This window comes from Polaromonas sp. A23, assembly GCF_002001015.1.
Lineage (GTDB): Bacteria > Pseudomonadota > Gammaproteobacteria > Burkholderiales > Burkholderiaceae_C > Polaromonas.
The window spans coordinates 1-54,543 of the sequence record NZ_MUNO01000039.1; the positions used below are offsets into that span (position 1 = coordinate 1).

The following is a 54,543-nucleotide window of genomic DNA, read 5'->3' on the forward strand; positions in this document are numbered from 1 at the left end:
GGGTGGGAGTGGGGAGTTACGCCTACTGCCCTACGCAAACCGGGAACGGAGCGTGACGCGGGGGTAACTTGGAATTGAGGACCCCGCCAGCACCAGCTGGCAGATAATCCCCCCTCATGTCCGCCGTTTTCGACAAACCCTCTATTTTTCAGCGCGCCGCCCCGATGTTTCAGGGCTTTGATGGTCCGTTGGCGTTTGCTGTTTTTTTGCTGGCCAGCGCGGGCTTGTTGATCATGTATTCGTCGGGTTTCGACCACGGAACCCGTTTCGTGGACCATGGCCGCAACATGCTGATTGCGGGCGCCATCATGTTTGTTGTGGCGCAGATCCCGCCGCAGCGCCTGATGGCTTTTGCGGTACCCATGTATGTGGTGGGTGTGGCCTTGCTGGTGGCGGTGGCTATTTTTGGCATCACCAAAAAAGGCGCCAGGCGCTGGATCAACCTGGGCATCGTGATCCAGCCCAGCGAGATCCTGAAAATCGCCATGCCGCTGATGCTGGCCTGGTGGTTCCAGAAGCGCGAGGGCCAGTTGCGGCCGCTGGATTTTGTGGTGGCTTGCCTGTTGCTGGTGATGCCGGTGGGGCTGATCATGAAGCAGCCCGACCTGGGGACGTCGCTGCTCGTTCTGGCCGCCGGACTGGCCGTGATTTTTTTCGCCGGGCTGAGCTGGAAGCTGATTGCGCCCCCGGCCCTGCTGGGGCTGGCCGGTATCTTTCTGGTGGTCTGGTTCGAGCCGCAGCTGTGTGCCGACGGCGTGCGCTGGCCCGTGCTGCACGACTACCAGCAGCAGCGCATCTGCACGCTGCTGGACCCGACCCGGGACCCGCTGGGCAAGGGTTTTCACATCATCCAGGGCATGATCGCCATCGGCTCGGGTGGGATTCTGGGCAAGGGCTTCATGCAGGGCACACAGACCCACCTCGAGTTCATTCCCGAGCGCACCACCGACTTCATTTTTGCCGCCTATTCCGAAGAGTTCGGACTGGTCGGAAACCTTGCTCTCATCGCCGGTTTCATCTTCCTGATTTTCCGGGGCCTGGTCATCGCGGTGGAAGCACCCACGCTGTTTGCGCGGCTGCTGGCGGGGGCGGTCACCATGATTTTCTTCACCTACGCCTTTGTCAACATGGGCATGGTCAGCGGCATCCTGCCGGTGGTGGGCGTGCCTTTGCCGTTCATCAGCTACGGCGGCACCGCCATGGTGACCCTGGGCTTTGCCGTCGGGATCCTGATGTCGATCTCCAAGGCCAAGCGTCTGGTGCAGTCATGAGCCTCCTGGCGAGGCAGCGCCGGAACGTCGCGCCCCGGAACGGGCGCAGTGGAGGCGCTGCAGTGCTTCGGCTTCGCTGTGCAGCTGCGCTGGCACGGGCGCTGCGCCGAAGCCCCGCAAGGCGGGGATCGACAAGGCGAAGGACTGCGAAGACGCCGAAACTTCCAGGCATGCTCGCTGGTAGCGCCGCTGAGGCGTCAACTTGAGGCCCACAGTCACCATCATTGGCGTTGGCAACATGGGCGGTGCCATGGCTGCCAACCTGCTGGCGCGCGGGTGGCCGGTGAGTGTTTGTGACATTGATCCGGTCAAGGTCGCAGATTTACAAGAAAAAGGCGCTGTAGCCCTTACCGCTCCTGCGCAGGCTGCTCCTGATTCAATAGTATTTATTGTTTGCGTGGTGGATGCGGCCCAGACCGAAGAGGTGCTGTTCGGCCAACAAGGGCTGGCTGGAATGCTTCAGCCCGGCCATACCGTGGTGTTGTGCCCGACGATCTCGCCGCAGGATGTCGAGGGTTTTGCGAGCCGCCTTGCCGCTTTGGGTGTGTACACGGTGGATGCGCCCATGTCGGGTGGTCCGGCGCGTGCGCGGGATGGCTCCATGAGCCTGATGGTGGCTTGTGCTGAACCGGTGTACCAGGCTCAGGCCGCTTTGCTGCAAGCCTTGTCCAGCAAGCTGTTTCGTATCAGCGAAAGGCCGGGCGATGGTGCGCGTACCAAGCTGGTTAACAACCTGCTGGCAGGTATCAATCTCGTGGGTGCGGCCGAGGTGCTGGCTCTGGCTGGGCGCCTGGGGCTGGACCTGGGCCGTACGCTGGACGTGATCGAGCAATCCAGCGGGCAAAGCTGGATAGGTTCTGATCGCATGCGGCGCGCGCTGGCGGCCGATTACGAGCCGCGTGCCCATGTGACCCTGCTTGAAAAAGACACCCGCCTGGCCGTTGCAGCCGCCGGCGCCGCCGGCTTCGAGGGCCCGCTGGGTGCGCGGGCCAGCCAGATTTTTGCCGATGCCCGCCAGGCGGGATTGGGCGGACTGGACGACGCTGCCATCTTCAAATACCTGGCGGAACGCTAGCTTCTTGCTGCACTGCGTCACGGGCCATCCGCCTGGATGGCCGGGCCGGTTTCCCGGGCAAATAGCGGCTGCGACGTGCAGAAGCTTTGCGGGGACGCAGTTGGGGGCAGACTGCCTACAATGAGACCATGACCTTACTCAAATCCTCGCCGGCCTCGACCCGCAAGACTGCGCCTGCTTCTGTATCCAACGCCCGACCCAACTCCGATGCGACATCCGAGCGGTTGGGCATTGCACAAAAGTTGTTGCTCGCTCCTTTCGGGTTGACGGAGGCGCATCTGAGCCGGGCGTTGGGAGAGATCACTTCTTATGGCGTCGACGATGCCGACCTGTATTTTCAATACACCCGCAGCGAAGGCTGGAGCCTGGAAGAGGGCATCGTCAAGACGGGCTCCTTCAGCATCGATCAGGGCGTCGGTGTGCGCGCCGTCAGCGGTGAAAAAACCGCGTTTGCCTATTCGGACGACATCTCGGAGGCCTCGCTGCTCGACGCGGCGCGTACCGTGCGCACCATTTCTGCTGCCACGCGCGCGGGGCGGGTCAAGGTAGCGTCCCGCAAGGTAGCGCCCAGCCGGTCGCTGTACAAGGACATGGACCCGATTGCCACGCTGGACAGCACGGCCAAGGTCAAGCTGCTTGAAAAAGTTGAAGAACTGGCCAAGGCCAAAGACCCGCGCATTGTTCAGGTCATGGCCGGTTTGGCCAGCGAATACGACGTGGTGATGGTGGCGCGCGCCGACGGCACGCTGGCCGCTGATGTGCGTCCGCTGGTGCGTCTTTCCGTGACGGTGATTGCCGAGAAAAAAGTCGCTGGCGTGAGCCGCCGTGAAATGGGCTCTGGCGGCGGCGGCGGCCGTTTTGGCCTGGCTTATTTCGACGAAGCGCAAATCAATGAATACGTCAATGACGCCGTCAAGGCTGCCCTGTCGAACCTCGAGGCGCGGCCGGCCCCGGCCGGCGAGATGACCGTGGTGCTTGGTCCCGGCTGGCCCGGCATCCTGCTGCACGAAGCCATTGGCCACGGGCTGGAAGGTGACTTCAATCGCAAGGGCTCCAGCGCGTTTTCCGGGCGTATCGGCGAGCGCGTGGCGGCCAAGGGCGTCACTGTACTAGACGACGGCACGATTGCCGACCGCCGCGGCTCGCTCAACGTCGATGACGAAGGCCATGCCAGCCAGCGCAATGTATTGATCGAGGACGGCATCCTCAAAGGTTATATCCAGGACTCTCTCAACGCGCGCCTGTCCGGCGTCAAGCCCACGGGCAACGGCCGCCGCGAAAGTTATGCCCATGTGCCCATGCCGCGCATGACCAATACCTACATGCTGGGCGGCGACAAGGCACCGGAAGAAATTGTCGCCAGCATCAAAAAGGGCCTGTACGCCACCAACTTCGGCGGCGGTCAGGTCGACATCACCTCGGGCAAGTTCGTGTTTTCGGCGAGCGAAGCTTTCTGGGTGGAAAACGGCAAGATTTTGTACCCGGTCAAGGGTGCGACGATTGTCGGCAATGGCCCCGATGCGTTGACCCGCGTGACGATGATTGCCAACGACATGCAACTCGACAGTGGCGTCGGCACCTGCGGCAAGGAAGGCCAGAGCGTCCCGGTGGGTGTGGGGCAACCGACCTTGCGCATTGATGGGTTGACCGTGGGCGGCACGGCCTGACGGGGGAAAATATGGGAGAAGCAACTGGCCCACGTCTGGCGATTGACCCGACCACCCAGCTTCCCAGCATTCACAGTTTTGGCGAGCTGAGCCATTTTCTGCGTTCGGCCATGGCCGACGAGGAGTTGCTGCAACTGGCCGACGGCTTGGGTGGGCTGGCTGCCCGTATTGAGGCTGTGCTGAACGGCCTCAAGAGTGAAGCCGATCCAGCAGCGCAGGCGCCGGCGCTGATGGACCTGATGACCATTCTGCGCGAGCACCGCGCGCTGGTCATTGCACTGTCACCGGCCTGGCGTGGTCTGTACGAGTATGCGTCCTACCTGGCCGCCCTGAACAATTTTCGGGTCTTGATTGGTCAGTGGCTGCTCGCAGCTGCCCCCCAAGGCCGGTCAAGCCCGACGCCGCAAGCCATCAGTTTTGAAGACTTTGAACTGGTGGGATGGCGGACTTTGGGCGAAGGCATGCTGCTGATCGACATGTATGAGCAGCTCGCCGGTGGAGACGCAAGCGACTCGACCGCCGGCGTGCTGGAGGATGCGCGCGTCAGGCGGGCCAAAAGCTGGTGGGAGCGCCTGCGGGGCTGAGTGTGGCCCCCACGGTCGCTCACTGCGTGTAGCTCCCTGCCCCCCCCCGAGGGGGCCGCTGCGCCTGCGGCCCGGCTAAGCCGGTTCCGCGGCCCTGGCTTGCAAGAGAGGATGCTCTTCCCGCGATTGGCTCACCGAGGCTTGGGCCGTCAAAAAATCCATGACCCGGCTGCTGTGCTACATTTCAGCCATGTCAGCCGCAAAGTTTTATTTTGCTTACTTTTGGTTCTCAAGCGCCTCCGGCGGTAGAGAGATCCTCGCGTAGCTGATAAATACGCAACAGATTCTTGAAAACCGCCGGATGCCCGGCGGTTTTTTTTTGCCCTGCCGGATACCGAAATACCGATGTGATTGTTGAAGTTCAGAAAAGGAAGCCAGCCATGAATGCAAAAGCCACCTCAACCAGCGATGCCTGGTATGCGAGCCCCGTCGATAAAACCAGCCAGACCGACGACGAACGCATCAAGGACATCACAGTGTTGCCCCCGCCAGAGCATTTAATCCGTTTCTTCCCGATCAGCGGAACGGCCGTTGAGTCGCTGATCACCCGGACGCGCGGCAATATTCACCGCATCATGGCGGGCAAGGACGACCGCCTGTTGGTGGTCATCGGCCCGTGCTCCATTCATGATCCTGCGGCTGCCCTGGAGTACGCGCGCCGGCTGGTGGTGCAGCGTGAAAAATACGCCGACACGCTGGAGATCGTGATGCGTGTTTACTTCGAGAAACCACGCACCACCGTGGGCTGGAAAGGGCTGATCAATGATCCCTATCTCGACGAAACCTACCGCATCGACGAAGGACTGCGCATTGCCCGTCAATTGCTGATCGACATCAATCGCCTGGGCCTGCCGGCCGGCAGCGAGTTTCTTGACGTGATTTCGCCACAGTACATCGGCGACCTGATCGCCTGGGGCGCCATCGGCGCGCGCACCACCGAAAGCCAGGTGCACCGCGAACTGGCATCAGGACTCTCGGCGCCGATTGGTTTTAAAAATGGCACCGATGGCAACATCCGGATTGCCACCGATGCGATCCAGGCGGCAGCCCGCGGCCACCATTTCCTGTCGGTGCATAAAAACGGCCAGGTGGCCATCGTGCAGACGAACGGCAACCGGGACTGCCATGTGATCCTGCGCGGCGGCAAGACGCCCAACTACGATGCAGCCAGTGTGGGCGCGGCCTGCAAAGAGCTGGAGGCGGCCAAGCTGCCAGCCACCCTGATGGTCGATTGCAGCCATGCCAACAGCTCCAAACAGCATGAAAAACAACTGGATGTGGCGCGTGACATCGCCGCCCAGGTGGCCGGAGGATCCCGCCAGGTGTTTGGCCTGATGGTTGAAAGCCATCTGCAGCCCGGCGCACAAAAATTCACACCGGGCAAGGACAAGGCCAGTCAGCTCGAATACGGAAAAAGCATCACGGATGCCTGCCTGAGCTGGGATGATTCGCTCAACTTGTTGGACGTGTTGTCGGAGTCGGTCAAAGCCAGACGTGCGCAATAAAGGGTTCTCCCCTATATTGGGGATGGCGTGCCAACCATTTAATGCTAGATTGTTAATAGCCGTTACGGACATGCTCCATGGGACGTTTTTGTTCCTGGCACACAAAAATACGCGTTCCCTGAAAGCATCATGTCTTCTGAGCAACCCATTCTCTGGCTGGGGCTGGCCGGTTTTACCCCGGAGCAGCGAGAGCCTCTCAATTTGCTGCTGGGGCAGCTTCCGAAAGGCGGGCCGCTGTGGCGCGTCAGCCCTTTCGCGGAAGCCGATGCCTGGCTGGTCAGCGGCGAAAAATGCCGCCTGGTGGGCGCCAATACCCTGAAAATCCTGGCCGGATTGCCGACCGAGCGCACGGTGCAACTGGATCTGGAAGAGGTGGATCGCCCGATTGCTTTCTCGTTGCCGCTGGCTTCCAGTGAATTTGATCCCAAACACACGTTCGACCTGAACTCGGGCGCGAGCCTTCACAAAGTGCTGCAGCAGTTTGAGAACTGGCTGCGGCCTCTGCGTTCGCAATTTGTGCTGGGCGGACAACTGATTGCGCGCGAGCGTGAGCTGCTTCCCGGCATTTACCACGTCAGTAACAAGAGCACATTGCTGGCCGTGATGGACTTTCACGAGTGGCGCATCGGCATAGCGCGCAAGGCTGAACCGGTCGACTTTGAGCTGGCCCAGTGGGACAGGCGGCCGTTGGAGGCGCACGACATCCCCGGCCATTTTGTGCGCAGCAGCCTGACCCAACTGCGCTGGATTTACGCCCAGCGGACCGAGCGCGACGTGTTGCCCCCGCGTTATCGCAGCAAAGCGGTTTATTTTCGCCACTCGCCGGCAGTGCCTGCACGTTGGCTCAAGGACTCGCAATTGCTGCTTTTGCGCGAGTTGTCTGTGGCGGGAGGGGATTTTGACGCCCTTCAGCGGCGCACCGGTCTGGCCCCCAGCCAGCTGGGACGGGACCTGGCCAGCCTGTATTTCGCCGGTTCGGTGACCACGACGCAGGACAAGGCCGGTACGGCCGCTTTTTCTGGAAGCGACGAAGACAGCCTGCCCGGCAGGAAACAGAACAGGTTGACCCCGCCGTTGCAGGTTTCTCCGCCTGTGGGCGCGATGCCCATACGGGATCTGACCGCTCCGGCTCAGCTGGGCCGCAAATAGAAAGAAAATGGGCAAAACCCGTAGCGCGTGAGCACGGGTTTTAGAGGATTGCCGGATGCTCCGGTGGCCTGCATGCTGGTGCATTCACCTTGACACCGGAGCCGCCATGCGCAGCGAAGTTACCGTCGCCTTTCAAAACAGCCCACCCGTGCGCGTGGACCTCAACGAGGTTCAACCCATGCCCCACGACGCTGCGAGGGCGTGGCTCGATGGACAATTTACACAGATGGGTTGCGAGCCACTTCGGCCGACCGGCAAGCTGTTGATGGCCGACAAGGTGCTGGTCGTGGCGCAGGCGGCGGGTCCGCAGCAGTTTGCCGATGCCGCGTGGGCCCAGGCTTTTGCGCGTGCCGCCAGCGCCTCATTGGCCAAGCCGGTGATTCACATCGACATAGGGGCGATGAGTCTCAGTTACTAACTCTTATGGATGATTTTGGCCTTTTGTCCAATGAATTCGAGCGCCATTAGCTATAAAAATAATAGCATTAACCAACCCGCAGCGTATCCAGCAACCGGGCGTGAATGCCGCCAAAGCCTCCGTTGCTCATGCACAGCAAATGATCGCCAGGTCTGGCAGCCGCCTTGACCTGGAGCACCAGCTGGTCGAGGTTGTCCGCCACCTGCGCACGTTCACCCATGGGTGCCAGCGCAGCCCGGGCATCCCAGTCGAGTCCGCCTGCGTGGCAAAACGAAAGGTCCGCCTGCTCCAGGCTCCACGGTAATTGCGCCGTCATCGTTCCCAGCTTCATGGTGTTGCTACGCGGCTCGAAGATGGCCAGGATGCGCTGGCCACCGCTTTGGCTGTTCAGCTGACGCCGCAGGCCGTCGATGGTGGTGTGGATGGCCGTCGGATGGTGTGCAAAGTCGTCGTACACGGTGATCTTGCCCCCGTCGCGCGCCACCACGCCGCGTACTTCCATACGGCGCCTGACATTTTCAAAGCTGCCCAGGGCCTCAGCAGCCGCCTGCGGCGCGACCCCGACATGTTCTGCGGCAGCGATGGCGGCCAGCGCATTCAGCTGATTGTGCACGCCGCTGATGGCCCACTCGACGCGGGCGACTTTTCGGCCGTCCTTGAGCACGTCGAAAGCTGCGGGTTCGCCCTGGGCTGAAAAACCTTCAGCCAAGGAGCCTCCGAAGAGTACACGCTCACTCCAGCAGCCTTGGGCCAGCACCCGGGCCAGGCTTTCTTCGCGGGCATTGACCACCAGCCGGCCAGAGCTGGGTACTGTGCGCACCAGGTGGTGAAACTGGCGCTCAATGGCAGCCAGGTCGTCAAAGATATCGGCGTGGTCGAACTCAAGGTTGTTCAGGATGGCCGTGCGGGGCCGGTAGTGGACAAACTTGCTGCGCTTGTCGAAAAACGCGGTGTCGTATTCGTCTGCCTCGATCACAAAGGTGTTGCCGGCACCCAGGTGGGCAGACACACCGAAATTGAGCGGTACACCGCCCACCAGAAAGCCCGGCTGCAGGCCGGCGCATTCCAGAATCCAGGTCAGCATGGCCGTCGTGGTGGTTTTGCCGTGGGTGCCTGCCACGGCGAGCACATGGCGTGGGCCGGTGGCATGGTGGGTAGGGTGATGCAGCACATGGCCGGACAACCACTGGGGGCCGCTGGTGTAGGGTAAGCCGGCATCGAGAATGGCTTCCATCAACGGGTACCGGGGTTTGCCACTGGCGTCATGCGCGCGCGACACCACGTTACCCACCACAAAGACATCCGGCGAAAAAGCCAGCTGGTCGGCGGCATAACCTTCAGTCAGCTCGATGCCCAGCGCGCGCAGCTGATCACTCATGGGGGGATAGACCCCGGTGTCGCAACCGGTCACCTTGTGTCCGGCCTCACGTGCCAGAGCCGCCAGGCCGCCCATGAAGGTGCCGCAAATTCCCAGAATATGTATGTGCATGGGGATATTCTAGGAGGGTGGCTGCCCATTCCCGCTTCGGCCCGTTGCGGGTCTTTTTACACATTTTTTGAACGAAATCAGTCTCCAGCCCTTGAGTACCGGTCAAAACATGCTATTTATTTTGTAGCAACCATGGGGTGAATCGTTTTGATCCGCCGTCACCGGGGCTGCTGTCTGCAACTTTCGGGTGGGCGCCAAGTCAATCCGTGCAAAATCGACAGCTTGCCTGCATTGGGCAGCTTTTTCCGAGAACTCCCTTGAACCCGACCACCCTGAAACTGGAAATTGCCGCCACCGCTGCCGCGCTGGTGGTGGAAGAGGGGCTGGAGTACGGCCCGGCCAAACATCGTGCCGTCAAGCAGATGAACCTGCCCCAGCGCAGCGAGCTTCCGGGAAACGACGAGGTGGAGGACGCCGTCCGCGAATACATTGCGCTCTTCTGCGCCGACACTCAGCCGGCCGAACTGGCCGCCCTGCGCGAACTGGCGCTGACCTGGATGACACGCATGGCGCAGTTTCGTCCCTACCTGGGCGGCGCCGTCTGGCACGGCACGGCCACTCGCCTGTCCGACATCTATATCCAGCTTTTTTGCGATGACCCCAAATCCGCCGAAATTGCGCTGATTGAGCACAACGTGGACTACGAACCGCGCACGGTCACCGGCTTCACCGGCAGCAATGTCGAGGCATTGAGCTTGCGCAGCCTGTGCAAACCCCTTCAGGAGACCGTGGTCGTGCACCTGATGGTGTACGACCACGACCAGCTGCGCGGCGCCTTGCGACCCGATGCCAAAGGCCGCAAACCGCGTGGGGACCTGGCCGACGTGCAAAAATTGCTGATGTCCAGTCGGGAGTCCTCTTCATGAATCGCAGGCAGGTGATGCTTGGCGGCGTGGCTACAGCCGCTGCCCTGGCGGGTGCCGGGGTGGCGTGGCAGCAGTTTCAACCCCACGGTCAAGCGGACGGCGAGGCGGGCTCAACACCTTTGCCGGATTCTTTCTGGGGGCAGTCTTTCGAGACACCTGACGGTGCCAGCGTGGCAATGAACTCCTTCCACGGACGCCCGCTGCTCGTCAATTTCTGGGCAACATGGTGTCCGCCCTGCGTGGAGGAATTGCCTCTTCTTGACAGCTTCTACCGTGAAAACAAACTTAAAAGCTGGCAAGTGGTGGGATTGGCTGTGGACCAGCCCGGTGCTGTCCGCGGCTGGCTGCAGCGCAAACCGCTGGCTTTTCCGGTGCTGATGGCGGGCTTTGGGGGTACCGAGCTCAGCAAATCGCTGGGTAATTTGTCAGGATCACTGCCGTTCACGGTGGTTTTTGGTGCTTCCGGCCGGTTGTTGCATCGAAGAAGTGGAAAAGTCTCGCCAGAAGACCTGGCGCAATGGGCTGGACTGGCCTGACTGGCGTTGTTTGTCAAGGCCTTGCAGGGGTCTGGTTCTGGGTTAAAGTTCGTCCTTGCCCGGGCACCGACCGGAAGGAGAGAGCGTCAAATGAGCATACTTGTATTGCACGGCCCCAACCTGAACCTGCTTGGGACGCGCGAACCGCAAATTTACGGTTCTACAACGTTGGATCAAATTAATGAAAATTTGGTTAAATTAGGAGCAGATCGCGGATTTCTCCTTCAAACCTTTCAAAGTAATCATGAGGGCTTGATCGTTGACCGCATCCAGCAGGCGCGGACCGACGGTACCCAGTTCATTGTGATCAACCCGGCGGCCTTTACCCATACCAGCGTGGCAATTCGTGATGCGCTGGCCGGAGTGGCCATTCCATTCGTCGAAGTGCATCTTTCCAATGTGCACAGGCGCGAAGCCTTTCGGCATCACTCGTATTTTTCCGATCTTGCCGAGGCTGTGATGGCTGGTTTCGGTTCTGCGGGTTATGGCTATGCGGTAGACTTCGCCATTTCGCGTCTGGCTAAAACTGCCTGAATTAACAAAATTAACTGACTTTTAAGCGCTGAAGGGTGTACAAAGCGGAGCTTGGATACAAATCAAGGTAAACCGTTTATAGACTTTTCGACTGAAAAATCTCAGAGAGATGCCACCCAAAGGCGTCCACTGTCGTTGGAGAAACCATGGATTTAAGAAAACTCAAGACCCTGATTGACCTTGTCTCGGAGTCGAATGTGTCGGAACTGGAGATCACCGAGGCCGAGGGCAAGGTGCGTATTGTCAAGTCCGGTGGGGTGCCCATGGTGATGCAAGCCCCAGTGGCCATGGCGCCTGCGCCCGTTGCGGCAGCTCCTGTTGCCGGTGTGCCGGCTACGTCCGCAGAGGCGGCACCGGCCGGTCATGCCGTCAAGTCGCCTATGGTCGGCACCTTTTACCGTTCTTCCAGCCCGGGGGCGAAGGCATATGTCGAGGTGGGCAGCCAGGTCAAGGAAGGCGAGACCATCTGCATCATTGAGGCGATGAAAATTCTCAACGAAATTGAAGCCGACAAGTCCGGCACCGTCACCCGCATCCTTTGCGAAAACGGTCAGGCGGTGGAATATGGACAACCGCTCTTCATGATCGAGTGATCGCTGCATGTTCAAAAAGATACTGATCGCCAACCGCGGCGAAATCGCACTTCGCATCCAGCGCGCCTGCCGGGAGCTCGGCGTCAAGGCGGTTATGGTTTATTCGGAGGCTGACCGCGAGGCCAAGTACATCAAGCTGGCCGACGAATCGGTCTGCATCGGTCCCGCACCTTCGGCACAGAGTTACCTCAACATGCCGGCCATCATTTCGGCCGCCGAAGTAACGGACGCAGAAGCCATCCACCCTGGCTACGGTTTTCTGAGTGAAAACGCCGACTTTGCCGAACGTGTTGAGAAAAGCGGCTTCAAGTTCATAGGTCCAACGCCGGAATCGATCCGCATCATGGGTGACAAAGTCTCGGCCAAGCAGACCATGATCAAGGCTGGTGTTCCTTGCGTGCCTGGCTCCGAAGGCGCCTTGCCCGATGACGCTGCGGTGATCAAGCGCACCGCCAAGCAGGTCGGCTACCCCGTCATCATCAAGGCGGCGGGCGGCGGCGGTGGACGCGGCATGCGGGTGGTGCACACCGAGGCGGCACTGCTGCATGCAGTACAGACCACCAAGGCCGAAGCGGGCGCTGCCTTTGGCAACCCCGAGGTCTACATGGAAAAATTCCTGCAGAACCCGCGCCATATTGAAATCCAGATCCTGGCCGACCAGCACAAGAATGCCGTCTGGCTGGGCGAGCGTGACTGCTCCATGCAACGCCGCCATCAGAAAGTCATCGAAGAGGCGCCTGCCCCCGGCGTTCCGCGCAAGCTGATCGAGCGTATTGGCGAACGCTGCGTCGCCGCCGTCAAGAAGATCGGCTACCGCGGCGCCGGGACTTTCGAGTTCCTCTATGAAAACGGCGAGTTCTACTTTATTGAGATGAACACGCGGGTTCAGGTGGAGCACCCGGTGACCGAATGGGTGACTGGCGTCGACATCGTCAGAACGCAGATTCAGGTCGCCGCGGGCGAAAAACTGCCCTTCACCCAGCGTCAGATTGAAATCAAGGGGCACGCGATTGAATGCCGCATCAACGCGGAAGACCCGTACAAGTTTGTTCCATCGCCGGGGCGCATTACCACCTGGCATATGCCGGGCGGGCCGGGTGTGCGCGTGGACTCGCATATTTACGCCAACTACTTTGTGCCGCCGAACTATGACTCCATGGTGGGCAAGATCATTGTTCACGGTGATACGCGCGAGCAGGCACTCGCCCGCATGCGCACGGCGCTGGCCGAAACCGTGGTCGAGGGAATCAACACCAACATTCCGCTGCATCGCGAGCTGATGGTCGACGCCAAATTCATGGATGGCGGCACCAACATCCACTACCTCGAAGAGTGGCTGTCAAAACGTGATCGTTAGCCCCCACGCTTCTCGCTTCGCGTAGTGCGCTGCCCCGAGGGGGCCGCTGCGCCTGCGGCCCGGCGAAGCCGGTTCCGCGGCCCCGGCTTGAATAAGAGTATTTGGCAACCGCGCTTTCTCATCGAGGCGATACATCATGTTTGAACTGATCCTGTTGGCGCCGGTGGCGCAGGTCGAGGAGCTCAGCGACGCGCTCGATGCGCTGGACGCGCTCAGCGTGTCGGTGGAAGACGCTGATGCCCAGACGCCTGCCGAACAGGCCTTGTTCGGCGAGCCCGGCATGCCGCCGCCGAAAGCGGGCTGGGAGCGCTCCCGTGTGGTGTCGTTATTTTCGGACGAGGCTGCTGCGCGAGATGCCGCAACGGTGCTGGCCGCGCAGGACTTTTTTGCCGGCTGCCGGCTGGTAGCCATTCAGCCGGTCCCTGAGCAGGACTGGGTGCGCCTCACGCAGTCACAGTTCGCGCCGGTAGAAATCACGCCAGAGTTCTGGATCGTTCCGACCTGGCATGAGCCTCCCGCAGAGGCCAGGCAGGTGATTCGGCTGGATCCGGGTCTTGCTTTTGGCACAGGAACACATCCGACGACGCGCATGTGTTTGCGCTGGATAGCTGGTGCCCCCACGCTCGGCACTGGCGTGTCCTCGCTGCCCCCCGAGGGGGCTAATTTTCCTAGGGGCGGCCCGTCGGAAAATTCCGTCCCACCGGATGGGGCTCCCCGGCGTATGCCTCTGGGTCGTGTTCTCGACTATGGCTGTGGGTCCGGCATCCTGGCCATTGGTGCTGCCAAGTTCGGCGCCTCCGACATCGATGCAGTGGATATCGACGAGGCCGCAGTGCAGTCCACGCAGGCCAATGCCGAAGCCAATCATGTCAGCTTGAATGCCGGCCTGCCCGACAAGGCCAAAGGCGCCTATCGCACGGTGCTGGCAAATATCCTGGCCACGCCGCTCAAGGTGTTGGCGCCGCTGTTGTGCGCGCATGTTGCCCCTGGCGGCGCGTTGGTGCTGGCCGGTATCCTGGAGCGCCAGGCGGATGAGCTCAAAACAGCTTATGCACCTTACTGTCTGCTGGAAGTAGCTGACCGGGAAGATGGCTGGATTTTGATGACCGCGCGTCTGTGACCGGTGGCATGGCGGGTGGCCTCGATCCGAAACCCTGGATAGCCGCCGATTTACAATCAGGCCCTAAATGAGCCTGATTACCCGCTGTTCCGCTTGCGGCACGATGTTCAAAGTCGTGGCTGACCAACTCAGAATTTCCCAAGGGTGGGTGCGGTGCGGGAATTGCTCTGAGGTTTTCGATGCTGCCGCCAATTTGCAGCCTTACGTTTCCCAGACTGCCCCCGCCCCCCTTCCAGCTGCTGCTGATGCACTGAAAGAAGAGACCAGCGGCACTGAATCTGTCGCCCCTATGCTGGTGGCGCCTTCCGCTGAGCCGGAGCCTGAGGCGGAAAACGCTTCCCTCGCGGTACCTGCTTCCCTGCCTGAAGTTCAGGTGTCTCCCTCGCCTGACCTCGCCGCTGATGTGTTTGCATTTTCCGTAAGCCCGGAGCCGTCAGATTTTTCCGGCGTGGTAGCGCCGGCCGAGCGAACGAGGCGTGGGGAAAGCGCCTTTGATGAGGCAGAAGTACCTGAACTTCACGATGTTCAGGAGGTCTCGTTTGTGCGCGAGGCCAGACGTGATGCCTTCTGGCGGCGGCCTGCATTGCGCTGGGCTCTCGGTCTGGCAGCGTTCGTATTGTTGTCAGTCCTGTTGCTCCAGATCGCCGTGTTTCAGCGGAACACCTTCGCCATGTCGCAGCCATGGCTCAGCCCGGCACTGCACGCTTTGTGTGCCACTCTGCGTTGCGAGATCAGGCCGCCGCAACAGATCGAGTCGGTTGTGATTGAAAGCTCATCCTTCAACAAGCTGGCCACGGATGTTTATCGACTCCATGTGGTCATCAAGAACACGGGCACGATCACACTGGCGCTTCCTTCGCTCGAATTGACCCTGACCGACACGCAGGACCAAGCCAAATTGCGTCGCGTGCTGACACCGATTGAACTCGGTGCCAAGGCTCCCACACTGGCCGCCGGCGCTGAATTTTCCGGCGTTGCCACCATCCGGCTTTTGAATGTTCCGCCCGAGGTTCCTGTACCCACTGCGGCATCCGCAGCAAAACCCGCCGGCCCGCTGCGCATTGCTGGCTACCGTGTCCTTGCTTTTTATCCCTGACTGAATTGAGATCTCCATGCCTGCTGTAATTTGTGGTTCCCTGGCCTTTGACACCATCATGACCTTCGAAGGGCGCTTTGCCGAGCAGATCCTGCCCGATCAATTGCACATCCTCAATGTGTCCTTCTTGGTACCTGCGTTGCGGCGGGAATTTGGCGGCTGTGCCGGCAACATCGCCTACGGCCTGCGGCAGCTCGGTGGCACACCCTTGCCCATGGCAACCGTCGGCAGCGACGGTGCCGAGTATGTGGCGCGCCTGAATACACTGGGCATCAGCACCGAATTTGTCCGCGAAGTGAGTGACTCCTACACTGCCCAGGCCATGATCATGACCGACCGCGACAATAACCAGATCACCGCTTTTCATCCGGGTGCGATGGGCCAGGCGCACATGACAAAAATTGCGGCGCGCGCCGACATCAACATCGGCATCATCTCTCCGGACGGGCGCGACGCGATGCTGCAGCACGCTGAACAGTTCAAGGCGGCCGGCATTCCTTTTGTGTTTGATCCCGGCCAGGGCCTGCCAATGTTTGACGGCAAGGAGCTCGCTCATTTTGTGAAGCTGGCGAGCTGGGTGACTGTCAACGATTACGAGGCCAAGCTGCTTTGTGACCGGACTGGTCAGTCCTGTGCCGAGATTTCCCGGCAGGTGCAGGGCCTTGTGGTGACACTGGGGGCACAGGGCTGCGAAGTCTGGGTTGACGGGGAGAAAACGCTGGTGGAGCCAGTGGCGGCCAAAGAGGTGGTGGACCCTACCGGATGCGGGGATGCTTTTCGGGGAGCCTTGCTGTTCGGCCTGGAGCAGGGGTGGTCTCTGGCACGCTGCGCTGAGCTTGGCAATCGCGTCGGAGCCCATAAGATTGCTTTCCGCGGTGGCCAGAACTACACGCTGAATTCAGACCAAATCGGCGTCTAGCCCACGAACAACGGACGCGAACAGCTATTAATTTGATAGCTGATTGAGTGCGTCGTCTCAAAACACTTCGCCCAAAGAAAAAGCCCGGCATCTTGCGATGTCGGGCTTCAAGCACAAGTGCCTTACTGATTACGGCTTGCTGGCAGTCGGAAACGGCCAAGCGGCTTGCGGGTTCAGAGTAGTCTGAGCCGCAGGGGCAGCCGGAGCAGCAGGAGCTTTGGCAGCGGGTTTTTTCGCGGCTTTCTTCGCAGCGGGCTTTTTCGCTGCTTTCTTGGCTGCAGGCTTTTTGGCAGCGGCTTTTTTCTTTGCCGGTGCTTTTTTCGCTACTTTTTTCGCAGCCTTCTTGGCAGCAGGCTTCTTCGCAGCAGCTTTTTTTGCAGCTGGCTTTTTGGCCGCTACTTTTTTAGCCGGGGCTTTTTTCGCTGGCGCTTTTTTCGCAGGAGCTTTTTTAGCTGCTACTTTTTTCGCTGGCGCTTTTTTGGCCGGGGCTTTTTTAGCTGCTGCTTTTTTCGCAGGAGCCTTCTTAGCCGCTACTTTTTTCGCAGGGGCTTTCTTTGGAGCAGCTTTTTTAGCCGCAGGTTTTTTCGCAGTTGCCATAGTTTTCTCCTTGATCACATTGCAAAGAGCACTTCACGTTTGGAGTACGCGAAGCGATTCACGGCGTTGGGCTGTCGGCGAACCGGGCCCAGCGCCGCGAACACGGGAGCAAAGCCCAACGCGCACTCTTCGGTGGCGTCGCTGGTCAATGCAAGTCTGGAAATCATTGTTGTATCTTGTTGTGCCTGTCAATCCCACGAAAGAGCACCGCCGGACTGGTACTCGATCACGCGGGTTTCAAAAAAATTGCGTTCCTTTTTCAGGTCAATCATCTCGCTCATCCAGGGGAATGGATTTTCCTCGTTCGGAAACAGCGTTTCCAGGCCAATTTGCGTAGCGCGGCGATTGGCAATGTAACGGAGATAACCCTTGAACATGGAGGCGTTGAGGCCCAGCACGCCGCGCGGCATGGTGTCCTCCGCGTAACGGTATTCCAGTTCGACGGCCTTCATGAACAGGGCCTTGATCTCGGCCTTGAACTCGGCAGTCCAGAGCATCGGATTTTCCAGTTTGAGCTGATTGATCAGGTCGATGCCGAAGTTGCAGTGCATGGACTCGTCGCGCAGGATGTACTGGTATTGCTCGGCTGCGCCGGTCATCTTGTTCTGCCGGCCCAGCGCCAGGATCTGGGTGAAACCGACGTAGAAGAACAGGCCTTCCATCAGACAGGCAAACACTATCAGGGACTTCAGCAGTGTCTGGTCGGCTTCCTGAGTTCCGGTCTTGAAATTGGGATCGGAGATTGCATCAATGAACGGAATCAGGAACTGGTCCTTGTCCTTGATCGATTGCACTTCGTTGTAGGCGTTGAAAATTTCGCTTTCGTCCAGGCCCAGTGACTCGGTGATGTACTGGTAGGCGTGGGTATGAATGGCTTCTTCAAAGGCCTGGCGCAGAAGGAATTGACGGCATTCTGGCGCCGTGATGTGACGGTAGGTACCCAGCACAATATTGTTGGCTGCCAGCGAGTCGGCAGTGACGAAGAAACCAAGATTGCGCTTGACCAGGCGGCGCTCATCTTCCGTCAGGCCGTTCGGGTCTTTCCAGAGCGCGATGTCGCGCGTCATGTTCACTTCCTGCGGCATCCAGTGATTGGCGCAGCTGGCCAGATACTTTTCCCAAGCCCACTTGTACTTGAAGGGCACCAGCTGGTTCACATCGGTCTGGCCGTTGATGATCCGCTTGTCGGCAGCCTTGACGCGATGGGCAGTGGGTGTTGCTGCTGCGCGGGGAGTGGGAGAGGTCAGCGCGCTGTCGTCCAGCATGCGCGGTGCAGCATGGGGCTGCAAAGAAAGAGGCGGAAGCTCCATCGAGCGGCCTTCAGAAAGGCCGCTGGTCAAAGATTTTTGCAACGATGGTTTAGCTTCTTCGTCCCAGGTCAACATAGATGTTTCCAATAGGTTGGATTATGAAAGCAGCGATACAAAATGAAAAGTGTTCATTCACATCGCTATAAATTAGTGTTGCTCAATTACATCGAATCGGGTAATGGATTCCCCATACCCTGACTCGATTTTTATTGGCATGCCTCACAACCAGGGTCGTCGATGGCGCAAAACTTGATGTCCGTCGCAGGTGATGAATTCATCTGCGCCTGAGCCGTTGCTGCTGCCGCGTCGAGTGCATTCATGCTGCCAGTGTCGTCGGTATTTCCCGAAGCGACGGCATTCATCTTGCCGGCCTTGACTGTCGATTTTTCTGCATGGGTGGCACTCATGGTGCGCAGGTAGTACGTGGTCTTCAGGCCGCGCAGCCATGCAAGCTTGTAGGTGTCGTCGAGCTTTTTGCCTGAGGCGCCCGACATGTAAATGTTGAGCGACTGTGCCTGGTCAATCCATTTCTGGCGCCGTGAGGCAGCTTCGACCAGCCATGTGGCATCGACCTCGAACGCCGTGGCGTACAGGGCCTTGATGTCCTGTGGCACACGGTCAATGGGACGCAGCGATCCGTCGAAGTGCTTCAGGTCTACCACCATGACGTCATCCCACAGACCCAGGCGCTTGAGGTCACGCACCAGGTAGTGGTTGATCACGGTGAATTCGCCGGACAGGTTGGACTTGACCGAGAGGTTGCCGAAGCAGGGCTCGATACAGGCGTCCACACCGATGATGTTGGAGATGGTGGCTGTTGGAGCGATGGCAACACAGTTGGAGTTGCGCATGCCGTCTTTTGCAATCTTCTTGCGGAGTGCAACCCAATCCATCGTAGACGAACGGTCGACTTCCACGTAGCCGCCACGCTCTTTGGCCAGCATGTCGAGGGTGTCCAGCGGCAAAATTCCCTGATCCCAGAGCGATCCCTTGTAGCTGGTGTACTTGCCGCGTTCTTTGGCCAACTCGGTCGAGGCCCAGTAGGCGTGGTAGCAGACCGCTTCCATCGACTTGTCCGCAAACTCGACGGCGGCATCCGATGCGTAGGGAACGCGCAGTTCATACAGGCAGTCCTGGAAACCCATGATGCCCAGACCGACCGGACGGTGGCGCATGTTGGAGTCACGCGCTTTCTTGACGGCGTAGTAATTGATGTCGATCACGTTGTCCAGCATGCGCATGGCCGTGGTGATGGTCTTCTTCAGTTTTTCGTGGTCCACGGCGCCATCTTTCAGATGCTGGGCCAAATTCACGGAACCAAGATTGCACACGGCAGTTTCGGTGTCGCTGGTGTTGAGCGTGATTTCCGTGCACAGGTTCGAAGAGTGCACCACGCCCGCATGCTGCTGGGGCGAGCGTACATTGCATGCGTCCTTGAAGGTGATCCAGGGATGGCCGGTTTCAAACAGCATCGAGAGCATCTTGCGCCACATGTCGATGGCCTGCAGCTTGCGGGCCGGCTTGATTTCACCGCGCTCGGCTTTGGCTTCGTAAGCGGTGTAGGCCTTCTCAAATTCGACACCGAATTTGTCGTGCAGGTCCGGTGTGTCGGATGGCGAGAACAGCGTCCAGCTGCCTTTTTCCATCACGCGGCGCATGAACAGGTCGGGAATCCAATTGGCGGTGTTCATGTCGTGCGTGCGGCGGCGGTCGTCGCCGGTGTTTTTGCGCAACTCCAGGAACTCTTCAATGTCCAGGTGCCAGGTTTCCAGGTAAGCGCAAACAGCGCCCTTGCGTTTGCCGCCCTGGTTGACCGCGACGGCCGTATCGTTGACCACTTTGAGGAATGGCACGACGCCTTGCGACTCGCCATTGGTGCCTTTGATATGGGCACCGAGGGCGCGTACCGGGGTCCAGTCGTTGCCGAGGCCGCCGGCGAACTTGGACAGCAGCGCGTTTTCCTTGATGGCATCGTAAATGCCGCCCAGGTCATCGGCCACCGTGGTCAAGTAGCAGGAAGACAGCTGCGAGCGCAGGGTGCCTGCATTGAACAGGGTGGGGGTGCTGGACATGAAGTCAAACGACGACATGATTTCATAGAACTCGATGGCACGGGCTTCGCGGTCAATTTCGTCGAGCGCCAGGCCCATGGCCACACGCATGAAAAAAGCCTGGGGCAATTCGATCCGCTGCTTGCGTACGTGCAGGAAGTAACGATCAAACAGGGTCTGCAGGCCGAGGTAATCAAACTTCAGGTCGCGCTCAGGTTTAAGCGCTGCGCCCAGACGGGCGAGGTCAAACTGCTGCAGCTTTTCATCCAGGAGTTCATTGGCCACGCCTTTGGCGATGAATTCCGGAAAATATTCCGCGTAACGCGTGGCCATGTTTTCCTGGGTGACTTCCTCGCCCAGCACTTCGCGACGAATGGTGTGCAGCAGCAGGCGTGCCGTGGCGTAGGTGTAGTCAGGATCCTTCTCAATCAATGTGCGTGCTGCCAGGATGGACGCCTTGTAGACCTCGTCGATCGGCACACCGTCGTACAGATTGCGCATGGTTTCCTGAACGATGGGGTCCGGCTTGATCTCGGCGCCCAGGCCGGCGCAGGAGGCTTCGATCAGCGCCTGCAGCTTGCCTATATCCAGCGTGACTTTTTTCCCACCGTCCAGCACATGCAGCTGCGGCGCTTCTGCAACAGGCGCCTGCGGTTGGCGCGCACGTTCCTGTGTGCGCTTTTCGCGGTAGAGCACATAGGCACGCGCGATCTCGTGGTGACCGCCGCGCATCAAGCCCAGTTCAACCTGGTCCTGCACGTCTTCTATATGAAAGGTGCCGCCGCCTGGACGCGAACGCATCAGGGCGCGCATAACGGCCTGGGTCAGGCCATCCACCGTTTCACGCACGCTGGCCGAAGCTGCTCCCTGCGTGCCGTGCACCGCCAGAAAAGCTTTCATCATCGCCACGGCGATCTTGTTTGGCTCAAAGGGGACCACTGAACCGTTGCGGCGGATGATCTGGTAGTGGGCCAGGGAACTGGCGTGGGCGCTGGTGGCGGGAGTCTGTGGTGCGATGGGCATGCCGGCGGGGGCGGGTGCTGCATGTTGGGCTGTTTGCATGTTTTCCTCGTTGTGTCTTGTTGTTGGTGAGTTCAATGTGATTCAGGGCAAGGAAAGGGCTGACGGTGGCCGGTGACTGGCTTGGTGGCGGGCTTTCCTCGGGCTGTTTGGCACCTGAATCCATCCATGGGAATATAGGACTAAGACACTATACCTAGGGTCTGGAGTGATTTCAAGCACTACAGGTAGTGTATCGGTCCTGAATGGCTGCGTCACGCGCAGGTTACTTTTTGTGGCTTTTTTTTGCGGGTAAAAATGCACAATCCCGGGTCGTAATGCGTGGTGCGGGGAGGTGCAGTTGTCCATCTCATGCACGCTAATCGAGCATTGGTGCGCTCTCCGGGGCGTTCAGGCAATTAGGCGGCGGGATCGTCAGGGTGCGCGCGTTTCGGTGTTTGCGGGAAAACACTTAGACGGCAAACCAAGCGAAGCCTGCAACCGCGACCATTCGAATCCCTTGCCTGGATCCTGCTTGCGACCGATGGCGATGTGTTCGTGGCCGGCCAGGTGAGCCACAGGGTATTGCTGCAGCAGGGCTGCGCAGACGCTTGCCAGGGTTTCGTACTGCGAGGCTTCGAACGGCCCACCCTCCAGGCCTTCGAGTTCTATACCGATGGAGTCGTCGTTGCAGTTGCTTCTTCCGCGGTAATTGGATTCGCCGGCGTGCCAGGCGCGGTCATCGCAACTCACAAACTGCCACAGTTCGCCTGAACGGCTGATAAAAAAGTGGGAAGACACTTGCAGTCCCCGGTGGCTTTGAAAGTAGGGATGGGCCTCCCAGTCCAGCGTATTGGTAAACAGGCGCTGGACCTGGCCATTGCCAAACTCGCCAGGCGGCAGGCTGATGGAATGGATAACGATCAGGTCAAGGCAGGCCGATGAAGGACGCGGACCAAAGTTGGGCGAGGCCAGCACCTTCGCATAGCGGTACCAGCCTTCCTGCCAAAGTACTGGCGCGGCCTCACGCCTGTTCATCGGCAGCTTCATCGCCATTGGGCGTGATGATGTTCAGACGGGCAATGCGATAACGGATCTGCCGCAGGCTGATGCCCAGCTTGGCTGCCGCCGCTGTACGGTTGAACCCGGTTTCCTGTAGAACCTTTGTGAGGATGCTGCGTTCCTGGCCGTCAAGAAAATCCTGAAGGTTCTCGGGTACTGCAACATACTCGGCCGGAGGTGATTCGAGATGCAGGTCGTCGCTGTCGCCAAGTGCGATTGCACGGTGCAGGATGTTTTCTAGTTCCCTGACATTTCCGTTAAAGGGGTGGCGCTGCAAGGTGGACAAGACCTTGGCTGAGAGATCAGGCACGCGAAAACCTGACTCCCGACAAATTCGTTCCAGCAGTTCCCGGCACAAGGCGGGCAGATCTTCGCGACGTTCGCGCAGCGGAGGCACACTGATTTCAATCACGTTGAGCCGGTAATACAGGTCCTGGCGAAATGTTGCGGCCGCCACTGCGGTCGCCAGATCTTTGTGGGTGGCGCTGACAATGCGCACATCTACCGTGTCCTCTTGCGCCGACCCCAATGGCCTGACGACACGCTCCTGGATCGCGCGCAGCAGCTTGGACTGCATGGCCAGCGGAAGGTCACCGATCTCGTCAAGAAAAAGAGTACCGCCCTTGGCTGCCTGAAAATAGCCGAGCCTGTCTTGTGCCGATCCGGTGTAGGCACCCTTGCGCGCTCCGAAAAACTCGGCCTCCAGCAGATTTTCCGGAATAGCTCCGCAGTTGACGGCAACAAACGGTCCGGCCGAACGATGACTGCAGTCGTGAACCGCCCGGGCGACCAGTTCTTTGCCGGTACCCGACTCGCCCTGGATCAACACGGGAGCCATGCTGCCCGCAACCTTGACGATGCGGGCTTTGACTGCCTGCATCACAGCCGACTCGCCGACCAGGCGTTGCAAGGTCGGCGAGGTTTCCGTGATGCGGACAACTGCTTTGGCGGTCGTCGTGCCCGCGTCGCCGTCAGGCTTGTTCCTTTCGTGAATGCCTGTATGGTCTGCCGGCCCCTGAATGGCGGATGCCACCACACTGCGAAACTGTTTGAGGTCGACTGGTTTTGTCAGATAGTCAAAGGCGCCGGCTTTCAGCGCGTCCACGGCATTCTCGGCCGAGCCATGGGCTGTGATGACCACACATCGTTCGGGCCGGTGCTGGATCACCATTTCGCGCAGTAATTCCAGTCCCAGTCCGTCGGGCAAGCGCATGTCCGTAATCACGGCGTCGAAACGTTTTTGTTGCAGCTGCGCACGCGCTTGCGCAAGGTCGGCGGCGGCCTCAACCTGGTAGCCCTCACGAAGCAGCGTCAGTTCGTAGAGGGTGCGCAGGTCGGGCTCATCGTCAATCACCAGTATGTGGGCCTGATTCGGATGGGTCATGGTGTTTCCGTGATTGCAGGCCACATTGTGTCAAAACTGGTGCGATGTGCCGTCACTGTTAACCCGTTGTTCGGAGGAGCACAAAAAACTCGTTGCCTTGCACGCTGTTGCGGGCGGCGCGCTGGTAGCCGATCAAGGCCCCATGGCGCTCGCAGAGCTCCCTGCATATATAGAGGCCCAGACCGCTGGAGCGGCTTTCGGACGAGAAAAAAGGTTCGAACAGATGCGATTGCACCGTTTTCTCCAGCGGTTGTCCGTCGCTCCATACCGCGAGTCGCGGTTGCCCGCTGGCCGCCATTTCGGTGGTGACCTGAATGGCATCGGCTGCTGAACTTGCATAACGCAAGGCGTTGTCCAGCAGGTTGACCATCAGGCGGCGCAGGTGCTCTGCCTCGAAAAGCACCGTGGCCCGCCCGGCGCCCAAACGCAGATGCAGGCGCTGGCTGGACCCTGTTTGTTGTGTCCAGTCGGCGCAAATACGCTGTACGGCTTCATCCAGAAAAAGGGTGGCGTTTTCCACTTGAGGCCCTTGTTCCTGGACACGCGAAATATTGAGGATTTCCTCGACGATTCTGGCAAGCCGCTGCGCATTTTGCCTGACCATGCCTGTTAATTGGCGGTGCTCGGGGCCCGTTAGATCCTCTTCCAGGAGGGCATTGGCCTGCGTGATGGCGGCCAGCGGGTTCCGGATTTCATGCGCCACAGCAGCAGACATGCGTCCCATCGCCGCCATTTTTTCCGTACGCACCCGGGCCTCCATTTCCCTGAGGTCCTCCAGAAACATCACGCACAGGCTTTCTTGCGAGCCGTCGCGCGAGGCGGCCAGTCGCGTTCGCACCTGCAGACGCCGTGCGCGACGTGAACTATGTTCCAGGCTGACATCGGCTTGCTGGGGTGTCCGTTGTTCAAACGTCAATTGAGCCAAATCCGCCAGCGGTTGCCAAGCCACTTCAGCGGCGATGACAAAAGGCGCTGACCGGGCGGTGCCCTCGGTAGCTAGCAACCGCCGCGAGGCTGGATTTGCGGCACGCACGATGCCGTGCGTGTCGATGACCAGCACGCCATCGACCAAGGTGTCAATGACCAGCTCGTTGACCTGGGTCTGCATGCGTGCGGCCGACTGGCTTCGTTCGGCCCGGATCTGTTCCCGCGTCAGTCGCAGGGCCAGCTGGTTGGCCAGCAGGGCGACGATGAAGAAACCGGAACCGCTCAAGCCGGCTTGCAGGAATCGGGCAGTTGCGTCCCCGGGCAGTTGCAGGGATGCCCACCACGCGTCGATCAGCAGCAGCAGTGTGACGCTGGCTGCGGTTCCGAGGGCCAACAAAATGGGACCCAACACCGATGCCAGCAATACCGGCAGGGCAAACAGCGCGGTGTAGTTGATGGCACCTGACTGCAGGAAATTGAGTGCGGAAAATGCGAGGACATCGACCCCGACCGTGGACACCCACTGGGCATCGAAGGAGGTTCCCGGCGGTTTCGGGTGTGCCCATATCCTGACGGCGATCGCAGCCACAAAATACGCCAGACACAACACTATCATGCCCTTGCTGACGGGCTGGCCCAAGGCGTAGATGAAGGCCTGCAGGGTGAGGAGCACACTGGCAAGCGTGACGCGAGCCGCCATGAAGGCGCGCCATAACCGCCCAAAGGACTCTCCGCCGGGTTCTGATTCCCAGGCGCTGGTTCTCATGTCCACCGCCCCGAACCAGGAATTGGGCGAGTCCGCGGCCGCCTTGTTTGCCATCAGGGTTCGGCTTGCCGGCGATGCGTGTCGCTACAGTAAAAGCCTTGCCCGCCGGGCAAGGCTTCCGAACGGGGCAGATGCACGGCACAGACAGCGCAGGCCACCATCTCGGTGGCGGGCTTGCCGGCAGCCGCGTCGCGCCGGGGAGGTGTTTCCTGTTGATCGGCGCGCCGGTTGCTCCGCCAGAGCCAGAGGACTACCAGTGCCAGGATGATCACAAGCAGATATTTCATGCACGCTTCAAGATGACTTCGAGGACAAAGCGTGAGCCTGCATAGCCCAGCAGCAGCAGGCCTGAGCCGAGGTAAAGCAGGCGGACCGCCTGGCGGCCGCGCCAACCCAGGCGTGCTCGTCCGGCCAGCAGGCTGGCGAACGTCAGCCAGGCCAACACGGAGAAAATGGTTTTGTGGTTCCATTGCCAGGCCCGACCTGGACCGTAAAGGGTCTCGGCAAACAGCCAGCCCACCAGCAGTGTGGCCGTCAGCAATACAAAGCCGGCCTGAACAAAGCGAAAGGTCAGCCGCTCAAGTGTCAGCAATGGCACACCCGTGTCGGGCTGCGCGGCAGAACGGATGGAACGCTCGGACCGGTTCATCAACCAGCCATGCACCACGGCGGCTGCAAACAGGCCGTAGGAGGCAATGCCCAGCGCCCAGTGCAAGGGCAGCCAGGGAGACGCAATCACTTGGTAAGGGGTGCCGGGAAATACCAACGAGAGTGTGACGGCGACGCTACCCAGACCGGCCAGCGCCCAGCGCGCCTTGAGCTGCGGAAACAGCCGACTTTCCACGGCATAGACGCTCAGCACCAGCCAGACGGTCATGGAAAGGGCTGGCGCAAACCCGAAGCGGGGTGGGCTGCCGATCAAACCCTCACCCAGGGCCAACGCGTGGAGCAGCCAGGCCATGAACAGCACGCCACGCGTGGCTCCGTTGCCCAAACGCGGGGTGGCCAACGCCAGAATGGCATAGGCCAGCGCGGCGCCTATGGCCATGGACAGTCCCCACCAGGCGCTCAAAGTTAAAATCATGGCTACAGTTTAGCTTCTGGGCCAGACGCCTGGTCCTTCTTTCACCTCCTTTTCGCTCCAGTTGTGGAGCTAATTCATGGCCTCTGCCCTTACCGACAAACTTTCCCGCCTCGTCCAGGAAATGCGAGGCCAGGCCCGCATCACCGAGTCCAACGTCCAGGACATGCTGCGCGAGGTGCGCATGGCGCTCCTGGAGGCCGACGTGGCTTTGCCGGTGGTGCGCGACTTCATCGCTCGCGTCAAGGAGAAGGCGCTGGGGCAGGACGTCATGGCTTCGCTGTCGCCTGGCCAGGTGCTGGTCAGCATCGTTAACCGCGAGCTGGCGGCCACCATGGGCGAGGGCGTCAGCGACATCAACCTGGCGGCCCAGCCGCCGGCCGTGATCCTGATGGCGGGCCTGCAAGGTGCCGGTAAAACCACCACCACGGCCAAGCTGGCCAAACACCTGATCGAAAAGCGCAAAAAGAAAGTGCTGACGGTGTCGGGCGACGTGTATCGTCCTGCGGCCATCGAACAGCTCAAAACGGTAACAAAGCAGGCCGGTGCCGAGTGGTTCCCAAGCTCGGCCGACCAGAAACCGGTGGACATCGCCCTGGCGGCCCTGGACTATGCCCGCAAGCATTTCTTCGACGTGCTGCTGGTCGATACCGCGGGCCGGCTGGCCATCGACGAAGCCCTGATGGCCGAAATCAAGGGCCTGCACGCCGCGTTGAACCCGGTCGAGACCCTGTTTGTCGTCGATGCGATGCAAGGCCAGGACGCCATCAACACGGCCAAGGCCTTCAAGGAAGCGCTGCCGCTGACCGGCATCATCCTGACCAAGACCGATGGCGACTCGCGCGGTGGCGCGGCGCTCAGCGTGCGGCAGATCACCGGCGCGCCGATCAAGTTCTCGGGTACCAGCGAAAAAATTGACGGCCTTGAAGTGTTCGATGCGCAGCGCCACGCCGGGCGCATCCTGGGCATGGGCGACATCGTGGCCTTGGTCGAGCAGGTCACGGCCGGGGTGGACATGGCGGCGGCGCAAAAACTCGCCGCCAAGATGAAGTCCGGCAACGGTTTTGACCTCAACGATTTTTTAAGCCAGCTTCAGCAGATGAAAAGCATGGGTGGCCTGTCCAGCCTGCTCGATAAACTGCCGGCGCAGATGGCGGCCAAGGCCGGGCAGGTTGACATGGACAAGGCCGAAAGAGATATACGCCGCAAGGAAGGCATCATCCAGAGCATGACGCCGCTGGAGCGCCGCAAGCCCGAACTGATCAAGGCCACCCGCAAGCGCCGTATTGCTGCCGGCTCGGGCGTGCAGGTTCAGGACGTGAACCGCCTGCTCAACGAGTTCGAGCAGATGCAGGGCATGATGAAAAAGATGAAGGGCGGCGGCATGATGAAGATGATGAAACGCATGGGCGGTATGAAAGGCATGCCGAAGTTCTGATTTCTCTCGTTCTTACAAGAGAAAAAAGACCTCAGCCCTTATTGTCCGGGTGCAAGCAGCTATCAAATATATAGCGCTTGTTCCGAGCCGCCCGCAGGGTCAGATGGCCCTGATCCTGCGCCGCGGTTGCTGGCTGGCATGCAGCCAGGCGCGGCGCAGAACCGCCGGCGACTTCGACTCTTCCGGAATCAGCAGATAGTTGTTGGTGCGCATGGCAATGCCCATGCCCACCTGGCTGGTCAGCACCGTCATGGGAATGGCCAGCAGCAGGGGCAGGCCCACAGGCAACAGCCAAACCAGCGCGCTCGGATCAATCAGCGTGATGCCGGCCGCCAGCAGAATAATCACCAGGCTCATGGGCGAGAGTTGCTGCAGCGCGGTGCGCCATGGAACCGCTGTCGCCTCGCGTGGAGGCGATTTCCATTCCAGTTTGAGCCCGGTCAGCGCGACCAGCACAAACATCGAGTGCGCCAGCATGCGGATGGGGGCCTGCAGCAGGGCGATCAGTGTTTCCAGCAACGCGCTGCGCAGCAGGCTGGCCGTGCCGCCGTAAGCCTGTTGCTGGCGGTTGATCAGCACTGCTGCAAGGCCCAGCACGCGCGGCAGGAACAACATGCACAGGGTCCAGGCCCACAAGGTCACCAGTTCGCTGGGCAACAGCGCCCAGTTGCTGACCATGGGCGAGCCCGACAGCCAAAGCGCCGTTCCCATGGTGAGGAAACACAGCCACAAAGGGGCCGACAGGTAAGCCATGGCACCCGTGCCGAACATGGAACGGTGTACCGGATGAATGCCGGGCTCGGCAATCAGGCGCGAGTTCTGCAGGTTGCCCTGGCACCAGCGGCGGTCGCGCTGCAGCTCAGCCAGCAAGTCGGGCGGCTGCTGCTCGTAGCTGCCCACCAGGTCCGCGACCAGCCAGACGTGGTACCCGGCGCGGCGCATCAGCGCGGCTTCGACAAAGTCATGCGACATGATGCTGCCCGACATGCCGCCCTTGCCGGGAATGTGCGCCAGCGCGCAATGCTGCATGAAGGGCTCAATGCGGATGATGGCGTTGTGGCCCCAGTAGTGCGACTCGCCCATTTGCCAGAACTGCATGCCCAGCGTGAAGAGGCGACCGGTCACGCGCGAGGCGAATTGCTGTGCACGTGCGTGCAGCGTCATGTGGCCGATGGCTTGGGTGGCGGTCTGGATGATGCCGGCCGTCGGGTTGGCTTCCATGAGCTTGACCATGGACACCAGGCAGTCGCCGCTCATCACGCTGTCGGCATCGAGCACCACCATGTAGCGGTAGTCTTTGCCCCAGCGGCGGCAGAAGTCGGCCACGTTGCCGGCCTTGCGGTCGGTGCGGCGCTTGCGCAGGCGGTAGTACACCTCGATTTGCGGCTGGTCCGGGTGGGTGGCCAGCTGGGTTCGCAGGTCTTCCCAGGCGGCGCGTTCAGCTTTCTGGGTGGCCGGATCGCTGGTGTCGGACAGCACAAACACATCGAAGGCCCGGACGTGGCCGGTGGCTGCCACCGACTCGCAGGTGGCGCGCAAGCCGGCAAACACGGTGCGCACGTCTTCATTGCAGATTGGCATGATGATCGCCGTGCGGGTGTCTGCCGCCAGCGTGTGGTGCTGGACTTTTTTGGCAGACAGGGCATGTTTGTCCCCTCGTATCGTCACGTAAAAACCCATCATGGCCGTCATGAAGCCGGTCACCACCCAGGCGGACAGCAGTGCAAACAGCGTGATCTGGCCGTATTGCAGCCATGCGTTGTCATAGTCGGGCTGCATGTGGGCAAACAGGCGGGTGGCCACTGCCGTGCTGAGCACGGTCAGCAGCACAAATACTGCGCGCCGGCGCCGGGCTGCCAGTTGCCAGGGCTGCTGTTCTGCACTGGCTGGCGCGGACGGTGCCGTTGCTTTGCCTTTTCCCAGCAGCGGGAGCAACACAGCGGTGCCCAAGCTGTTCCAGAAACCGCGCCATGGCCGTGGCACCATGCTGCCGCGGTGTAGCGGCGGCGCGGTCACGGAATTCGGATGACGCTCTTCGCGCAGCAGGCTGCGCCGGCCCGGATTCGGGGCATTCAGGGTGTGATCAGGTTGGTCCATGTTTCGGTCAGTGTGTTGGTGTTGTGTTGGAGAAAAGCGCGCAGCTCGATCGGCTGCGCGGGCTGGTTGGGGGCCGCATCGAGCCGCTGCACACGCAGGCTCATGCGCCAGGTGCCGGTGGCCGGATTCCGGTGGGCGATGCTTTCCAGCACGCGGGCGTTGTTGCTGGTCGTGGTGATGGCCTTGACCTCGGCATCTGCGGGCAAGGCGTCCAGGGCGGGGCCGGCAAAGTCGATGACAAACTGTGTTTGCCGTCCCAATTCCTCGGCGCTGAGCTTGCTGAAGCCAATGCCGCGGCGTGACTGGGCGACCCAGCCGTTGGGCGGCCGCTGCTGGTTTTTCCCCTGCCAGGCAATCTGGTACGCGAGGTCCAGTGACTGGCCGGGCGCCGGCATGTTTTCGGGGACCCAGTAGGCGGTGACGTTGTCATGGGTTTCGTCGGGTATCCCGAACTGCAGCAGTTCGACGCGGCCTGCACCCCACTCGCCCAGCGGGGTCACCCAGGCGCTGGGCCTGAGCTCATAACTGGCTTCGGTGTCTTCGTAGCTGCTGAAGGCACGGTCACGCTGCATCAGGCCAAAGCCCTTGAGGCTTTTCATGCCGAAAGAGGTCACCAGCGGAGAGGCCGGATTTTGCAAGGGACGCCACAGCCATTCACCGTCACCGGTGGCGACCATCAAGCCGTCCGAGTCGTGTACCTCGGGCCGGAAGTCGCCGGCACGGGGCTGGTTTTCACCAAAATAAAACATGCTGGTCAGCGGTGCCAGGCCCAGGGTGGCGACCTGGGGGCCTGCACCGGCACGCATGAAGATGCGGGCATGCACGTCGGTCACGGTCTGTTCGCCGGGACGGATGTCAAAGCGGTAGGCGCCAGTCATGCGCGCCGAATCCAGCAGGGCGTAAACCGTGATCTGCTTCGCATCGGCGGCTGGTTTTTCCAGCCAGAAATCGGTAAAGCGCGGAAACTCTTCCTGCTTGGCGCCCGTCGTGTCGACGGCCAGGCCGCGGGCTGACAGGCCGTAACGCTGGCCGGCGCCCAGGGCGCGAAAATAACTGGCACCCAGAAAAGCGATCAGTTCGTCTTTGTAGGCCGGCGAGTTCAGCGGGGTGTGGATGCGAACGCCGGCATAACCGATATCGCCCCAGCGAGCCGGGTCCAGCTTGTTTTTCCCATAGGTGAAGTTGTCGGCGCTGTAACGCAGGGTCTTGTTGCCCACGGCAGACAACTCGTGGATACGCACGGGTTCAGCTTGTCGGCCGACGTGAAAAAACTTGGCTTCGTAGGGCAACTGATCGGCGCGCCACAGAGCCTTGTCATCTTTGAAACGGATATCGCGCAGAGCGTCGTATTCCATGCCGACCAGCTCTGCCGGCAATGCGGGACGCCCCTGTTGGCGGGGCGTTTGGGCCCGTTCACGGGCCAGCTTGGCGACGTCGTCCAATGACCAGGCATGGGCGCTGGCCAGGCCTGCACACAGTCCAAGCAGGGCGAAAAAGCGGGCCGACAACACCCAGAAGGGCGGCACGGCAGGGCAGGGTAAAACAGCTTGCATGGGTTGACTGGGGCAAACCCTGTGCCAACCTGGAAAAGCTCTTTTAAATCAACGGCTTAAATCAATTTCGCCGGTTTTTGGTCCATGGGGAAGGCTGAAACAGCGGGTTTACCCGTGTTTTTGTCGCCTGTCGGCGACAGCCAGACCCTGGCCGACGAAATTAGTATTTGGAATCAGGGACTTGGCCGTGTCGCTCTCCGGCGACAGACTCTGGCGGCAGCGACGCATCAGCCTTGAAGTGGCCGGGCGTGAGGCTGTGTTTTTGCATCAGGCGGTAAAACTCGGTACGGTTGCGATCCGCCAGCCGGGCTGCATCGGCGACGTTGCCATCGGTCAGCTTGAGCAGGCCGACCAGGTATTCGCGTTCGAAGCGCTGGCGTGCTTCCGCCAAAGTGAGTACCTGCACGCTCGGGGAGCGCAGAGCGCGCTGGATCAAGGTCAGCGGGATCAGCGGTGTGCTTGCCAGCGCGCAGACCTGCTCGACCACGTTGTAGAGCTGCCGCACATTGCCCGGCCAGGCCGCGGTGCTCAGGGCCTTGAGCGCCTCCGGTGCAAAACCGCTCAGGCGTTTGCCGTATTTGTCTGCCAGCTTGACCAGGAAGTGGTTGGCCAGCAGCGCAATGTCTTCGCGCCGATCAGACAGGGGGGGCAAGGTCAGCGTGACGACGTTGAGCCGGTAATACAGGTCGTTGCGGAACTGGCCTTCGGCCATCGCCGCGTCCAGGTCGCGGTGCGTGGCCGACAGAATGCGGACGTTGACCGGAATGGACTGGCTGGAGCCCAGCGGACGGACGACCCGCTCCTGCAGCACGCGCAGCAATTTGACTTGCAGGGCCAGCGGCATGTCACCAATTTCATCAAGCAGCAGGGTGCCGCCTTCGGCAGCCTGGAACAGCCCCTTGTGGTTGGCTGACGCATCGGTGAATGCGCCTTTGACGTGGCCGAAAAGTTCCGACTCAAGCAGGGCTTCGGGAATGGCACCGCAGTTCACGGCAATAAACGGGTAGGCCGCGCGCGGACTGGCCTGGTGAATGGCCTGGGCGAGCAATTCCTTGCCGGTGCCGCTTTCGCCGCGCAGCATCACGCTGGCGTCCGACTGGGCCACCATGCGTGCCTCGGCCAGGGTCTCGGCCATCCGGCTGGAGCGGCTGATGAAGCCGCTTTGCCAGGCCGGGGCCTGCCCCGCGGGTACCAATGGCGCGGGTGCGCTCAAGGCCAGCGCCTGTGCAATCTTGTCGAGCAGCCCTTTGCCATCAAAGGGTTTGGTCAGGTAGGTGAACACCCCGCGCTCGGTGGCCTCCACCGCGTCAGGAATCGTGCCGTGGGCGGTCAGCAGGATGACGGGCAGCGAGGGGTGCTGGCTGCGGATCTCGTCAAACAGCGCCAGGCCGTCCTTGCCGGGCAGGCGCACGTCGCTGAGAACCAGTTGCGGACGCTCGATGTCGAGCTGCGTCAAGGCTGCCTCGGCCGAACTCACGGCGCTTACGCGGTAGCCTGCGGCTGTCAGCCGCATGGTCAGCAGGCGCAGCATGTCGGCGTCGTCGTCGACGACGAGCAGATGGGCGCCGGTGGTGCTCACGATCCGGGTGGCCGCGGACGGCTTGCGGGGGGCGCTGCCGGTGCGGCGGGCGGGCGGCTGTTCAGGCTGCGTTCAATCTCCTTGAGCGCATCAAGTTTTTCCTGGGTTTGCTCAAGGCGGCGCTGCAGGTCGCGCAGCTGCTGGTTCTGGCGGTCCAGCAGGTCCTCGACACGCCTTTGCTCGGAAAAGCGGGCAGCCAAAAGGCGTGCGACGGGGTGCAGCGGCCGGGCTTCGGCGCTGGCGTTGGCCAGCACACGCTGCAGCAACTCCTGCGCGCGGACCAGGTCGTAGAGCTGCCGGGTCTGGCTCAGTGCGACGGCCAGCCGCATCTGGTCGGCGGGCACTGAGGGGTCGGCCAGACGGGCGATTTCCTGCGTCAGTTCGGCACCTTGCAGGGTGCGCACCCGATCCGCATAAGCCAAGACGGTTGCCACCGCTTCGCTGTCCCTGTCGACAGACGCAGGCTGGGTAGATGCTGGTGATGCTGACGGTGTCGGGTTTGCCGCTTTGCCCTGCTTGTTGGGAGACGACGCGGGCGCGGCGCAGCCCGCACTCAGGCTGATGGCCAGAGCCCACGGCGCGGCGCGGCAAAAAAGGAAGAGGCCAGAGGCCTTAAATCTTGAAAGCATGGGGAAGTTCTATCCTGAAGTGTGCACCAGGTCCGGCCGGCAGCAATTGCACACGGCCTCCGTGTGCAGCAATGTATTCCTGGACAATGGACAGGCCGATGCCACTGCCGCGCACCGCCTGCGGCGGTTGCCGCTCGCCTCGGAAAAAGGGTTCGAATATGCGCGGCTGGTCGTCCAGGGCGATACCCGGACCATCGTCCTCCAGATCGATACGGACGACTTCGGCGAGCCGGTGCAACCGGATGCGTATCTTGCCCCCCACGGGAGAAAACCGGATGGCGTTGGACAGCAGATTGGCAATCACGGTGCCGAGCTTGTCACGGTCCACCTCGGCCTGGACTGCCCTGCCTTCAATGGCAATCTGCAGGTCCCGGGCGCGCCACTGCAAGCGCTGGCTTTCGACCTGTTCCTCGATCAGCTGCAGCAGATCCGTTTTTTCCCGGCGCAGCTGGCGTGCCTCGAATGCTGCGGCGTTGAAGCGCAGAAGGTCTTCAATCTGGCCCTGCAGCAAGCTGGTGTTGTGGCGCAGGATTTTGGCGACTTCACGCTGATCGGCATTGAGATCGCCGGCGACGCCGTCCTCGAGCAGCGACACACCCTCGCGTAGCGATGCCAGCGGGGTCTTGAGTTCATGCGACACATGACGCAGAAAACGCGACTTGTCGGCGTCCAGCTCCACCAGCCTGAGGCGCAGCCAGTCCAGCCGCTGCCCGACAAGTTGCAAGTCGGCCGGCCCGTTGATGCGAATGGCCTCGTCCAGGCGGTTTTCGCCCAGGCCGATGATGGCTTTTTCCAGGCGGTTCAAGGGCCGCGTGAGCCAGATGCCGAAGGCCAGTGCCATCAGGACGGACAACCCAATGGCACCTATGACTTGCTGCGCCAATTGCCGGCGGCGTGTTTCCAGCGTGTGAAGCAGGTCGCGGTTTTGCGTGGCAATGGTTTGCCGCACCTGCTGCGCTATGGCTGCATTGATGCGGTCCAGTTCACGAAACTCGTCTGCTACCTGTCTGTCCCTGTCGAGGGCCGTGTCGGGAGAACCGGACAGCAGCAGGGTGATGGTTTCGAGATGTTCCCTCCAGTCGTTGGCCAGGACCTGGGGAACATCTTGTGGCCCCAGGCGGGCCAGCACGGCTTTGGCATCGGTCGCAGCTTCGTCAAAACGCTGGCGCAGCACACGGTCGGCGAGCACCAGCGACTGGCGCGCGGTGCGCTCCATGGCCACACTGCGCTCGTTCAGCGACTGGGCGGCTGCGCTGAGGTCCAGCGCGCGTACGGCACCGTCGCGGCTTTGCATCGTCAGCTGTTCCAGCGTGAACAGTGCACGCAGGGAGGAGGCAGCGAGCAGGGAGGCAATCAGCAAGAAGGCGACGACCAGCAGCTGCCGGAAGGAAACGCGCTTAAGCATAGGTCGTCCGTGCCGACTGGGGTGTTGCGCGTAGCCTCAAGCGGTCAGAGCTTCTTCATGGCGCAACACGTCGCCGCGCAGCGAACGTTGCGAGGCTTCAGTGATGGTGACGTCGATCATCTGGCCGATCAGCCGCGGTTGGCCCTTGAAGTTGACGACGCGGTTGCATTCGGTGCGGCCCATCAGTTCCGTCGGGTCCTTGCGCGATGCGCCCTCGACGAGGATGCGCTGCACCGTGCCTTGGCGGCTGGCGCTGATGGCGCGTACGCTGTCGTCAAGCGCGGCCTGCAGCGTCTGCAGCCGTTGCAGCTTGACAGCATGCGGCGTGTCGTCGGCCAGATTGGCTGCCGGCGTACCAGGGCGCGGACTGAAAATAAAGCTGAAAGACGTGTCGTAGCCGACGTCGTCGATCAGTTTCATCATCTTGCTGAAGTCGTCCTCCGTTTCACCGGGGAAGCCCACGATGAAGTCGCTGCTCATGGCCAGGTCGGGGCGGATCGCGCGCAGCTTGCGGACGGTGCTTTTGTATTCCATCGCCGTGTAGCCGCGTTTCATCGCCATCAGAATGCGGTCCGAGCCGTGTTGCACGGGCAGGTGCAGGTGGTTCACCAGCTTGGGCAGCTTGCCGTAGGCGTCGATCAGGCGCTGCGTGAATTCGTTGGGATGGCTGGTGACGTAGCGGATGCGTTCTATGCCCGGAATGTCGGAGACATATTCGAGCAGGGTGGCGAAGTCGGCGATGTCAGCGGTGCCGCCCATCGGTCCGCGGTAGGCGTTGACGTTCTGCCCCAGCAGGGTCACTTCGCGCACGCCCTGGTCGGCCAGACCGGCGACCTCGACCAGCACGTCTTCAAACGGGCGCGAAACTTCTTCGCCGCGGGTGTAGGGCACCACACAGTAGCTGCAATATTTGGAGCAGCCTTCCATGATGCTGACGAAGGCGCTGGCGCCCTCGACGCGGGCCGGTGGCAGGTGATCGAATTTTTCGATCTCGGGAAAGCTGATGTCCACCTGCGATTTGCCCAGGCTCAGGCGTTTGGCCAGCAGATCGGGCAGGCGGTGCAGGGTTTGAGGGCCAAACACGACGTCGACATAAGGCGCACGCTCGATGATGGCGTCGCCCTCCTGGCTGGCAACGCAGCCGCCGACGCCGATCAGCACGCCTTTTTTCTTCAGGTGCTTGACGCGGCCGAGGTCGCTGAAGACCTTTTCCTGCGCCTTTTCGCGCACCGAGCAGGTGTTGAACAGGATCAGGTCGGCTTCATCCACATTGCTGGTGGACTCATACCCCTCGGCCGCATGCAGCACGTCGGACATCTTGTCCGAGTCGTACTCGTTCATCTGGCACCCGAAGGTTTTGATAAAAACTTTTTTGCTCATGATTTGCTACCGAATTAGGAGCTGCTGGCGCCCGTGAAACAAGGGCGGAAGGCCGATTTAGCTTGAAAAAAGCAGATTTACTGCTTGTAGCGCGGCAACTGGTTGTAGGGCGTCTTCCCGTCGTCTTTCGACGAGGCTGCGTCCGACTCGAAACTGAAATTGAAATTACGCGTCGTGGGAACGTCGCGTTTTTCTTTCGCTTCCTCGGGGTTGAGGATCCACACCTCGTAGACGAGGCCGGCGCTGTCGCGCGTGTAGTTGACCAGCAGTTCCTGACCGAGCAGGGTGCCCGAGAGAACGTAGTTGTTGTTGATATTGCGTATGCGCGCGCCGGGCGAGAGGCGGTCGGCCTTGCCGTTCAGGCTGATGTCGGGAGGGGCCTTGACCACCATCACGCCGCGTATAGCGCTTTTGGGGAAGTTGCGCACGCCGGCAACCTCGTCGGTTTGCGCCATCACCGGGTTCGCCAGCAGGTTACCGACGGCCAGCACAAGCGCCAGCATGGTTGCAGGGAGGGCGGTGGAAGAAGAAAGCAGGCAGCGTTTCATGGTGTATGTCCAGAGGCTGTGAAGTAACAAAGCCCCAGAGGATCACACCTCTGGGGCTCCGGGAAACCGTGGTGGTGATAGGTGGACTTGAACCACCGACATCAGCATTATGAATGCTGCGCTCTAACCAACTGAGCTATATCACCGCGCGACCAATATTATAGCCAAACCTGAATGGCCCTTGACGGAAGCCGCCACACGCACCGAGCAGCCACGGAGGCTCTTCAATTCAAGCAGGGGCCGCGGAACCGGCTTTGCCGGGCCGCAGGCGCAGCGCCCCCTCGGGGGGGGCAGGGAGCTACACGCAGTGAGCGACCGTGGGGGCTCACTTATTAGTAAAGACTGGCTTGCGCTTGTTGACAAACGCGTCCATGCCTTCTTTCTGGTCCTCGGTGGCGAAGGCCGCATGGAACAGGCGCCGCTCGAACATGATGCCATCGGCCAGCGTGCCCTCGTAGGCGCGATTGACCGCCTCCTTGGCGGCCATCACGGCAATTTGCCCGTAGTCGCAAATCTGCAGCGCCGCACCCAGCGCTTCATCCATCAGTTTGTCCAGCGGGACGACACGGCTGGCCAGTCCGCTGCGTTCGGCCTCCACCGCATCCATCATGCGGCCGGTCAGCACCAGGTCCATGGCTTTGGCCTTGCCTACGGCACGCGGCAGGCGTTGTGTGCCGCCGGCGCCGGGAATGACGCCCAGCTTGATTTCGGGCTGGCCGAATTTTGCGTTGTCCGCGGCGATGATGAAGTCGCACATCATCGCCAGTTCGCACCCGCCGCCAAGCGCAAAGCCGCTGACCGCTGCAATCACCGGTTTGCGGATGCTGCGGATCTGTTCCCAGTTGCGCGTGATGTAGTCGCCCTTGTAGACGTCGGCAAAGCTGTAGCTCGCCATGGCGCCAATGTCGGCGCCGGCCGCAAAGGCTTTTTCACTGCCGGTGAGGATCATGCAGCCGATGTTCTCGTCCGCATCGAAAGTCTTGAGCGCGTTGCCCAATTCATCCATCAGCTGGTCATTCAGCGCATTGAGCTGCTTGGGCCGGTTCAGCGTCACGATGCCGACGCGGCCTTCGGTTTTGGTCAGAATCAGTTCATAGGTCATGGTCAAAGGTCCTTTGGGGTCGCTGAATCATGCCACGATCCTGCTGGCTCCCATTGGCGGGAAGCCATTTGCAGACAAGGGAAAACATTAACCGACCGATGGGTCGGTTAATGCTAAATTCCGGAACAGGAGACATTTATGACCGATGCGCCTTCCGAATCCACCGTTCTGTTTTCAGTCCACAGCGCCGTGGCGCTTGTGACGCTGAACCGGCCCCAGGCGCTGAACAGTTTTACCCGCCAGATGCACCAGCAGCTTTGGGACGCGCTGGACCGAATTGAAGCAGACACCTCTTTGCGCGCACTGGTCATTACGGGCGCCGGTCGCGGGTTTTGCGCAGGCGCTGACCTGGCCGAATTCGACTTTGCACCCGGCCCTGACCTCGTCAAACGCGCCGATCCGGGGCCGATCATCGACCAGGCCTTCAACCCCACAGTGCGGCGCCTGCAGAAGCTGCGCGTGCCGACGATTGCCGCAGTCAACGGCGTGGCAGCCGGTGCCGGTGCCTCACTGGCCATGACCTGCGACCTGGCGATTGCTGCGCCTGGCGCCAGCTTCATCCAGGCCTTCAGCAAGATCGGCCTGGTGCCCGACGCGGGTGGTTCGTGGTTCCTGGTCAAGCGGCTGGGCCTGGCGCGCGCGCTGGGGCTGGCCATGCTGGGCGACAAGCTGAGCGCAAAGGATGCGAAAGAGTGGGGAATGATCTGGGACGTGGCCGCCGAGGGTGAAGACTGCGTGGACAAGGCCATGAAGCTTGCTGCACGCCTTGCGCAAATGCCAACGCGCGCCCTGGTTGAAACGCGGCACCTGCTTAACGAGGGCGCCAGCCGCGACCTGGATGCGCAGCTGGACAAGGAGCGCGACACCCAGTCGGCGCTTGGACAGACCCATGATTACATTGAGGGCGTGATGGCCTTTCTCGAGAAGCGCCCGGCGGCGTTCAGGGGCGACTAGTATGAGCCCCCACGTTCGTCATTTCATGTACTCACTGCACCTTGCAGGCCGCCGCTCGCCAGAGGCTTCGCTTCTGATGCCTGTCCAAACCTGCCCAGGCAGGTTTGGAGCCGCAGTCACCAGCCCCGAGGGGGCGTCATCTGCCTTGGGGCGGCCCGGCGGCGAATGATGGATGCCCAAACACTCGCACGCCACGTCGGCGAATCCATGTTTGCCACCGACAGTGCCTCGCGTGATTTCATGCAGATGGAGCTGTTGTCCTGCGAACCCGGCCGCGCCGTGATGCGCATGGCGGTCCGCGAGCCCATGCTCAATGGCCACAAGATCTGCCATGGCGGATTGATTTTCACTCTGGCCGATTCAACTTTCGCCTTTGCCTGCAACAGCCATAACAAGGTCGCGGTGGCGGCGGGCTGCAGTATCGAGTTCCTCAAACCGGGTCAGCTCGGCGATGTGCTGACCTGCGAAGGCGTGGAGCAGACCCTGCAGGGCCGGCACGGCATCTACGACATGAAGGTCAGCAACCAGCGCGGCGAGGTGGTGGCAATGTTCCGTGGCAAGAGCGCGCAGATTCCGGGCAACGTAATTCCTGCCCCCGACGCGGAGGCCCCATGAAAAGTTTTCCGCTCGAACCCATAGAAAAAGCCAGCCTCGACGAACTGCGTTCCCTGCAGCTGAAACGCCTGCAGTCCACGCTGCAGCATGCTTATCTCCATTCGCCGGTGTACAAGGCCAAGTTCGATGCGGCCGGCGTGCACCCCGGCGACTGCAGGTCGCTGGCCGACCTGGCGAAGTTTCCCTTCACCACCAAGCACGATTTGCGTGACAGCTACCCCTTTGGCATGCTGGCTGTGCCGCGCGAGCAATGCGTGCGCATTCATGCCTCTAGCGGTACCACCGGCAAGCCGACCGTGGTGGCCTACACCAAGAACGATGTGGACATGTGGTCGGGCTGCGTCGCGCGCAGCATACGTGCTGCCGGTGCGCGTCCGGGTGATCTGGTGCATATCAGCTATGGCTATGGCCTGTTCACGGGCGGGCTCGGCGCCCATTACGGTGCCGAGAAACTGGGCCTGACCGTGGTGCCTTTTGGCGGCGGGCAGACCGAGCGCCAGGTGCAACTGATCACCGACTTCAAGCCCGACATCATCATGGTGACGCCCAGCTACATGCTGGCGATTGCCGACGAGTTTGAAAAACAGGGATTGTCAGCCGCCGGGTCCAGTCTGCGTACCGGCATCTTCGGCGCCGAGCCCTGGACCAACGACATGCGCCATGCGATCGAAAAACGCATGGGTATTGATGCGGTGGACATCTATGGTTTGAGCGAGGTCGTCGGCCCGGGCGTGGCCAGCGAGTGTGTGGAAACCAAGGATGGCCCCACCATCTGGGAAGACCACTTTTATCCGGAAGTTATCGACCCTGTCAGCGGCGAGTTGCTTCCTGACGGGGAAATCGGCGAGCTGGTCTTTACCAGTCTGAGCAAGGAAGCCTTGCCCATCATCCGGTACCGGACACGTGACCTCACGCGCCTTCTGCCAGGCACGGCGCGCAGCATGCGGCGCATGGAAAAAATAACCGGCCGCAGCGACGACATGATGATTGTTCGCGGAGTCAATGTCTTTCCCACGCAGATCGAGGAGCTGATCCTCAAGCGCAGCGAACTTGCACCGCACTACCAATGCATCCTGACACGCGAAGGCGCGATGGACTGCCTGAGCGTGGTGGTTGAAACCCGTCCAGGCCTGGCGCCTGAAAGCGCCGAAGCGCAGGCCGCAGCGCGCCTGTTGCAGCACGAGATCAAGGCCTATGTAGGCACCACCGCAGAGATTGTGCTGCGGCCCGAAAACGGGGTGGAGCGCAGCATGGGCAAAGCCCGTCGGGTGCTGGACAAGCGGCACTGAGCGATTGCCCGGATCTAAAGCTACAGGATTTTCCCGGGTAAGAACCCTCTCGACGTTGAGCTGCTTTAGTTTTAGACTGGCTCGACAACAAGTTAGCGGGAGTCTCATGACTGATAAGCATGTGATTTATCACAAGACACCGAAAGGTACGGAGGCAATCGCGGACCGGCATTCGGGTTTGCCCCCCAAGTTGCGTTCCCTGCTGATCATGGTGGACGGGAAACGCAGCTATGCCGACTTGGCTGGGCTGGCCACGGTGGTTGGTGATTGCGAGCAACAGTTGTTACAGCTGCAACAGGAGGGCCTGATCGAAGTGATCGGCGGTGCGCCCGCCGCTAGCGCAGTTCCGACGGCTTCTGCTGCCGACATGGCCCCCACGGCTCCAGCGCCGCTGATTGCAGCGTCGCTTCCGGAGGCGAAGCGGTTTTCTTCCCATCTGTTGGAGCAAATACTGGGACCGACGTCGGACGTTCTGTGCCTGAAGATCGAGGCGGCCAACGACCTGGCGAGTTTTGTCAGTGCCATCAAACGGGCCCGGGACGTGGTCCGTGACATCAAGGGCGCAGCTGCGGCTGAACGTTTCATTGCGCAGGTTGAGTTGCATACGCCACAGGCCTGAGGCGGCTTTCACAGTCTTGCCGCGGGGAGGTGTCGGCCTTCGTTGACTGCTGTGCTCAGGCAGCAGGTGCGAGCCAACGTGAAACCAGGGTCGAATCACGCGAGACCAGGCGCCATGTGTTCTCGGTAGGTGGCAGGGACAGTTCCAGCCGCAGCAGGCGCTTGTCGCGCGCGACGATGGCAACCACCTTTTTATGCGGCCCGGCATACAGCGTCACATCTTCTAGCTTGGCCAGTCGCCAGGCATCGACCGGTGTTTTACTCTTGCCTGGAATGACCGGCTCGACAGCCAGCCACTCGTCACCCGCGGCAAACCCCGCGTTTTCGGCGGCACCGTTGCGCAGCACGGTCTTGATTTGTACGCCTCCCGCACCGTCCTGCACGCGCAGACCCAGGGTCTGCGCCAGCTGCGAGGGCTCATCGAGTACGCCTACGCCGTGGCGCTGCAGCAGGTCGCGCAGCGGGAGCTCGCTCGTGCCGTGCACCCAGCTGGCGATTTCCGGCGCGTAAGAGCGGCCGCTGAGTTCCTGCAGCACCTCAGCAAAGTCAGCTTCAGTCATCATGCCGCCCCGGCAGCGCACCCAGAGACGGCGCATGACATCGTCCAGCGTCACCGGAACTGCCGCTTTGCTTTCAGCACGCAGGCTCAAGTCAAGGCACAGGGCTACCAGCGCGCCTTTTGTGTAGTAGCTGACGGTGGCATTGGGCGTGTTTTCGTCCTGTCGGTAATACTTGACCCAGGCGTCAAAACTGGCTTGCGCCACGGATTGCACCAGCCGACCCGGCGTTTGCATGACCTGGTTGATGGTTTTGTTGAGCAGCTTCAGGTAAGAGGCGTCATCCAGCAGGCCGGCCCTGCGCAGAATCAGGTCGTCGTAGTAGCTGGTGAAGCCTTCAAAAAACCACAGAAGTTCCGTGTAGTTCTCGCTGTCATAGGCGTAGCGGGAAAATTCTGCAGGCCGCAGCCGTTTGACGTTCCACGTGTGAAAGTATTCGTGGCTGATGAGTCCGCGCAGCGTGGTGTAGCCCTCAGGAAGTTTGCTGCTGCCCACACGCGGAAGGTCCTGCCGTTTACAGATCAGGGCGGTCGAATTGCGATGTTCAAGGCCGCCATAACCGTCGTCGACCGCATTGAGCATGAACAGGTAATTTTTGTGCGGCGGCTTTTTGCTGCCGTGCCAGAAGCGGATTTGTGCCTCGCAGATCTTGCGGGTGTCGGCCAGAAGCCGTTCTCCGTCAAAGCCCGACGTGGCTCCAGCCACCACAAAGCGGTGCGGCACGCCGCAGGCCACGAACGAGCCGCTCCAGAAAGCCCCCATTTCGACCGGACAATCCACCAGCTCGTCGTAGTCGGCGGCAAGATAAGTGCCGAAACCCTGCTTGTTCACCTTGAGCGGGCTCAAACCTGTGGCTGCGGCCCAGCCGGAAACGCCAGCCGGCGTGACCAGTTCAAGCAGGTGCGGGGCGCGCTCCTGGCCTTCGACCTGCAGGCATAGGGAGCTGCCATTGAAAAAGCCGCGCGTTGCGTCCAGCGAGGCGGTGCGTACCGAGTTGTCGTTGGCATAGACCTCGTAGGTCAGCACCAAAGGGCGGTCCGCGTTGCAACGGATTTGCCAACTGCATTTATCCAGCTGGCTGACCTGGCCGGCAGGCAGGGCTCGCGTTCCCTGCCGGGCCTTCAACCCCTGCAGGTTTTTGGAAAACTCACGTACCAGGTAGCTGCCCGGAATCCAAACCGGCAGGGCCACGCGTTGCAGTGAAAGGGGTTTTGCAACGGTTAGCGTGACGCGGAACAGGTGGGCATGGAGGTTGGCGACTTCCACGCGGTAGTGGATGGCGGCAGCCGGGGTACGGGTCTTGACGGGGGGTTTGGGCATGGCTTAAAGAATACCGCATCGGAAAGCCGCATCGCTCCGAAGGGGCGGCCTGTCTGGCCACGCGCCAAGAATGTGTTTTGCTATGAAAATAATAGCTTATGGCACCCGAATTTAAAGGGCTTGCATCCTATTTTTCTTGAAACTCTGAGTGAAACTACTGGGGTTTGGCTTCAGCCAGGTACTTTTCGACCTGCTGGGCGCCAATGGCGCCTGGAACCCGCGAGCCGTCGGCAAAAATCAAGGTCGGGGTACCGGTGATGCGGTATTTTTTGCCGAACTCAATGTTGCGCCCCAGCGCACTGGCATCGCATGTGGCGCTGGCCACCGGCTGATCGTGCACCATCAGGTCTTGCCACACCTTGGCCTTGTCCTTGGCGCACCAGATATTTTTTGATTTCTCGGCAGAGTCCGCGCTAAGGATGGGATACAAAAACATGTACACGGTGACGTCAGTGACCTTTTGCATGTCACGTTCAAAACGCTTGCAGTAACCGCAGTTCGGGTCTTCAAACACAGCCATTTTTCGTTTGCCATTGCCACGCACGATGGTGAAAGCGTCCTTGAGAGGCAGCGCATCAAACGCCACCGCGCTGAGTTTGTCTACCCGCTCCTCGGTGAGATTTCGTCTTGCCTTGGTGTCAATCAGGCTGCCCTGGATCAGGTAGTTGCCTTCCGCATCCGTATAAAAAATTTCGCTGCCATTCACGCGCAACTCATAGACACCAGCCATCGGTGTTTTGCTGACCTCGTCGATTTTGGGCAGATTGGGAAGGCGTTCGGTCAGGTTTTTCCGGATGGTTGCTTCCTGCGCAACGGCGGCCAGGCCGAGCGACAACAGGGCGCCGGCCAGAATTGTTTTAAGCAGTTTCATTTTTCCCAATCTATAACCTGACAAATACATTTCTCACGGTTCGTGTGCACTGTCCATCGCAGGCTGGTTGACCTGAGATTGACTTCAGGAATGCATCGATGCAGACCCCATGGCTTGCCGCACCACCCACTCCTTGAACATCCCGCTGCGTGCAAAACCTTTCATGCCCCAATTGCGTAAGGCTTGCCAGCGTGCATCTTCCTGCGCAAACAGGCCGTGAAGGCCATCGGTCACTGCCGCCATGGCTGCCACGTCCGCTTTTCTCGAGCGTTCATAACGCCGCAGCAGCTTTTCATCGCCCAAACCTCGCCAGTACTCACGGCCGTGGATCACGGCCGCCAGTCTCGCTGCATCGGCCAGCCCCAGGTTCAGTCCTTGCCCGGCCAATGGGTGCACCGCATGGGCTGCATCCCCGGCCAGCGCCCAGCCGGGTCCCACCCAGCGCTCGGCGCGCGACAGGGCCAGTGGCCAGCTTGAGCGCCCGCTGGCCAGTTCCAGGCGACCTGCTTCAGCGCCACAAACCGTTTGCACCGCGGCTGCAAAGTTTTCCGGAGTCAATTTTTCCAATGCACCAGCGCGTTCTACAGAGACAGACCACACCAGGGCCAGAGAGTTCCCTTCCGCGCCCCCTATTGGCAGAAGTGCCAGGATTTCCCCATCGTGAAACCATTGCCGGGCGATGCCCTGGTGCCCCAGGCTGCTCAGTAGGCGGGCCGCGATCGCTTTTTGGGGGTAGGGCTTGACTGTCCACTGGGCGCCGAACTCGTTGCGGCTGGTGCTTTTTTGTCCTTCGCAGATCACGGTGAGTGCCGCCTGCACAGGCGCTTCCACGGTTTCAATCTGTGGCTGGTAACGCACGGCCTCGGCCAGCTGTTGCTCCAGCGCGGGCACATCGACGATCCAGGCCAGGGCTGACTCTGCATTGCCTGGTGGCGCCGAAAAATCAAGCCGGCCGCCGTCGTCGCCCCAGACCTGCATGGCCACCACGGGTGTGGCCGAAGGCGCGTCCGGCCAGGCCCTGAGCGATGTCAGCTGTTGCCGAGAGGCGTTGTTCAGGGCGTAGGCCCGCACGTCTTGCGAGGCGCCGGAGTCGGTCGGGTTGCCGGGCGCGACCGGCCGGGCAACCAGGGCCACGCGCAGGCGTTCGCGCGCCAGCAACAGGGCCAGGGTACGGCCGACCACCCCGCCACCGCGGATGCACACATCAAAAGGCTTGGACATGGCTCATTTTAGAAGGCAGTGCAAAATTGGCGGTGAAGCTGTTACTTGAACCGAAGAATGTGAAGGACTTGCCACGTGAGTAAATCATCCGAACAAAACTCCGCCGTGCCGGCGCCGGACATCGAAGCGGTCATTACCGGTTTGTGGGTTTATCCCGTGAAGTCCTGTGCCGGCGTGCAGCTGAATGAAGTTGTATTGACCGAAACCGGACTTGAATTCGACCGGGCCTGGATGGTGGTTGACGAGCATGGCGTTTTCCTGACCCAGCGTGAGTTGCCGCGCATGGCTTTGATCCAGCCCCAGCTCAAGTACCACGACATGGTGTTGCGCGCTCCGGGCATGCTGGCGCTGCATATCGCGCTTGACCAGGTGCAGGAGCCGGTGCGTGTGAAGGTCTGGAACGACGAGGTGAAGGCTTACGACATGGGGCCTGTTGCGGCGCAATGGTTCACCGATTTTCTGGGGCGGCCTGCGCGGCTGGTGCGGTTTGATCCGGAGGAAAAACGCGCGTCCAGCCTGCAGTGGACGCAAGGGGTGGAAGCGCTCAACCAGTTCAGCGACGGCTACCCGATCCTGGTGATCAGTGAGGCCTCGCTGGCCCATCTGAACGGCAAATTGCAGGCTGCAGGCCATGCTGGCGTTGCCATGCAGCGTTTTCGTCCCAACATCGTGCTGGGTGACAGACCCGGTTCCGCTGACATGTCACCGCATGACGAAGACCGTCTGGAAGTGCTGGAGGTCACGACGGAACAAGGCGTGGCGCAGCTGAAACCCGTTAAGCCCTGTTCGCGTTGCCCGATTCCGAACATCGATCCCGCCACGGCCTTGAGCAGTCCTGAGGTGGGCGACATGTTGCAGACTTACCGACCGGATTCACGGCTCAAGGGCGCCGTGAGCTTTGGCATGAATGCCATTGTGTTGCAGGGCAACGATCATCTGCTCAAAGTGGGGCAGCGCGTCGCGGCCAACTACTGCTTCGAATAATCTGCGAGTCAGCGCGCCGGATAACTTTCGCGGTTGCTGTCGTCCATGGTCTCTCCGTCCAGTGGCATGGGACGGGTCACTTCGGGCTCCAGAAAACGGATGGGCCGGCGTGTGCGCGTCGCCATGCCGTCAAGCAGCTCAGCCAGGGATGTGGCGAGAGCAGGCCCCTCCATCGGTTTTTCGTTGAGAAGCACGGCGACGACGTGAAACTGCAGAACGATTTCCGGCTTGAGCCCCTTCAGAGGCATCAAGCCGGCGGCGATCAACCGCGCAGCCATCTCATTGACCGGTTCGCGCGATGCCACGCCCTCCAGGATCATCCCGAACCTTGCTTCATCCACCCGCCCGACGGTGTCGACGTCGCGCAGGATACGGCGCAACTTGATCACGCTGCGCAGCAGGCTCTGCTCGGCCACGGCGATGCCGTAGGTGCGCTTGACGTAGTCGTAGTTGACCAGTTCCGCATAGACCACGGCTGCCGGTTCCTTGTGCCTCGTAAAGCGGGCCACCGCCTGTTCCAGCCTGTCGTTGAACAAGGTCAGAGTCAGCAGTCCTGTGAGCGCGTCATGGCTGGCCATGACCTCTTCCCGCGCCTCGACGTTGTGCCTTTCGCGTGAACGCAGGTTCAATGCCACCAGCAAAAAGGGTATCTGGATGATCAGGCCGGCCAGAAGACCGTATTGGGGCAGCCACGATACTCCCGGCAGACCTGCGGTGCCCGCAAGAATCAGCAAGGCGACCAACGCCAATGGCGTGAAGGCCGCAAGCACCCAGAATCCCACCATGTCCCTGCGCCGCCAGACAATGATGGCCCGGCGCATGCCCAGCACCAGGACCGTCATGACATAAGTGCCCGCGAGGACTACGCCGGGTTCACGCTCCAGGAAAGCATAGGCGACCGCCAGCGGCAGGCTCGCCCCAGCCAGCCAGTACGCCAGGGGCGCCAGCCCTTTCTGTCGCGAATCGGCGCCGCACAGGTGGTGCACAACCATTGGCGCTATACCGCCAACCAGAATACTCAGGCAACCCGGCGCCAGGTCAGCCCACGCGCCTGAGCTGCTCCACATCATGTGAGCGGCGACGCCTGTCCATGCCGCAATCGTGAGTGCCATGACCGATACATACAGGGCATACCAGCCGTAGGTCGGGTCCCTGTAGACCCAGCTCTGTGCCGCGCCGCCCGCAATCAGTAAAACCAGCGCGCCCAGAACTGCCCCTACCACCAGAGCTTGAACCTGCAGGCGATGGCTGCGCACCTTGCTGGCAATGACATTGACAGGAATATTGAGGCGCGTTGCGTGTTGTATGTGAACGTACACGTCGTGAACATTGTCGTCTGGCAGGGCCAGCTGGAATTGTGCATACCGGCCGGGCTCCGGCCAGCTGGAAACGGCGACCGTGTCGCCCGCTGTCTGGGAGACCCAGCCGTTTTTCCGGGTTTTCTGAAACACGGTCACCAGGTCAAGCAGAGGCGAGGGAAATTGCAGCGTCCATTCCTGCTGTGAATCAGTCGATTTCCTGAAGCGGTAATGTTGCCAAAGCGCAACCCCCGGCTCCAATGGATAGACTGCGCGGGCCTGCGCAGGGCTCATGAGGAGGGCAGGGTCTGCGCCCGACGCCAGCTGCAGGATGGTGGTTTGAGCGTCCTTGTCGATCCACGCCAGACCGCTGGCCTGAAGGTCCATCACGGGGTTGTCGTCATTCAAAACCACGACGTTTTGGGCAAAAGCCGCCGGTCCCAGCAACCCGGATAAAAGCACGAGCAGCATGGCCGCCAGAAGGCCAAGCGCGTATCGCATACACTTCTCAGCCTGTTTTCGAAGGTTTCTCATGAGTCTGAAGTGCGGTATTGTAGGTTTACCCAACGTGGGTAAATCCACCCTTTTTAATGCCTTGACCAAGGCGGGCATTGCAGCGGAGAACTACCCGTTTTGCACCATCGAACCCAATGTCGGCATTGTGGAGTTGCCCGACGCGAGGCTGGGCCAGCTTGCTGAAATCATTCATCCTGAACGTATCGTGCCCGCTATCGTCGAATTTGTCGACATTGCCGGCCTGGTGGCTGGTGCCAGTACCGGCGAGGGCTTGGGCAATAAATTCCTGGCCCACATCCGCGAGACCGACGCCATCGTCAATGTGGTGCGCTGTTTTGAGGACGACAACGTCATTCACGTTGCTGGCAAGGTGGACCCGATCTCTGATATTGAGGTGATCCAGACCGAGCTGTGCCTGGCCGACCTGACAGCGGTGGAAAAAGCCCTGCATCGGGTGACCAAAACCGCGCGTTCGGGCGACAAGGAATCCATCAAGCTGGTGGCCATCCTGGAAAAATGCCAGGCGGCGCTTAACCAGGCCAAGCCGGTGCGGACGCTGGAATTCAGCAAGGAAGAGCAGCCTTTGCTGCAGCAGTTTTTCCTGATCACCGCCAAGCCCGCCATGTTTGTCGGCAATGTCGCTGAAGACGGTTTCGAGAACAACCCCTTCCTCGACAAACTGCGTGCCTATGCGGCCAGCCAGAATGCGCCTGTGGTCGCCATCTGCGCCAAGATGGAAGCCGAGATGGCCGACATGAGCGATGAGGACAAGACCATGTTCCTGGCCGAAATCGGCCAGGAAGAACCCGGCCTGAACCGGCTGATCCGCGCCGCCTTCAAGCTGCTGGGCCTGCAGACCTATTTCACCGCCGGCGTGAAGGAAGTGCGCGCCTGGACCATTCATGTGGGCGATACCGGTCCCCAGGCCGCGGGTGTGATCCATACCGATTTCGAAAAAGGCTACATCCGCGCGCAGACCATTGCCTTTGATGACTTCATCACCTACAAGGGTGAACAGGGCGCCAAGGACGCGGGCAAGATGCGCAGCGAAGGCAAGGAATACGTCGTCAAGGATGGCGACGTGATGAATTTCCTGTTCAGTAGCTGATTTCGGCGGTGACGCTGCCTTTTTAAAAGCGATTTATGCCTTTTGCCCTTGATTGACGGGCGCGAGTAGCTATAAATTCAGTAGCGTATTGCCGCATCATCCACGAGGCCCTTGTCCATGACAGAACCCGTCCGCCTCGCCAAACACCTGGCCCACATGCTCAATTGTTCGCGCCGAGAAGCCGAGCAATACATCGAGGGTGGCTGGGTGCGGGTTGACGGCGTGGTGGTTGAAGAACCCCAGCACCGCGTGCTGGACCAGAAAGTCGAACTCGACCCCGACGCGAGCTTGCTGGAACTGACTCCGGTGACGCTGCTGTTGAACAAGCCCGCAAGTTTTGAGGCCGGCCTGGATGCGGGTGCCGGCCGAGCAGCGAGTCCGGCGCTGCAGTTGCTGGTGGCAGCCAACCAGGCGAAGGATGACCGCTCGGGTATCCGCGTTTTGAAAAAGCATTTCAGTGCATTGACTTTGGCAACCCCACTTGCCACACCTGCAAGCGGTTTGGTGGTGTTTACCCAGGACTGGCGGGTGGCGCGCAAGCTCAGCGAGGACGCTTCGGTCATGGAGCACGAAGTCATCGTGGATGTGACCGGCACCATCGCCCCTGGCGGTCTGCAGCGCCTTAACCGCATCGACCACGGTTTTACCTTCAACGGGGTGCTGTTGCCGCCGGCCAAGGTCAGCTGGCAAAACGAAACCCGCCTGCGTTTTGCGCTCAAGGGCGAGCGCCCAGGCCAGATCGCCTTCATGTGCGAAAGCGTGAACCTGAACGTGCAGGCCATGAAGCGCATCCGCGTCGGGCGTGTACCCATGAGCAGCCTGCCCGTCGGGCAGTGGCGCTATCTGCAGCCCCACGAGCGGTTTTAGCGCGGTCGTCGCCGGGTGGCACAGGCCTTCCCATACAAGCAGGGGCTGCGGATTTGGCTTTGCCAGTCCGCAGGCGCAGCGGCCCCCGAGGGGCTGGAGCCTGCGGCTCCAAAGCTGCTTGAGCAGCTTTGGACAGGCGACAGAGGCGAAGCTTCTAGCGAGCTGCGGCCTGCAAGGCCTCGGGCGCTACACGCAGTGAGCAACCGTGGGGGCTAAAACCTGAACCCGCCCGGAAAAGCCCAGACCAGTGCGCCCGTCATCAGGAAGTAGCGCGCAAACTTGCCGATGGCCATGTAAACCACACAGGGCCAGAACGGAAATTTGAGCCAGCCGGCCACCGCGCACAGCGGGTCGCCCACCGCGGGCAACCAGGCCAGCAGGCAGGCTTTCGGGCCGAGTTTTTCCAGCCAGCGTATGGCGCGCCCGTGGTGGGATGAGTGCGAGTATTTGTCCACCACCTTGTGTGCGCCATAACCCAGCCACCAGTCCAGCATGCCGCCCAGCGTGTTGCCGGCAGTCGCCACCAGCACCGCGGGCCAGAACATGTGGGGGCTGAGTTTGACAAGGCCGAACACAACCGGCTCGGAACCCAGGGGCAGCAGGGTGGCGGAAATAAAGGAAACCACGAATACCGTGCTCAAGCCATATTCCGGCAAAGCCAGCGCTTCAATCAGGTGTCGTAGCCAAGCTTCCATTGAAGTCGAGTATAGGGAATGGTCCATAGACGGAGGTAGGGCAAGCGCTTACAACTGCGGCTTCAAATTTCGATTGCTGAAATTTTGGGCAGTTACAATCGTGCCTCCTTTTTGAGCATTCACTTCCTGACTCCCATGAACATCGGCCCTTACGTTTTGGCAAACAATTTGTTTGCCGCGCCGATGGCCGGCGTCACCGACCGGCCATTCCGGCGCCTGTGCAAGGCCGGTGGCGCCGGTTACGCGGTCAGCGAAATGGTGACTTCGCGGCGGGACCTGTGGGAGACGTTGAAAACTTCGCGCCGCGCCAACCACGAGGGCGAAGTGGCGCCGATTGCGGTGCAGATTGCCGGCACCGACGCGCAGATGATGGCTGAGGCTGCCGCTTACAACATCGACCGCGGTGCGCAGATCATTGACATCAACATGGGTTGCCCGGCTAAGAAAGTCTGCAACAAATGGGCTGGCTCGGCCCTGATGCAGGATGAGCCGCTGGCGCTTACCATCGCCGAGGCCGTGGTGGCCGCCTGCGTGCCGCGCAATGTTCCTGTGACCCTGAAAATGCGTACTGGCTGGGCCGACTCGCATAAAAATGCCGTCGTGCTGGCGCGCGCATTCGAGTCCGCCGGCGTGCAGATGCTGACCGTGCACGGCCGCACGCGTGAGCAGGGTTACAAGGGGCAGGCCGAATACGACACGATTGCTGCGGTCAAGGCCGCGGTATCTGTTCCGGTGGTTGCCAATGGCGACATCAACACACCGGAAAAGGCCCGCGATGTGCTGGCTTACACCTGCGCTGATGCGGTGATGGTGGGCCGCGCGGCTCAGGGCCGGCCCTGGATCTTTCGCGAAATGGCGCATTTCCTGGCGACCGGCACGCATCTTGCGCCGCCGCTGGTGGCTGAGGTCAAGCGTTTGCTGCTCGATCACTTGCTGGACCACTATGAGCTGTACGGCGCCTTTAGCGGCGTGCGTACGGCGCGCAAACACATTGGCTGGTACGTCAGGCCTTTGCCAGGTGGAGAAGCCTTTCGCGGACGCATGAACCTGCTGGAAGACTGCGAAGCGCAATGGCAGGCGGTGGCAGATTTTTTTGACGAGCTTGGCGCGCGCATGGACCGCATGCCTGCAGCGATTGCGGGCATGGTGCAGGCGGCGGCCGGCGACAATGACAGACAGAACAAGAAGGAGGGGGAGCTCGCATGAGCAAGAAACACATAGAAGAGTGCGTGCGCACCAGCCTGGAGGGTTATTTCAAGGACTTGCGCGGCACCGAGCCGGACGGCATGTACGACATGATGGTCAAGGTGGTGGAAAAACCGCTGCTGGAAGTCGTCATGCAGCATGCCGAGCAAAACCAGTCCCGGGCCGCCGAATGGCTGGGCCTGAACCGCAACACCCTGCGCAAAAAACTCGTTGAACACAAACTGATCAAGTGATCCGGCAGCCGCATTCCACCCCCCCGAGAAACAAAGACAAGCATGAACGCCCTGATTTCCGTCTCCGACAAAACCGGCATTGTTGACTTTGCTCGTGCGCTGCATGCGCTGGGCATCAAGCTGATTTCCACCGGCGGCACCGCCAAACTGCTGGCCGATGAAAAGCTGCCGGTGACCGAAGTTGCCGAACTGACGGGTTTTCCGGAAATGCTCGATGGCCGTGTCAAAACCCTGCACCCGATGGTGCACGGCGGCTTGCTGGCACGGCGCGATGTGCCCGAACACATGGCGGCCCTCAAGACCCATGGCATCGACACGATTGACCTGCTGGTCGTCAATCTCTACCCCTTTGAAGCCACGGTGGCCAAGGCCGGCTGCACGCTGGAAGACGCGATTGAAAACATCGACATTGGTGGCCCGGCCATGGTGCGGTCGGCCGCCAAGAATTGGAAGGATGTTGGGGTGCTGACCGATGCGTCACAGTACGCCGGTGTGCTGGAAGAACTCAAGGCTGCCGGCAAACTCACGGATGCCACCAAATTTGCCCTGTCCGTAGCGGCTTTCAACCGCATCAGCCAGTACGACGGCGCCATCAGCGATTACCTCTCGGGCATCCAGCCCGACGGCACGCATAGCCTGTTTCCGGGGCAGTCCAACGGACGCTTTGTCAAGGTGCAGGATCTGCGTTACGGTGAAAACTCGCACCAGCAGGCCGCGCTGTACCGCGATCTGTATCCTGCGCCGGGTTCGCTTGTGACGGCCAAACAGCTGCAGGGCAAGGAGCTGTCGTACAACAACATAGCCGACGCCGACGCGGCTTGGGAGTGCGTCAAGAGTTTTACCGAATCAGCGTGCGTGATTGTCAAACACGCCAACCCCTGCGGCGTGGCCGTCGGCAAGGATGCGCTCGAGGCCTACAGCAAGGCTTTCAAGACCGACCCGACCTCGGCCTTCGGCGGCATCATTGCCCTGAACTGCACCCTCGACGAGGCGGCAGCGCAGCAGATCTCCAAACAGTTCGTCGAGGTGCTGATGGCGCCGGCCTTCACGCCAGCGGCGCTGGAAGTTTTCAAGAGCAAGGTCAATGTGCGCATTCTACAAATTGACTTGCCGCCGGGCGGCGACACGGCGTGGAAGCAGGGCCGCAACCTGATGGACGTCAAACGTGTCGGTTCCGGCCTGCTGATGCAGACCGCCGACAACCACGAGCTGGCGCTGGCCGACCTGAAAGTGGTCAGCAAGCTGCAGCCGACGCCTGCGCAGCTGCAGGATCTGCTGTTTGCCTGGAAGGTTGCCAAATACGTCAAGTCCAACGCCATCGTGTTCTGCGGCGGGGGCATGACGCTGGGTGTGGGCGCTGGCCAGATGAGCCGCATCGATTCGGCGCGTATTGCCTCCATCAAGGCAGCGAATGCCGGCCTGGAACTCGCCGGTTCGGCGGTGGCCAGTGACGCTTTTTTCCCGTTCCGCGATGGCCTTGATGTGGTGGTCGACGTGGGCGCGACTTGTGTGATTCAGCCCGGCGGGAGCATGCGGGATGAGGAGGTCATTGCTGCGGCTGATGAGCGTGGGGTGGTGATGGTTTTGAGCGGTGTGCGGCATTTTCGGCACTGAATCCGACTTTTCTTAAGTGAAATGTGCATTTTGCCCTTATTGCACGGGCGCAATTAGCTATTCAATTGATAGCAATCTGGATCTTCACATCGTTCGGGCTGAGCTTGTCGAAGTCTGTGCAAGCTTGTGCGACTGTGGATCTTCCAGCAAGCCGGGAGTCGCCCCGGCAGGCGAGTAACTTTCTTTTGCTTCGCCAAAAGAAAGTCACCAAAGAAAAGGCGACCCTACTGTCTGCGTCCCTCCGCTTCGCTACGGGCAACCTGCGGTGCTCGGCAAAAGCGGGGTCTCGCTCGAACTCGCCTTCGGCTCAGACAATCGCGAGCCCTGATCCGCTTTTGCCTGCGCTCCTCGGCGCATACAGAAGGGTGGGGGATGAAAGCGGGAGCGGAATCGGATACGGATACGGGGAGACCTGACGCGCGAAGCGCGTCAGGTCGGACTCACGAGACTGTCATGTTTGCACGTGGTTGTAGCGCACGCGCCCAAATGA

Annotated in this window: 49 protein-coding genes, 1 tRNA gene and 1 pseudogene; 27 read left to right on the forward strand and 24 right to left on the reverse strand. The window is 60.8% G+C overall.

Translation table 11 applies throughout. The features are described from left to right. The first annotated feature begins 116 nt into the window (after nucleotides 1-116). The 7 genes from rodA (at nucleotide 117) to B0B52_RS18100 (ending at nucleotide 7,669) form a co-directional block, all read left to right on the forward strand. Nucleotides 117-1,271 (forward strand): rod shape-determining protein RodA, encoded by a 1,155-nt coding sequence (gene rodA / locus B0B52_RS18065; RefSeq protein WP_077595067.1) that lies wholly within the window; start codon nucleotides 117-119, stop codon nucleotides 1,269-1,271. A gap of 202 nt (nucleotides 1,272-1,473) precedes the next feature. Beyond that, nucleotides 1,474-2,346 carry an NAD(P)-dependent oxidoreductase gene (locus B0B52_RS18075; protein ID WP_254425758.1) on the forward strand — a complete coding sequence of 291 codons (873 nt, stop codon included), beginning with the start codon at nucleotides 1,474-1,476 and terminating at the stop codon, nucleotides 2,344-2,346. A 128-nt stretch (nucleotides 2,347-2,474) separates the two neighbouring features. Further along, a complete protein-coding gene (tldD, locus tag B0B52_RS18080; RefSeq protein ID WP_254425759.1) occupies nucleotides 2,475-4,013 on the forward strand; it encodes a metalloprotease TldD in 1,539 nt (512 codons plus the stop codon). A gap of 11 nt (nucleotides 4,014-4,024) precedes the next feature. Next, nucleotides 4,025-4,597, forward strand: a complete 573-nt coding sequence (locus tag B0B52_RS18085) for a hypothetical protein (protein WP_077595071.1) — start codon at nucleotides 4,025-4,027, stop codon at nucleotides 4,595-4,597. Nucleotides 4,598-4,977: 380 nt separating this feature from the next. Further along, complete coding sequence (locus tag B0B52_RS18090; protein ID WP_077595072.1) at nucleotides 4,978-6,102, forward strand: 3-deoxy-7-phosphoheptulonate synthase; 1,125 nt, start codon at nucleotides 4,978-4,980, stop codon at nucleotides 6,100-6,102. A gap of 129 nt (nucleotides 6,103-6,231) precedes the next feature. Beyond that, a complete protein-coding gene (locus B0B52_RS18095; RefSeq protein ID WP_077595073.1) occupies nucleotides 6,232-7,251 on the forward strand; it encodes a hypothetical protein in 1,020 nt (339 codons plus the stop codon). 106 nt (nucleotides 7,252-7,357) lie between these two features. Beyond that, on the forward strand, nucleotides 7,358-7,669 hold the full coding sequence (locus tag B0B52_RS18100; RefSeq protein WP_077595074.1) for a hypothetical protein: 312 nt from the start codon (nucleotides 7,358-7,360) through the stop codon (nucleotides 7,667-7,669). Between the two features lie 67 nt (nucleotides 7,670-7,736). Here the strand turns inward: B0B52_RS18100 and mpl are convergent, their stop codons facing one another. After that, nucleotides 7,737-9,158: a UDP-N-acetylmuramate:L-alanyl-gamma-D-glutamyl-meso-diaminopimelate ligase gene (gene mpl / locus B0B52_RS18105; protein ID WP_077595075.1), complete on the reverse strand. Its 1,422-nt coding sequence runs from the start codon at nucleotides 9,156-9,158 to the stop codon at nucleotides 7,737-7,739. Nucleotides 9,159-9,415: 257 nt separating this feature from the next. Between mpl and B0B52_RS18110 the strand changes: the two genes are divergently transcribed. From B0B52_RS18110 to B0B52_RS18145, 9 genes and pseudogenes are all read left to right on the forward strand, one after another. Beyond that, entirely contained in the window at nucleotides 9,416-10,024 is a 609-nt protein-coding gene (locus B0B52_RS18110; protein WP_254425760.1) for a hypothetical protein, read from the forward strand. Next, complete coding sequence (locus tag B0B52_RS18115; protein WP_168173586.1) at nucleotides 10,021-10,560, forward strand: TlpA disulfide reductase family protein; 540 nt, start codon at nucleotides 10,021-10,023, stop codon at nucleotides 10,558-10,560. The genes B0B52_RS18110 and B0B52_RS18115 overlap by 4 nt, the downstream gene beginning before the upstream one ends. Nucleotides 10,561-10,650: 90 nt before the next feature. After that, nucleotides 10,651-11,094, forward strand: coding sequence for a type II 3-dehydroquinate dehydratase (aroQ, locus tag B0B52_RS18120; protein ID WP_077595076.1), 444 nt, complete (start codon nucleotides 10,651-10,653; stop codon nucleotides 11,092-11,094). A 146-nt stretch (nucleotides 11,095-11,240) separates the two neighbouring features. Beyond that, on the forward strand, nucleotides 11,241-11,687 hold the full coding sequence (gene accB / locus B0B52_RS18125) for an acetyl-CoA carboxylase biotin carboxyl carrier protein (RefSeq protein WP_077595077.1): 447 nt from the start codon (nucleotides 11,241-11,243) through the stop codon (nucleotides 11,685-11,687). Nucleotides 11,688-11,694: 7 nt separating this feature from the next. Then, nucleotides 11,695-13,044 (forward strand): acetyl-CoA carboxylase biotin carboxylase subunit, encoded by a 1,350-nt coding sequence (gene accC, locus B0B52_RS18130; RefSeq protein ID WP_077595078.1) that lies wholly within the window; start codon nucleotides 11,695-11,697, stop codon nucleotides 13,042-13,044. Nucleotides 13,045-13,180: 136 nt separating this feature from the next. After that, a complete protein-coding gene (locus tag B0B52_RS18135) occupies nucleotides 13,181-14,164 on the forward strand; it encodes a 50S ribosomal protein L11 methyltransferase (RefSeq protein ID WP_077595079.1) in 984 nt (327 codons plus the stop codon). Between the two features lie 67 nt (nucleotides 14,165-14,231). Next, nucleotides 14,232-14,336, forward strand: a pseudogene (locus B0B52_RS22780) (zinc-ribbon domain-containing protein); the annotation flags it as partial. Nucleotides 14,337-14,453: 117 nt separating this feature from the next. Beyond that, nucleotides 14,454-15,260 (forward strand): DUF3426 domain-containing protein, encoded by an 807-nt coding sequence (locus B0B52_RS18140; RefSeq protein WP_254425764.1) that lies wholly within the window; start codon nucleotides 14,454-14,456, stop codon nucleotides 15,258-15,260. 16 nt (nucleotides 15,261-15,276) lie between these two features. Continuing rightward, nucleotides 15,277-16,179 (forward strand): carbohydrate kinase family protein, encoded by a 903-nt coding sequence (locus B0B52_RS18145; protein WP_077595081.1) that lies wholly within the window; start codon nucleotides 15,277-15,279, stop codon nucleotides 16,177-16,179. A 129-nt stretch (nucleotides 16,180-16,308) separates the two neighbouring features. On the opposite strand, the gene B0B52_RS18150 is transcribed toward B0B52_RS18145, so the two are convergent. The 9 genes from B0B52_RS18150 to B0B52_RS18185 all read right to left on the reverse strand — a co-directional run bounded on the left by B0B52_RS18150 (nucleotide 16,309) and on the right by B0B52_RS18185 (nucleotide 26,359). Then, the gene (locus B0B52_RS18150; RefSeq protein ID WP_077595082.1) at nucleotides 16,309-16,776 is read right to left on the reverse strand and encodes a histone H1-like DNA-binding protein; all 468 of its coding nucleotides are present in this window, start codon (nucleotides 16,774-16,776) and stop codon (nucleotides 16,309-16,311) included. Nucleotides 16,777-16,790: 14 nt separating this feature from the next. Then, nucleotides 16,791-16,943 (reverse strand): hypothetical protein, encoded by a 153-nt coding sequence (locus B0B52_RS22525; protein ID WP_168173587.1) that lies wholly within the window; start codon nucleotides 16,941-16,943, stop codon nucleotides 16,791-16,793. A gap of 21 nt (nucleotides 16,944-16,964) precedes the next feature. Continuing rightward, a complete protein-coding gene (locus tag B0B52_RS18155; protein ID WP_077595083.1) occupies nucleotides 16,965-18,161 on the reverse strand; it encodes a ribonucleotide-diphosphate reductase subunit beta in 1,197 nt (398 codons plus the stop codon). 131 nt (nucleotides 18,162-18,292) lie between these two features. Beyond that, nucleotides 18,293-21,199, reverse strand: a complete 2,907-nt coding sequence (locus tag B0B52_RS18160; protein WP_077595084.1) for a ribonucleoside-diphosphate reductase subunit alpha — start codon at nucleotides 21,197-21,199, stop codon at nucleotides 18,293-18,295. A gap of 372 nt (nucleotides 21,200-21,571) precedes the next feature. Then, the gene (ampD, locus tag B0B52_RS18165) at nucleotides 21,572-22,174 is read right to left on the reverse strand and encodes a 1,6-anhydro-N-acetylmuramyl-L-alanine amidase AmpD (protein ID WP_254425761.1); all 603 of its coding nucleotides are present in this window, start codon (nucleotides 22,172-22,174) and stop codon (nucleotides 21,572-21,574) included. Beyond that, complete coding sequence (locus B0B52_RS18170; RefSeq protein ID WP_077595086.1) at nucleotides 22,161-23,582, reverse strand: sigma-54 dependent transcriptional regulator; 1,422 nt, start codon at nucleotides 23,580-23,582, stop codon at nucleotides 22,161-22,163. Before B0B52_RS18170 ends, ampD begins: the two co-directional genes overlap by 14 nt. Nucleotides 23,583-23,640: 58 nt before the next feature. Then, nucleotides 23,641-25,329 (reverse strand): ATP-binding protein, encoded by a 1,689-nt coding sequence (locus B0B52_RS18175; RefSeq protein WP_254425762.1) that lies wholly within the window; start codon nucleotides 25,327-25,329, stop codon nucleotides 23,641-23,643. Then, on the reverse strand, nucleotides 25,329-25,562 hold the full coding sequence (locus tag B0B52_RS18180) for a PP0621 family protein (RefSeq protein WP_077595087.1): 234 nt from the start codon (nucleotides 25,560-25,562) through the stop codon (nucleotides 25,329-25,331). Before B0B52_RS18180 ends, B0B52_RS18175 begins: the two co-directional genes overlap by 1 nt. Continuing rightward, complete coding sequence (locus tag B0B52_RS18185; RefSeq protein ID WP_077595088.1) at nucleotides 25,559-26,359, reverse strand: inner membrane protein YpjD; 801 nt, start codon at nucleotides 26,357-26,359, stop codon at nucleotides 25,559-25,561. Before B0B52_RS18185 ends, B0B52_RS18180 begins: the two co-directional genes overlap by 4 nt. Before the next feature lie 76 nt (nucleotides 26,360-26,435). Here B0B52_RS18185 and ffh point away from each other — a divergent pair, with 76 nt between their 5' ends. Beyond that, on the forward strand, nucleotides 26,436-27,794 hold the full coding sequence (ffh, locus tag B0B52_RS18190; RefSeq protein WP_077595089.1) for a signal recognition particle protein: 1,359 nt from the start codon (nucleotides 26,436-26,438) through the stop codon (nucleotides 27,792-27,794). 99 nt (nucleotides 27,795-27,893) lie between these two features. On the opposite strand, the gene mdoH is transcribed toward ffh, so the two are convergent. The 9 genes from mdoH to B0B52_RS18235 form a co-directional block, all read right to left on the reverse strand. After that, complete coding sequence (gene mdoH / locus B0B52_RS18195; protein WP_077595090.1) at nucleotides 27,894-29,891, reverse strand: glucans biosynthesis glucosyltransferase MdoH; 1,998 nt, start codon at nucleotides 29,889-29,891, stop codon at nucleotides 27,894-27,896. Next, the gene (locus tag B0B52_RS18200; RefSeq protein ID WP_077595091.1) at nucleotides 29,867-31,444 is read right to left on the reverse strand and encodes a glucan biosynthesis protein G; all 1,578 of its coding nucleotides are present in this window, start codon (nucleotides 31,442-31,444) and stop codon (nucleotides 29,867-29,869) included. Before B0B52_RS18200 ends, mdoH begins: the two co-directional genes overlap by 25 nt. A 160-nt stretch (nucleotides 31,445-31,604) precedes the next feature. Then, nucleotides 31,605-33,023: a sigma 54-interacting transcriptional regulator gene (locus tag B0B52_RS18205; protein WP_077595092.1), complete on the reverse strand. Its 1,419-nt coding sequence runs from the start codon at nucleotides 33,021-33,023 to the stop codon at nucleotides 31,605-31,607. Continuing rightward, nucleotides 33,020-33,652, reverse strand: a complete 633-nt coding sequence (locus B0B52_RS18210; protein ID WP_077595093.1) for a hypothetical protein — start codon at nucleotides 33,650-33,652, stop codon at nucleotides 33,020-33,022. Before B0B52_RS18210 ends, B0B52_RS18205 begins: the two co-directional genes overlap by 4 nt. Next, nucleotides 33,636-35,057, reverse strand: coding sequence for an ATP-binding protein (locus B0B52_RS18215; RefSeq protein WP_077595094.1), 1,422 nt, complete (start codon nucleotides 35,055-35,057; stop codon nucleotides 33,636-33,638). The genes B0B52_RS18210 and B0B52_RS18215 overlap by 17 nt, the downstream gene beginning before the upstream one ends. 36 nt (nucleotides 35,058-35,093) lie before the next feature. Next, nucleotides 35,094-36,437 carry a tRNA (N6-isopentenyl adenosine(37)-C2)-methylthiotransferase MiaB gene (miaB, locus tag B0B52_RS18220; RefSeq protein ID WP_077595095.1) on the reverse strand — a complete coding sequence of 448 codons (1,344 nt, stop codon included), beginning with the start codon at nucleotides 36,435-36,437 and terminating at the stop codon, nucleotides 35,094-35,096. Between the two features lie 77 nt (nucleotides 36,438-36,514). Further along, nucleotides 36,515-36,985 (reverse strand): hypothetical protein, encoded by a 471-nt coding sequence (locus B0B52_RS18225; RefSeq protein ID WP_254425763.1) that lies wholly within the window; start codon nucleotides 36,983-36,985, stop codon nucleotides 36,515-36,517. A 69-nt stretch (nucleotides 36,986-37,054) separates the two neighbouring features. Continuing rightward, nucleotides 37,055-37,131: transfer RNA gene (locus B0B52_RS18230), tRNA-Met, on the reverse strand. A 179-nt stretch (nucleotides 37,132-37,310) separates the two neighbouring features. Then, on the reverse strand, nucleotides 37,311-38,087 hold the full coding sequence (locus tag B0B52_RS18235; protein WP_077595096.1) for an enoyl-CoA hydratase: 777 nt from the start codon (nucleotides 38,085-38,087) through the stop codon (nucleotides 37,311-37,313). Nucleotides 38,088-38,225: 138 nt separating this feature from the next. On the opposite strand from B0B52_RS18235, the gene B0B52_RS18240 reads away from it, so the two are divergent. From B0B52_RS18240 to B0B52_RS18255, 4 genes are all read left to right on the forward strand, one after another. Further along, complete coding sequence (locus tag B0B52_RS18240; protein WP_077595097.1) at nucleotides 38,226-39,041, forward strand: enoyl-CoA hydratase-related protein; 816 nt, start codon at nucleotides 38,226-38,228, stop codon at nucleotides 39,039-39,041. A 168-nt stretch (nucleotides 39,042-39,209) separates the two neighbouring features. Beyond that, a complete protein-coding gene (gene paaI, locus B0B52_RS18245; RefSeq protein WP_077595098.1) occupies nucleotides 39,210-39,656 on the forward strand; it encodes a hydroxyphenylacetyl-CoA thioesterase PaaI in 447 nt (148 codons plus the stop codon). Then, entirely contained in the window at nucleotides 39,653-40,945 is a 1,293-nt protein-coding gene (gene paaK, locus B0B52_RS18250; RefSeq protein ID WP_077595099.1) for a phenylacetate--CoA ligase PaaK, read from the forward strand. Before paaI ends, paaK begins: the two co-directional genes overlap by 4 nt. Nucleotides 40,946-41,051: 106 nt before the next feature. After that, the gene (locus B0B52_RS18255; protein ID WP_077595100.1) at nucleotides 41,052-41,564 is read left to right on the forward strand and encodes a hypothetical protein; all 513 of its coding nucleotides are present in this window, start codon (nucleotides 41,052-41,054) and stop codon (nucleotides 41,562-41,564) included. 55 nt (nucleotides 41,565-41,619) lie between these two features. On the opposite strand, the gene B0B52_RS18260 is transcribed toward B0B52_RS18255, so the two are convergent. The 3 genes from B0B52_RS18260 to B0B52_RS18270 form a co-directional block, all read right to left on the reverse strand. Further along, nucleotides 41,620-43,440, reverse strand: a complete 1,821-nt coding sequence (locus B0B52_RS18260; protein ID WP_077595101.1) for a M61 family metallopeptidase — start codon at nucleotides 43,438-43,440, stop codon at nucleotides 41,620-41,622. A gap of 154 nt (nucleotides 43,441-43,594) precedes the next feature. Next, the gene (locus B0B52_RS18265) at nucleotides 43,595-44,311 is read right to left on the reverse strand and encodes a DsbC family protein (RefSeq protein ID WP_077595102.1); all 717 of its coding nucleotides are present in this window, start codon (nucleotides 44,309-44,311) and stop codon (nucleotides 43,595-43,597) included. An 84-nt stretch (nucleotides 44,312-44,395) separates the two neighbouring features. Then, nucleotides 44,396-45,532, reverse strand: coding sequence for an FAD-dependent monooxygenase (locus tag B0B52_RS18270; RefSeq protein WP_077595103.1), 1,137 nt, complete (start codon nucleotides 45,530-45,532; stop codon nucleotides 44,396-44,398). A gap of 75 nt (nucleotides 45,533-45,607) precedes the next feature. Between B0B52_RS18270 and B0B52_RS18275 the strand changes: the two genes are divergently transcribed. Continuing rightward, entirely contained in the window at nucleotides 45,608-46,516 is a 909-nt protein-coding gene (locus tag B0B52_RS18275) for an MOSC domain-containing protein (protein ID WP_077595104.1), read from the forward strand. A gap of 8 nt (nucleotides 46,517-46,524) precedes the next feature. Here the strand turns inward: B0B52_RS18275 and B0B52_RS18280 are convergent, their stop codons facing one another. Beyond that, the gene (locus B0B52_RS18280; RefSeq protein WP_168173589.1) at nucleotides 46,525-48,315 is read right to left on the reverse strand and encodes a diguanylate cyclase domain-containing protein; all 1,791 of its coding nucleotides are present in this window, start codon (nucleotides 48,313-48,315) and stop codon (nucleotides 46,525-46,527) included. A 31-nt stretch (nucleotides 48,316-48,346) separates the two neighbouring features. Between B0B52_RS18280 and ychF the strand changes: the two genes are divergently transcribed. Next, on the forward strand, nucleotides 48,347-49,438 hold the full coding sequence (gene ychF / locus B0B52_RS18285; protein WP_077595106.1) for a redox-regulated ATPase YchF: 1,092 nt from the start codon (nucleotides 48,347-48,349) through the stop codon (nucleotides 49,436-49,438). Nucleotides 49,439-49,555: 117 nt separating this feature from the next. Continuing rightward, nucleotides 49,556-50,305, forward strand: a complete 750-nt coding sequence (locus B0B52_RS18290) for an rRNA pseudouridine synthase (protein WP_077595107.1) — start codon at nucleotides 49,556-49,558, stop codon at nucleotides 50,303-50,305. A 212-nt stretch (nucleotides 50,306-50,517) separates the two neighbouring features. Here the strand turns inward: B0B52_RS18290 and B0B52_RS18295 are convergent, their stop codons facing one another. Then, entirely contained in the window at nucleotides 50,518-51,000 is a 483-nt protein-coding gene (locus tag B0B52_RS18295; RefSeq protein ID WP_077595108.1) for a YqaA family protein, read from the reverse strand. 135 nt (nucleotides 51,001-51,135) lie between these two features. Here B0B52_RS18295 and dusB point away from each other — a divergent pair, with 135 nt between their 5' ends. Genes dusB through purH form a run of 3 tightly spaced genes read left to right on the forward strand, consistent with a single transcriptional unit; the run spans nucleotide 51,136 to nucleotide 54,053 of the window. Further along, the gene (gene dusB / locus B0B52_RS18300) at nucleotides 51,136-52,206 is read left to right on the forward strand and encodes a tRNA dihydrouridine synthase DusB (RefSeq protein ID WP_077595114.1); all 1,071 of its coding nucleotides are present in this window, start codon (nucleotides 51,136-51,138) and stop codon (nucleotides 52,204-52,206) included. Next, complete coding sequence (locus B0B52_RS18305) at nucleotides 52,203-52,439, forward strand: Fis family transcriptional regulator (RefSeq protein ID WP_007864972.1); 237 nt, start codon at nucleotides 52,203-52,205, stop codon at nucleotides 52,437-52,439. The genes dusB and B0B52_RS18305 overlap by 4 nt, the downstream gene beginning before the upstream one ends. 42 nt (nucleotides 52,440-52,481) lie before the next feature. Then, entirely contained in the window at nucleotides 52,482-54,053 is a 1,572-nt protein-coding gene (gene purH / locus B0B52_RS18310) for a bifunctional phosphoribosylaminoimidazolecarboxamide formyltransferase/IMP cyclohydrolase (protein WP_077595109.1), read from the forward strand. Nucleotides 54,054-54,543: the final 490 nt, after the last annotated feature.

What these genes read in the sequence shown, in the direction of transcription:
- rodA (WP_077595067.1), top strand. Translation starts at nt 117, where the DNA reads ATGTCCGCCGTTTTCGACAAACCCTCTATTTTTCAGCGCGCCGCCCCG.
- tldD (WP_254425759.1), top strand. Translation starts at nt 2,475, where the DNA reads ATGACCTTACTCAAATCCTCGCCGGCCTCGACCCGCAAGACTGCGCCT.
- B0B52_RS18085 (WP_077595071.1), top strand. Translation starts at nt 4,025, where the DNA reads ATGGGAGAAGCAACTGGCCCACGTCTGGCGATTGACCCGACCACCCAG.
- B0B52_RS18090 (WP_077595072.1), top strand. Translation starts at nt 4,978, where the DNA reads ATGAATGCAAAAGCCACCTCAACCAGCGATGCCTGGTATGCGAGCCCC.
- B0B52_RS18095 (WP_077595073.1), top strand. Translation starts at nt 6,232, where the DNA reads ATGTCTTCTGAGCAACCCATTCTCTGGCTGGGGCTGGCCGGTTTTACC.
- B0B52_RS18100 (WP_077595074.1), top strand. Translation starts at nt 7,358, where the DNA reads ATGCGCAGCGAAGTTACCGTCGCCTTTCAAAACAGCCCACCCGTGCGC.
- mpl (WP_077595075.1), bottom strand. Translation starts at nt 9,158, where the DNA reads ATGCACATACATATTCTGGGAATTTGCGGCACCTTCATGGGCGGCCTG.
- B0B52_RS18115 (WP_168173586.1), top strand. Translation starts at nt 10,021, where the DNA reads ATGAATCGCAGGCAGGTGATGCTTGGCGGCGTGGCTACAGCCGCTGCC.
- aroQ (WP_077595076.1), top strand. Translation starts at nt 10,651, where the DNA reads ATGAGCATACTTGTATTGCACGGCCCCAACCTGAACCTGCTTGGGACG.
- accB (WP_077595077.1), top strand. Translation starts at nt 11,241, where the DNA reads ATGGATTTAAGAAAACTCAAGACCCTGATTGACCTTGTCTCGGAGTCG.
- accC (WP_077595078.1), top strand. Translation starts at nt 11,695, where the DNA reads ATGTTCAAAAAGATACTGATCGCCAACCGCGGCGAAATCGCACTTCGC.
- B0B52_RS18135 (WP_077595079.1), top strand. Translation starts at nt 13,181, where the DNA reads ATGTTTGAACTGATCCTGTTGGCGCCGGTGGCGCAGGTCGAGGAGCTC.
- B0B52_RS18140 (WP_254425764.1), top strand. Translation starts at nt 14,454, where the DNA reads ATGCTGGTGGCGCCTTCCGCTGAGCCGGAGCCTGAGGCGGAAAACGCT.
- B0B52_RS18145 (WP_077595081.1), top strand. Translation starts at nt 15,277, where the DNA reads ATGCCTGCTGTAATTTGTGGTTCCCTGGCCTTTGACACCATCATGACC.
- B0B52_RS18150 (WP_077595082.1), bottom strand. Translation starts at nt 16,776, where the DNA reads ATGGCAACTGCGAAAAAACCTGCGGCTAAAAAAGCTGCTCCAAAGAAA.
- B0B52_RS22525 (WP_168173587.1), bottom strand. Translation starts at nt 16,943, where the DNA reads ATGATTTCCAGACTTGCATTGACCAGCGACGCCACCGAAGAGTGCGCG.
- B0B52_RS18155 (WP_077595083.1), bottom strand. Translation starts at nt 18,161, where the DNA reads ATGTTGACCTGGGACGAAGAAGCTAAACCATCGTTGCAAAAATCTTTG.
- B0B52_RS18160 (WP_077595084.1), bottom strand. Translation starts at nt 21,199, where the DNA reads ATGCAAACAGCCCAACATGCAGCACCCGCCCCCGCCGGCATGCCCATC.
- ampD (WP_254425761.1), bottom strand. Translation starts at nt 22,174, where the DNA reads ATGAACAGGCGTGAGGCCGCGCCAGTACTTTGGCAGGAAGGCTGGTAC.
- B0B52_RS18170 (WP_077595086.1), bottom strand. Translation starts at nt 23,582, where the DNA reads ATGACCCATCCGAATCAGGCCCACATACTGGTGATTGACGATGAGCCC.
- B0B52_RS18175 (WP_254425762.1), bottom strand. Translation starts at nt 25,329, where the DNA reads ATGGCAAACAAGGCGGCCGCGGACTCGCCCAATTCCTGGTTCGGGGCG.
- B0B52_RS18180 (WP_077595087.1), bottom strand. Translation starts at nt 25,562, where the DNA reads ATGAAATATCTGCTTGTGATCATCCTGGCACTGGTAGTCCTCTGGCTC.
- B0B52_RS18185 (WP_077595088.1), bottom strand. Translation starts at nt 26,359, where the DNA reads ATGATTTTAACTTTGAGCGCCTGGTGGGGACTGTCCATGGCCATAGGC.
- ffh (WP_077595089.1), top strand. Translation starts at nt 26,436, where the DNA reads ATGGCCTCTGCCCTTACCGACAAACTTTCCCGCCTCGTCCAGGAAATG.
- mdoH (WP_077595090.1), bottom strand. Translation starts at nt 29,891, where the DNA reads ATGGACCAACCTGATCACACCCTGAATGCCCCGAATCCGGGCCGGCGC.
- B0B52_RS18200 (WP_077595091.1), bottom strand. Translation starts at nt 31,444, where the DNA reads ATGCAAGCTGTTTTACCCTGCCCTGCCGTGCCGCCCTTCTGGGTGTTG.
- B0B52_RS18210 (WP_077595093.1), bottom strand. Translation starts at nt 33,652, where the DNA reads ATGCTTTCAAGATTTAAGGCCTCTGGCCTCTTCCTTTTTTGCCGCGCC.
- B0B52_RS18215 (WP_077595094.1), bottom strand. Translation starts at nt 35,057, where the DNA reads ATGCTTAAGCGCGTTTCCTTCCGGCAGCTGCTGGTCGTCGCCTTCTTG.
- miaB (WP_077595095.1), bottom strand. Translation starts at nt 36,437, where the DNA reads ATGAGCAAAAAAGTTTTTATCAAAACCTTCGGGTGCCAGATGAACGAG.
- B0B52_RS18225 (WP_254425763.1), bottom strand. Translation starts at nt 36,985, where the DNA reads ATGAAACGCTGCCTGCTTTCTTCTTCCACCGCCCTCCCTGCAACCATG.
- B0B52_RS18235 (WP_077595096.1), bottom strand. Translation starts at nt 38,087, where the DNA reads ATGACCTATGAACTGATTCTGACCAAAACCGAAGGCCGCGTCGGCATC.
- B0B52_RS18240 (WP_077595097.1), top strand. Translation starts at nt 38,226, where the DNA reads ATGACCGATGCGCCTTCCGAATCCACCGTTCTGTTTTCAGTCCACAGC.
- paaI (WP_077595098.1), top strand. Translation starts at nt 39,210, where the DNA reads ATGGATGCCCAAACACTCGCACGCCACGTCGGCGAATCCATGTTTGCC.
- paaK (WP_077595099.1), top strand. Translation starts at nt 39,653, where the DNA reads ATGAAAAGTTTTCCGCTCGAACCCATAGAAAAAGCCAGCCTCGACGAA.
- B0B52_RS18255 (WP_077595100.1), top strand. Translation starts at nt 41,052, where the DNA reads ATGACTGATAAGCATGTGATTTATCACAAGACACCGAAAGGTACGGAG.
- B0B52_RS18260 (WP_077595101.1), bottom strand. Translation starts at nt 43,440, where the DNA reads ATGCCCAAACCCCCCGTCAAGACCCGTACCCCGGCTGCCGCCATCCAC.
- B0B52_RS18265 (WP_077595102.1), bottom strand. Translation starts at nt 44,311, where the DNA reads ATGAAACTGCTTAAAACAATTCTGGCCGGCGCCCTGTTGTCGCTCGGC.
- B0B52_RS18270 (WP_077595103.1), bottom strand. Translation starts at nt 45,532, where the DNA reads ATGTCCAAGCCTTTTGATGTGTGCATCCGCGGTGGCGGGGTGGTCGGC.
- B0B52_RS18280 (WP_168173589.1), bottom strand. Translation starts at nt 48,315, where the DNA reads ATGCGATACGCGCTTGGCCTTCTGGCGGCCATGCTGCTCGTGCTTTTA.
- ychF (WP_077595106.1), top strand. Translation starts at nt 48,347, where the DNA reads ATGAGTCTGAAGTGCGGTATTGTAGGTTTACCCAACGTGGGTAAATCC.
- B0B52_RS18290 (WP_077595107.1), top strand. Translation starts at nt 49,556, where the DNA reads ATGACAGAACCCGTCCGCCTCGCCAAACACCTGGCCCACATGCTCAAT.
- B0B52_RS18295 (WP_077595108.1), bottom strand. Translation starts at nt 51,000, where the DNA reads ATGGAAGCTTGGCTACGACACCTGATTGAAGCGCTGGCTTTGCCGGAA.
- dusB (WP_077595114.1), top strand. Translation starts at nt 51,136, where the DNA reads ATGAACATCGGCCCTTACGTTTTGGCAAACAATTTGTTTGCCGCGCCG.
- B0B52_RS18305 (WP_007864972.1), top strand. Translation starts at nt 52,203, where the DNA reads ATGAGCAAGAAACACATAGAAGAGTGCGTGCGCACCAGCCTGGAGGGT.
- purH (WP_077595109.1), top strand. Translation starts at nt 52,482, where the DNA reads ATGAACGCCCTGATTTCCGTCTCCGACAAAACCGGCATTGTTGACTTT.